Below are 53226 nucleotides of genomic sequence, written 5' to 3'. Positions count from 1 at the left end.
GCCCGGAAGGACGCCGCTAAAAGGCTTGCGTTTCAGCTTCTTTTCCCGCCCTGCCGGCTGCCGCGTTGGGAGTGCAAAGATACACCTTTTGTTTTTGCTTTTGCAAGCGGGCAAGAAAAGTTTTTTCAGAAAGTTTTTCGAAGGCGGGTGGCTGCAAACAGCCCTGGCTCACCACAGAAGAGGTTTATCCACCTGCAGCTTATGCTCTTCAAATCCCTCTTTTCCTCTCTCCCTTCCTGCTGAACGGGTTGCAAAAGTACACACTCTTTTTCAGGATGCAAGAGCTACGCCCAAAGTTTTTACCAGGCAGGGGCTAAGTGCCTGAAGCACTGATCGAAAAGTTTTAACCTATTTTTGAAGCTTTGTCAAACACCTTTTCCTTGTCCTGCGCTTCAGCTTTTTTAGTCTTCTTTCCGGCTACCCGGCTGCCCCGGGCGTGAAGTGGTAACAGTTCATCTTTAAGCTAGAGTTCCAAAGCGTTGCGAAAAATTTAAAGCATTATAGGTACATCCTAAAATAAAAGCCCCGCTTATTGAGACAGGGCTTTTGTTGCTATACTTATTTTCAAGCCGACTTTTTATAGTTTCTGTAATTTGAATGTCTCTTTCAGTGTATCACCCTGCATTATTGTTACTATATAAGTTCCAGCACTAGCATTATTTAGTGTTATCACATTTTGGCCTGCATTTATTTTTCGCTTAAGCAGGACTATACCAGTTATAGTTGCGATTTGTAGTTCAGCCGGCTCTTTTATTTCAATAACAAATTCATTGTTCACTACCGGGTTAGGGAACGCCAGAGTTTTATTAACTACTATACTTAGTTGTTGTGCTACATTGTTGGCTGGCTCGTAATTTTGATTACCACCTTGTGTTGCTGTAATTGTTACATTACCTACACCATTTATCACCAGTTCATCACCTTCTATAGTTGCCACTTGATGATCTGACGAACTATAGTTTACAGGAAGACCTGAAGTAGCAGAAGCATTTAGCTTTAGTTTGTCTCCTATTTTAATCTCCGTTGGAAGTGACTCGAAGGAAATTTCCTGTTGTGCTTTTACTGCCTTGTAAGTTTTTATAATGGGTAATGCGGGTTTATAAAGCTCATCGCCCGATTGCGTGGCCTCAATACTAAACTCACCTACTCCTTTTACCAGTACTTCATTACCTGCAGCTATCTCAGCTATATCCTGGCCGGCTATTAATCTGAAATTTACAGGAAGATTACTTGTAGCTATAGCTTTTAGATCAAATTTATCCTGATATACTTTTTCTACATTTGACTCATTGAAAGTTATATTCTGATCAGCTTTAAGAGTTATAGTTATAGTTGCCGGCTGTGAATAGCTGTATCCGTCATTTACAAGGTATTTAATAGATGCTTGTATAGGGGCCACACTATTGGGGGCTTGGGAGTACGACAGGTTTGCTAGATCTGAAGCATTTATTCTCTGACCAGCTTTAACTTCTACATTATTTAACAGTATCGTTCCGGCATTTGGCAGTGTATTTATCTCCGCATACTCAAAAGCGTCTCCGTCTGCGTCAAAATATTTGAAGTCATTTTGATTAAAGGTATAGGTCCCGCCAGCTTCAATATTGATTTTATTACCTGATGAGAAAGGCCTCATATTTCCATCCCGCCATAGTTCTGTACCTACTCCTGTGTTGTATATTGGCAAAAACACATTATTATTCCACTTAATAGCTCCCGGCGAATACTCATAGATTGATGGGTACCACGCATAATCAAGTTTCATTACCAGTTTGGTGCCATCCACAGTACCGTTGGTTCTATAAACCTCATCGTTATGGAAATAATAAGCTACATTCTCCAGTACTTTAAGAATACTAACAGTATAATAGCCCGGATGTGATGTAAACTTTTGAATTAATGTAGGTTCCATAGTAACTGCATCTAAGGCATAAACTGTTGCATGAGGACTCCAATTGTTTACCGTCTGGAAGTATAACTTTTCACTTCCACCAATTATTTGTTTAATTCCATCACTTGGTGGGCATGTATAAGCTTTTTTAGTGCCGCCTATCGTACCGTCTGTTACATATAGCGTCGTATTACCGTCAGTGTTAACTGCGATAAAAGCTAATTTGTTACCTATTTCATGAAACTCAAATATGGCACTACTAATCCCTACATCACGCATATCAAACAGAAACTCTGTAGTTATACCATCAGTTCTCCATATTTTACTTCCTGACTCCCTAAAGTATATATAATCACCTGCTTTTGACATAACGTAAAACATTCTATCAGAAACATTAGCATTAATATCCATTACCAACGTTGTTCCTTGGACTGTTCCATCTGTTCGCCATACTTCTTCACCATGCTCCCCATCATCTCCAATAAAATAGGCATAGTCATTAAGTATCTTAAATCTCAGGTCAGGTTCATGAGTAGTATAAAAGGATCTGACCAAAGTTGTACCTTCAGGTGTCCCGTCAGATGACCACAACTCTGACTCGGGCTTTAGTCTCGTTGGGCTATACTTTGTATTTACATAAAAAAGGACTCTGTTACCGACAATTGTGTAGTCACTAAAACTGATGCTGGGAAAATCTTTTATTAACGTTGTTCCTTCTGATGTGCCGTCAGAAACCCATAGTTTTGTAGCTTTTACTGTATCTGACGAAAATCTATTGTCTGTAAGAAAAACCAGTTTGTCTTCTATTTTATTTAAGTTAACGATCCTATAGTTCAGGTAGTCAGGGTTTAGAAACACTTCCTTAGGCTTCAAATCATGTCCGAATTTAAAAATACCATTTCCATAGCCCCGGTCGCCCGCAAAGTATAGTTCATCTTTGAAAGCAGTTAAGAACTGCGGGCTAGACCCAAGTGTCCAAAAACCTAATCTCTTTACACGCTCAGTACCGGCCTCTGTACCATCCGTTCTCCACAAACCTTTATCTTCAGTTGTTATATTTGCCTTGAATAGTAAGAAGTTATCAGTAGCTGATAAATTGCTTAAATGTTGCCCGCCTTCTCCTTCTTTAAAGTCTTTTACGATTGATACATACCCGGAACTCCCATTAATTCGCCAAAGCCCAACCCCGGTAAGACCATTATTAGCTATAAAATAAAGGTCGTCGTTAAAAGATGTAAAATTATCGGGGTTAGCACTTTCCTTTCCATTATTAATATCTCTGACTACACTTGTTCCATTTACAGTGCCGTCGCTAATCCACAATTCTTGCCCGTTTGTTCCATCATCTGCACCAAAAAATAGAGCTCCTTTTAATGAACCTGTGCTTTTACTAATAGATCTGGCTGCACTTAAAAGCTTCTCTGGTTTTTTATAATTTTCTGCTATTACCCATAGGTCGTAAGAAGTATTGCTGTTAGCTAATGTCAGGAATAATTTCCCGTCAACAACTGCAGAACTATAAAATCTAAAATCAGGGTTATCAAAATGTGAAGTAATTTCTACAGTACCTTCGGCTGTACCATTAGTTCTCCACATCTTAGTTGGCACTCCAATCACGCCACCTGTCGTAAAATATAATATTTCTCCCACCGGTATTAGGCTTTGGATAATCTCCCCTTTATTAAGGGGAGTAAAGCTTCTTACAAGCTTAGTACCATTACTACTTCCATCAGACTTCCAGAGGCTAATATCTGAACCTGTAGTACCGGCTATGTACAAATGGTCGCCAGCCACAGCAAGTCCATTTATGTATGGCAGAGCGACTAAAGAATTGGTTCCTTCAGTTGAACCATCTGACTGCCATAAATAGTAGCCACTTTTGTAAAACGAAAAGTATAGTTTGTTTTTAAAGGATGTAAAATGGTTTATAATTCCTGAACCATCATTGCCGTAACTTTTCATAAAAGCCCTGAGAACTTTTTTTGTGCCTGCTTCAGTACCATCTGTAATACACAACGTGTTATCACCTTCATCAGAAGTCGCTTTGAAGAATACTTTCCCATTTACTTGTGTGAGGAGTTCCGGATCAGCGTCTTTTTGTAACCTGTGATTAAAATTTGTTAGTTGTTTAGTACCCCCTGCTGTGCCATCAGAAGCCCACAACTCCACTTTATCTGTAGTGTCTGCATGAGCAAATAACATAAGATCCTTTAATGTACTAACCCTATCGGGCATGTTATGGTAACCCTGTTTTAAATTAAAATCTCCCACAAGAGACATTTGACTATAGGCGGCGGTGGAGATAAATAGAAGGAAGGCTAAAAGTAGAAGTTGTTTCATATAAGGACTTAAAGTTGCTAAAAGGCAAATCTATTATACATTCTCCTGTTTCTCCTTATTAACTGCTCCACTATCCGCATACTCCTGCAGGTGTTTATACTTTTCGGTTAGTTTGCCGCCTTTGGCTATAGTTGCGCGTGCCAGCATACCGCCTTCGTCGTTGTTAAAGAATTGTGGAAACACATAATCTATAATGTTACGGCCAAAGTCGCGCGAGGCATTGCGGGGCAATTCGCAAGGCAGGTTGTCTACGGCCATTATAGTAATGTTATTTTCTGAACTATAGGCTGGCTCTAACTTACCGGTTGCTTTGTTGTAATCGTAGGCTGGCTCTGGTATAGTTGAGGCGCGCTTGGTTGTAGGAATGGAACCATCAACATCGCAGGTAATGTCGGCTATAGTATCTATTTTAAACTCAGGCTGACGAGTGTCTTCTTCGGAGAACAGTTTTGGGGCGCGAGGATCCCAGTAGGCGCAGGCCATTAACAGGTCGGTTACTTTGGTAAATTTCCGGAAGGTACTTTGGTATAGTTCGGGGTGGGCGTAAAAGTCAGGAGAGTCCCATACTTCAACATCAGGCCTTGTATTATAATCTCCGGAATGGAGCTGTGCATATACTGGTTCGGTAAACTGTTTATAAAGATAATCGAACACACTTACCTTTCTTATGCCCATCATATTCAAAACCTCCATAGCTCCGCCAGCTACCCTGCCGCCACCGGTTACGGCAATCTTTATAGGTGGCAGCTTCACTTTAAAGAACTCTTCCTGCATGTCGTCCATGTCGTGGCACAGGTAGGCGGGTTTCAGGTCGAAGATCTTATGCTTTTTGCCGTAAGTGAGGATGCCATTATAAGCACCAACTATACCGGCGTATCGGCCAAAGGCTACCACCCGGTGGCCGTCGTTATCTGTCAGTAGTTCGTAATCTATCAGGGTGATGTTTTTGTCGAGTACAGCCCGGAGCAGTTTGGCGTTGTGTGGCTGCTTTTTTATAGTATGCGAAAAGAAAAAGTAGGTCTTATTTGGGATCAGCTGATTGAGAGGCACTTCTTTTACACCCATCAGCACGTCGCAGCCGCTCAGATCCTGCTGCAGATTTACACCCAGCTCCACATACTCCTGATCTGAAAAACACCTTACTTCGCTTGGCTGTACTATTACTTCAAGATCCGAAAACTCATGCATTGCTTCCATACACTTTTTAGGTGTTAGCGGCACCCGTTTATCTACAGGTATTTTGCCTTCCTTAATAATACCTACTTTAACTCTGGTCATCTGCAAGTTCTTGAATTGTTCTTTGGTTTCTGATGTTGGTAACTATAGTTGTTTGCCGGCTATAGTTGCTGAAACGGATGCCGGTAAGGCCACTAATTTATACTCCTATATATAAGGAGTGAAAAGCGCTGAAAACAGGCATAACTATTTACCTTTCATGGTTCAATATAAAAACAATTACTGTTACTTTTGTGGAAAATCATGAAAGGCCTAGTGCACTTTTATTACCAGAAAAAAAATAACCCAATTTCCCAATCAATATTTCATCGTTATGATATTTAAAACCAAACCTGCAGACGTGTTTAAGGAGCGCCACAACGGCCCTGACAAAGAGCAGATGCAGGACATGCTGCAAACCATCGGGGTAAACTCGCTGGACCAGCTGATTGAGGAGACCGTACCGGCCGCCATTCGCCTAAAAAGACCTTTAGACCTGCCAGCAGCCCTGACAGAGACAGAGTTCCTGAACCAGTTCTCGCAGATCGCGAAGCAGAACAAAATTTTCAAGTCGTACATTGGCTTAGGCTATAATGACACGATCATGCCTCCGGTTATACTTCGTAATATTATGGAGAATCCGGGTTGGTATACCGCTTACACGCCTTACCAGGCTGAGATCGCACAAGGCCGCTTAGAAGCACTGATCAATTACCAGACCATGGTGATGGACCTGACCGGGATGGAAATTGCCAACGCATCTTTATTAGATGAAGGTACTGCTGCCGCTGAGGCCATGGGAATGTTCTATGCAAACCGCAAAGGTGCCCGCAAAGCAGCCAACCGTTTCTTTGTATCGGAGCTGGTATTGCCACAAACTATAGATATACTTTCTTCGCGTGCTACGCCAATCGGTATTGAGTTGGTTATAGGCGACCACCGTGAAGTAGATTTCGCTGACGAGACCTTATTTGGTGCCCTGGTGCAGTACCCTGCTGCCGACGGTGCCATTTTCGACTATACAGACTTTATCGCGAAGGCACACGAAAACGAAGCATTTGTAGCAGTTGCTGCCGACATTCTTTCGCTTACCTTATTAACCTCTCCGGGCGAGATGGGCGCGGATGCCGCAGTTGGTACTACGCAGCGATTCGGCGTACCGATGGGTTTTGGTGGTCCGCATGCAGGTTACTTTGCTACAAAAGATGCCTTTAAGCGTGTGATCCCGGGTCGTATTATTGGTATTTCTGTGGATGCGGCTGGCAACAAAGCGTACCGCATGGCCCTGCAGACACGTGAGCAGCACATCCGTCGCGAGAAAGCGACTTCTAACATCTGTACGGCACAGGTATTACTGGCTGTTATTGCCGGTATGTATGCCGTTTACCACGGCCCACGTCGCCTGAAGTATATCGGTTTAAATACACACGCTTTAGCACAACAACTGGAAAAAGGCTTAAAAGCACTTGGCTTTGAGCAGCAGAACGAACAGTATTTCGATACATTGAAAATAGCTGTTGAGAGTGCTGAGCTTAGAGATGCCATCCGCACAGAAGCTGAAGCGGCCGGTATCAACTTCCGTTACTTTGGAGAGAACAACATTGGTATCTCGCTTCACCAGAACACGAACCTGGCAGATGTAAAAGCTATAGTTGCTGTTTTTGCAAAAGTGGCTGGTAAATCTGCTGATGTGTTAACTATAGATGCACTGCCGGAAGAAACAGAAATCACCTGGTCTGATAAGCTAATCCGTACCAGTGAGTATCTGACACACGAAGTATTCAACAAGCACCACTCTGAGCACGAGATCCTGCGCTACATGAAGCACCTGGAGAACAAGGATATTTCCCTGGTTCACTCGATGATCTCCCTGGGTTCTTGTACCATGAAGCTGAACGCTACTGCCGAGATGATCCCGGTTACATGGCCAGAGATCGGTCAGTTGCACCCCTTTGCTCCTGCTAACCAGACAAAAGGTTACGCACAAATCTTTAAAGACCTGGAAGCATGGCTTTGCGAGATCACCCGTTTTGATGCGGTATCGCTGCAGCCTAACTCAGGTGCGCAGGGCGAGTACGCCGGTCTGATGGTTATCCGTGCGTACCACGAGTCACGTGGCGATCATCACCGCACCGTTGCGCTTATCCCATCTTCTGCACACGGTACTAACCCGGCATCTGCGGTAATGGCCGGCATGAAAGTGGTTATAGTTAAGTGCGATGAAAAAGGTAACATTGACGTAGCTGACCTGCGTGCGAAAGCGGAGCAGTATAAGAATGAGCTGTCTTGCTTAATGGTAACGTACCCATCTACACACGGTGTATATGAGGAGAGCATCATTGAGATTTGCCAGATCATACATGACAACGGTGGCCGTGTATATATGGACGGTGCCAACATGAACGCTCAGGTAGGTTTAACTTCTCCGGCACACATCGGTGCCGACGTTTGCCACCTGAACCTGCACAAGACGTTCTGTATCCCTCACGGTGGTGGTGGTCCTGGTATGGGCCCTATCGGTGTGGTAAAAGATCTTGCTCCGTTCCTGCCTGGCCATGCTGTAGTTGACTTAGGCCGTAAGGATGCGATCAACGCTATCTCTGCTGCACCTTGGGGTTCTGCTTCTATCCTGCCAATTTCTTATGCTTACATCGCCATGATGGGCGGCGATGGTTTAACAGAAGCTACAAAGATTGCTATCCTGAACGCGAACTATATTAAAGCCCGTTTAGAGAAGCATTACCCTGTACTTTATGTTGGTACTAATGGCCGTTGTGCACACGAGATGATCCTGGATTGCCGTGAGTTCAAGAAGTATGGCGTAGAGGTAGAAGATATCGCGAAGCGTTTGATGGACTATGGTTTCCATGCGCCGACTGTGTCGTTCCCGGTTGCTGGTACGCTGATGGTGGAGCCTACTGAGTCTGAAGCACAGGAAGAACTGGACAGATTCTGCGAGGTGATGATCTCGATTCGTGAGGAAATTCGTGAGATTGAAGCCGGCAAAGCTGACCAGAAGAACAACGTGCTAAAGAACGCACCGCATACGCAGAAAGTAGTGTTGGTTGAGAACTGGGAAAGACCTTACTCTCGTGAGAAGGCTGTGTTCCCGATGGCTTACCTACGCGACAACAAAGTATGGCCAACAGTTAGCCGCATCGATAGCGCGTATGGCGACCGTAACCTGGTTTGCTCTTGCGCCCCTGTTGAAGCGTACAACGAAGACGGAAATGAGATGGTGGCAATTGGTTAATTAAATTGTCCTATCATTTAAAAGCCTGACCCAAGCGGTCAGGCTTTTTTGTTTTAAAGCTACTGTTCAGAAGTCATCGACAAATGGCTGTATTTCATCGACTAATACTTGCAAAAAGTAGCAAAAGTGTACTTTCCCAATAATAGCTTTCCTAAATTGCTTACATTTTAAATTTTTTTAAAATTTTTTTAAAAAAATTTTTTAGCAAAAATGTGGGTTTAAATGCAATAGGCTACTTTTTAGCATTATACTAACATATTCATATAACTATTTTTCAAGCATTTAGCTTTTTGTATATATAAAATCCATAACTTTGCAACCGTTAAATCGTTAGAGTAGTCAAAAAACTATAAACAATATGAAAAAATCAGTATTACTAGTTGCTTTTGTTACGATTTTGGTAATTAGTTATACTTCTGCGATGGCACAAGTAGCTACAACAGGTAGCAGCTTAGCCCTAAAGTTAGCACAAGGTGTTCACACACCATCTGGTGCTGCTATGTTAACATCTGGTGGTATAGTTGCAACAGCAGCTGCAAAAGCTCAGGTGGCAGTTCTGCCTATCTTTGCACAGTCTGCGCAGGATGCCGCTATCTCAACTGCAACTCCTTTCTCGGTAGAGGTTACTACTGCAGCCGAAACTACAATGGCTGAAGAGCTGAATACGTTTATTGCTCAGGAGCGCGCTCTTAAGCAGCGTAGCTGGTTCCGTAAGAACAAGTAATTTATAGTTTAGTAGCCGCTTTTAGTCGGCCGTTGTATTGGGTCATGCGTATAGGTACATTATTCGCAATCAACCCTTTCGCAATGCACCAGGCTACTTCAACATCCCTATCTATTCTGCGACAGGCACTGCCCTGGTTTCTTTTACTACTACTTACAAACTGCACGGTAGGCCCGGAGATAAGCAGTACCTATAACAGGTCTGCAAACTTCAGGAGTTACCAAACCTATGCCTGGCATAAAGCAGAATTACCTACCCCAACTATGGGCAACGGCCCGGCCTATAGCCCGCTACTGGACCAGCAGTTGAAACAAGCTATAGAAAGTGAACTGGTTAAGGAAGGATTACGCCCCGACGAAGAAAACCCCGACCTGCTGATTGCCTATGACATTGCACTGTCGGGGAACCAGGCTACCGGATCTGACACGGATTTTGCGCCAGGTTTTGGCTATGGCTATAGTTACTGGTATGGCTACCGTTACAGGTATAACACTACAGCGCTGCCAGATTATAAAAGTGTAACGCAACTTGCACCCGGCACCTTAATAATAGACCTGATAGACGCTAACACCAACGATCTGGTATGGCGCGGCTGGCACCCCGCTGAAATAGACCCTACCACATCCGGGGGTTACGATATTAATAAAGCTGTTGCCAATATTATGTCGCGCTACCCACCGGTGCCAACCACTATACAATAACTCTACTTTATCTTATAGTTCAGGGCAAGTCCGCCGAAATAATTACGGTCCGGGGCTGGCTGGTAGTAGCGGCCGCCAAAAGCATTCAGGTCGTTTCCTAAACTATATTTCTGATTGGTCAGGTTATCTACTCCGGCAAAAATATTCAGTTCTAACTTGTCAGCTATAGTTCTTCGGTACCCCAGCTTTGCGCCTACTACCAGGTAACTGTCGGCATAAACGGTATTCTCATCGTTCAGCGGAAGCGCATCTACATAATTTATAGTTGCTGTAAAGTATAACCCCAGATTGGTTGCTGCATCTATTCCTGCCGTGGCAGTATGTGGTGCTACACCTGTCAACTCGTTTCCACTCAGGTCTATTTCCTTTTGCTCTGATGCTTTAAATATGCTGTACTTCTTAAACCGGAAATGGCTGTAAGTATAACTTCCCCATACTTTAAACAGGCTTAGCCCATCTTCCGGGGCATCAACTATAGTATAGTTCAGCGCTGTTTCAATCCCTTTTTGTGAGGTGGCTCCCACATTCCGGAACACGGCTACACTTGATGCATCCTGCCGGCTAACTATCGTTTCATTTAATCTAAAGTTAAAGCCCACCACATCAAAGCTTAGCTTATTTTGTAACATATAGCCGCGCACGCCCAGTTCATAGTTTGTTCCTTTCTCAGCCTGCAGGTCTTCATTTAAAGCGCCGTCAGAGGTTAAAATCTCTTCTTCGGTAGGAGGGGAAAAGCCGGCGCTTATACTGGCATGTGCCGATACCTTATCCGTTAACTTTTTGAGCAGCGCAACTCTGGGCGAAAGCACCGCCTCGAAATCTTTGGTATAGTTTATAGTTGGAGACTGCGCCAATCGCGTAATCTTGTATTGAGTATCGTTTAAGCTGAGTGCGGTGGTAAGTATAAAATCTGCAGGTAATTCCAGTTCTGCCTGCGCAAATACAAAACCTGCTTTCGCTGTTACTTCATCATCGGTGCGCAATGCTCCTACCAAACCACTATTATTATCGTAAGTGCGGGCTGCCTCAAACCCACGCTGAAACTCGCCACCGAAGGTATACTTTGCGGCTATACTTCCTATAGTTGTGGTATAAGCAAAACTACTGCGCAGTCCGAACTCCTGGTTCGCATTCCGTTCATAGTCGGTGTTAAACGGATGATAGCGAAAACGGTGCAGCGTATAGATAGCAGTGGAGTTGCTCCAGTTATCTGTAAAGCTATAGTCCTGCTTCAGGCCGATGTTTATACTTTCCTGGTTCATGGAGGCATTTTGCTTTACACTCCCGAACTCACCCCCACGCGCCTGCCTTGGGACAGCATCATACTGCTCTTTGGTAATGCCACCGGGTAGTTCATAATATAAATCGGAGTAGATGATATGCGAGGTGATGGTTTGCTTATCAGATACATAAAATTCCGGCGAAACGAGCAGCACTTTTCTATCCAGGGCCGATTGTTGGCGGTAGCCGTCGTATTGTTGATGCGCGTACTGTACCAACACGTTGCTTTTGGCCGAGCCTGTACTAACATTGGCTGTATACTTCCGGAGACCATAGGAGCCTATACTTATACCTGCGCCAGCTTCTGCTCCCAGTTTAGAACGCTTTGGCTCCAGCAATACGGTACCGCCAGTGCCTGCCCCGTACACACTTGCCGTTGGTCCTTTCAGTATCTCTATACTTCCTATACTTGCCGCATCCAGTAAATTAAGTGCCGTAGTGCCGTTTGCTTCGGTTAGTGGGATGCCGTTAAAGTATAGCTTCACATTCCGGATACCGTAGGGCGAGCGTAGCGTACTGCCACGTATCGAAAGGCGGTAACTGGCCGGAGCCCGTTCGTCCATTTTTACGCCGGGCACCGTATTTACAGCCCTCACCAACGAACTCTCATCAGACCTTTGGATAACGTCACTATCAATTATACTTATAGCGCCTGCGGTTTGCAGTAACGGCCGGTTGGTTTCGTAGCCCTGCACTTCCACTTCTTTTAAAATATGCTGCTGTGGTTGCAGTTGTGTAAAATAAGTAACACGCTGCTGCCCTTGTTCAATAGCTATCGTATCAGGCACAAACCCAATATGCGAGATAACGATGTAAGTGGCCGTTGCCGGAACTGTTAAACTATACTTGCCATCTGCGTCGGTGGTGGTAGCTTGGCCGGTGTTGGTCTTTACTATAGCGCCTTTCAGAGGTCCCTGTTTTTGGGCATGATCTACAATACCTGACACTATAGTTTGTGCTATAGTTGCCGGACAAATGCCAAGTATAAGTAAGTATAAAAGGATAAGTCTTTTCATAAGATGATCAGAGAGCTCAATTCAGAACGTGCAAGTGCGCACAATGTTTATAGTTTAAGTATAGCTTGCCATTAAAAAGAAAAAGCTCCCCAGAAACTGCGGAGCCTTTCCAAACTATGAAAGCTAATGAGAATTTTCTATTGATCAGACTTGAGCTGACTTATTTTATCTTGAACTCGGTTCTGCGGTTAAGCTGGTGCTCTTCTTCCGAACACTCTACGTTATCGCCGCAGCCATTTACAAGTTTGGTTTTACCGTAGCCTTTTGCCGTCAGGCGGTTTCTGTTTATACCTTTCGATACCAGGTAATCTACAGCAGCATTGGCTCGTTTTTCAGAAAGTGCCTGGTTATAATTCACGCTTTCGCGGCTATCCGTATGCGAGCTCATTTCTATTTTAATTTCCGGGTTGTTCTGCAGCACTGTTACCAGTTTATCTAACTCTTTTGCCGCATCTTCTCTTATGTCCCACTTATCCAGGTCATAATAGATGTTCTCCAGCACGATCACGCGGTTCTGCTCATTTTTATCAAACAGTAAAGCCACTTGTATCGTGTCGCCGGCTGTTTCCGGTATCTGTGCCATGGCTTCCTGTGTCAGGTAACCTGCTTTGGTACCCATCAGCGAGTAGGTGTTGCCTTTAAAGCCATCCATAAAATACTGGCCATTCTCATCCGACATCACCACTGTAGAATCAGCTATAGTTTTCTGAGACACTACCACCTGTACCTGTGGCAGCGGCACTTCTATGTTGCGTTTTTTATCGTTCTGCTTACGCTCCAGGGTCTTAATGGCGATCACGACCGGCTTTTTGAGTATCTTAAAACTATAGATGTCTTCGGTACCGTTATCGGCATCGCGGTTAGATGATAGCAGCCCCGTTTCGCCAGGCGTTGTGAACATAATACCATAATCGTTTTTACGAGAGTTGATCGGGTTGCCCAGGTTGCGTACGCCGGCCCAGTTGCCATGCTCGCCTTCAGCAGAGAAGATATCCAGTCCGCCCATACCTGCATGGCCATCCGAAGCAAAGTATAGTTTACCGGCAGCATCTACATACGGAAAGCTCTCGCGACCCGGCGTGTTTATAGTTGCGCCTGCATTTACCGGCACTCCCCAGCTACCATCTTCCTGGCGTTTGCTATAAAAGATATCAGTGTCACCCAGGCTGCCAGGCATATCAGAAGCAAAGTAGAGGATCTGCCCGTCAGCTGACAGCGCCGGATGACCTACTGAATACTCAGTAACTTTATTATAGGTGAAAGGCTGAATATTGCCCCATACCCCATTCTCTTTCTGTGCTGTGAATATCTCCAGGCGGTTAATGTGCTCCGGTTTATCGTCTTTCACTTCTACCCAGCTGGTTGGGTCGGGGTTACCTTTCTGGCGCTCGCGCACCATGTGCGTTCTGGTAAAGTATAGTTGCTGGCCATCAGTAGCCGCAGAAGCAGTCGCGTTATGATATTCAGAATTTACCACCTCTTGCAAAGCTTCCGGAGAACTCCAGTTGCCCTGTCCGTCGGTTTTAGCGGTAAACAGCTGTAGGTACGGGCGACCAGTCCAGCCGTATACTTCATTTTGCTTATCAGCAGAAATACCTCTGTCCGAAGTAAAGATGATGCCGTTGCCAAAAGGTGCCGGGCTGAAATCGGAATAACTGCCCACACTTATACTTGTCAGCTGTGTTACTTCGGCAGTTGGTTGCTGTTGCGTCCATTTTATACCCTGCTCGGTGGCTGCGATCAGCTTTTGTGCCTGCTCTGCATTTTCAGGCATGGCCTCACCCCACTTCATGTACTGCTCTTTTGCTTCGGTATACTTCCCGTTGCTGCGCAGGGCCTCTGCATAGTAGTAAAAGTTCATGGGGTTACTGCCAGGCAACTGCACAGCTTTGGCATACCATTCTTCTGCCTGGTGCGTCTGGCGCGTCATGCGGTAGGCATCGGCAATGCGCTGCACGGTTTCCGGTTTTGGTTCGCGTTTGGTTATAGCTACTTTATAGTGGTCCAGTGCCAGGGCGTAGGCGTAGTTATCAAAATACTTATTGGCCTTTTTCAGGTCTGATTGTGCCTGCGCTACCGTGCCAAAACTAAGCATGGCTGCTGCAACTAAGTATAAGGGTGTAAATTTATAGTTCATATGCTTTCAGGCTATCGGTTAAAAGTATTGTGGGGTTAGCATTTTGGTATCAGTCTTCTTATAGAAGTAGTAGCCAACTGAGATTTCGTGTGTGTTAAAATTGCTAAGACCGTTCAGCATCTTATCGTAGGCATAACCCAGACGAAGCGATCTATGGATCTGTAGTTCCCCGATCAGCGCAATGGCGGTACGGTTCTTCATGCCATCCATTTCGGGTGTGTCGTTAAACAGTTTCATGCTGGTGCGGTACGAGCCACCTAACCAAAGTCTGTCAGCCAGTAGCACAAAAGCATTCAGGTCTACAGCAGTCGGGGCGTTGAAATCCTCTTTCAGCAATACGCTTGGCTTAACCTTAACAAACGGACCCAGATCCAGCACATAACCTGTTGTAAAGTAGTAATGGCGCTCCGGCTCAATGTTCTCCATATCCTTGTATTGCATCAGGTCAGAAGCCGAAAGGCCTGCATAAAAACGCTGCGTATGGAAATAAGCTCCTAACTTGATATCCGGGCGAATGTTGCTATCCGAATTAGTAGGTATTGACGGATCGTCTTCGATGCCCAGTTCGTTGCCATCCAGCTTGGTTTGTACCAACCCGGGCGCAAGGCCCAGGCTGAACACCCCGGTTTCGCTAACCGGCAGCTTAACCGCCAGGTTTGCATACGCCGAGATAGAAGATTGCGCTCCGATCTGGTCGCGGGTAAGGGCCAGACCTAATCCCAGCCTGTTATTGGCCGAGATGCCATCTATACTTAAGGCCTGCGAGGTTGGCGCCCCCTCAATGCCTGTCCACTGCGAGCGGTGGAAGGCATTTACGTTGAGCACATTCTTACTGCCAGTATAGGCAGGGTTAATGCCCATACTGTTGAAGATGTATTGTGAGTACTGTGGGTTTTGCTGGGCGCTAGCCGAAAAGGCTATAAGCAGGGCCAGCAGGGTATAAACTATTCTCATTTTCTTAAATGTTTTTCCTTTTAATTGGCCTGATGCTTAGCGGAAGATGGTTACATAACCTGTATAGGCCTGCTCTTTTCCGTCGCATAGTTTCACGATCACTTTGTAGAAGTAAGTACCTTGCTCCAGTCCGTTGCCGGTCCAGTCGTTCTGGTAGTTTTTCTTCTTGTATACTTCGGTACCGTAGCGGTTAAAGATCATCACATCGTTAGCAGTATACTTCTCCAGGTTTGCGATCTTCCAGCTGTCGTTGGTGCCATCACCATTAGGGCTAAAGGCTTTCGGGAAGTTCAGGTTACCATCTACCAGCGACATATCCAGTGCGATAACTGCTTCCGGGCTGCTGCAGCTGCCTGTGTTGGCCACTACTTTAATATCGCCGGCTACATTACCGTTCGCTGCTGTTACTTTTATAGCATTGGTACCCTGACCAGACGCAATGGTGCAGCCTGCCGGTACAGTCCAGGTATAGCTTGTAGCGCCCGGCACTGCAGCTATACTATAAGCAAGCCCGTCGCAAAGTGTGCTGTTATCTGTAATCGGCCCTATGGCACTAGGTGGTGTTGCTATACCTGCAGTAAACGTACCTGCATCGCTGTCGCCGCAAGCGTTGGTTACAATTACGGTTACTTCGCCACCAGTTGTGCCGGCAGTTACAGTTATGCTGTTTGTGCCGTTTCCGCTTTCGATGGTCCAGCCTTGCGGCACTGTCCAGGTATAGTTGGTAGCGCCTGCTACTGCGGTTACGCTATACACGTTACCTGCACTGCCTGCACAAGCCTCTGCTGGGCCGGTTATAGTTGGCGTAGCTGGTTTTACAGTTGGTGTTACCGCTAATTTTGCTGTTGCTCCGGTACCACACTTGTTTGCTATAGTTACTGTTACATCGCCTGCCTGGTCGCCTACGGTTACCTCTATAGTTGGCGTGTGATTGCCACTTACAATCGTCCAACCTTGTGGCACTGTCCAGTTATAGTCTGTAGCACCATCCACAGGCGTTACACTATAGGTTAGCGGAGTGCCGATACAAGCTCCAGCGCTGCCAGCTATAGTTGCGGCTGCCGCCACATCGCTGGCTGCTACTGTAAAGGTGGCTGCGTCGCTGCTTCCGCATTCGTTATCGGCAGTTACTGTTACGTTACCAGATGTGGCACCTGCGGTTACCGTAATCTTGGTTGTGTTTTGTCCTGAGGTGATAGTCCAGCCGGTTGGTACTGTCCAGGTATAGCCTGTGGCGCCTGCTACCGGGGCAATCTCATAAGTTGGTGTGATATCACCTGCGCATACTTCGCTGGTGCCTGCAACTGGTGTTGGCTTAACCGGAACAGGCTGTATAGTGATAGTTGTAGTAGCCGGCTCGCTCTCGAAGCAGCTGTTCTTCACTTTAACCGAGATCGTGCCGCCTGTAGCACCTACGTTTATAGTTGCAGTGGCTGCATCTGGCTGGCTGGTCAGGGTGATACCGCCTGTCACAACCCACTCGTAGGTTACGCCTTCGCCTGCACCAGTTACGGAGTAAGTCAGTCCTTCAGCGTTAGCGCAAGCCTGCGCCGGGCCGTTTGTAGTTACAACCGGCTTTGTAGTTACGGCTATAGTTTTGGTTACGGTATACTCGGTGCCGCACAGGTCTGTCACTTTCACTTCCAGGATTCCACCTGTGTTTCCAGCTTTTATAGTTATAGTTGTAGCAGTTCTGGATACTTCTGTGAAGCCAGCTGGCAATTTATAAGTATAAGTAGCGCCAAATACTTCTGTTATCCTAAAAGTTGTTTCTTCGCCTGCGCATACATTGCCGTTACCGTCTATAGTTAAGGTTGGAGCATCACAGGTTACATCAACCCGCTCTTTGTCGGTATTGTCGCTTGGGTCGGGGTCTGGAAGGGTTGGGCTGGTAATGGTAGCCTCATTTACGATAGTACCTGCTGCCACTATTTTGGCAACTATAGTTAAGGTTACACTTTCGTCTTTACCCAGATCTCCTACCAGGTAGATTCCTGTTGTCGGGTCATAAGTACCTTTGGTTGTAGTATGACTCTGGTATTGCAGACCTGCTGGCAATACATCAGTTACAATAACTCCTGTAGCTGCATTAGGACCAGCATTGCTGGCAACTATCGTATAGGTTACCAATCCGCCTACTTTATAAGGTGCGCCACTTGCTGTTTTGCTAATGCTCAGGTTATTGGCCGGTACCGGCACATTAATCGGTTCTTTTACGGTATTATCGCCTGGGTTCGGATCCGGGTCTTTACTGATCACCTCAACTCCGTTTTTGATCTCGCCGGATGCAGTTACTTTAAATACCAGTTTAAGCGTAGCCGTACCTGTATTCACAAGTGTTCCTACATTCCAGGTATGCGTAGTTTCATCGTAAGTGCCTTGCGAGGCTGACTCAACGCGCACAAACTCAAGGCCTGCCGGGATGTTCTCTTCTACCTGTACGTCGGTAGCAGTACCTGGTCCGTTGTTATAAGCTGTAATAGTATAGGTTACTTCTGAGCCTACCACATAATCTCCTTCAGCAGCTTTTTTTGTAACACCTAAGTCGGTAACTACCACGTTTGGCAGGAACACGTTATTAGAAGTCAGGTTAACCTGGCCTGTTAGCGACATTACTCTACCAATAACTACCACACCCGCATCCAGTGTTATATTGCCGTGCGCCAGTATCGTTCCCTGGAAACCGGTAGAGCCCCCCAGAATTACATCACCTGTTACGATCCAGTAAATATTGCTTGGTTGTGCGCCATTCATAGCCAGTACGCCTGCCGCCGGAGCATCCGTGAGCAGGTTACCATCTATTATAAACACGAAAACGGAATTCAGGTCTCCGCCGCCATCAACCGTAAGCACACCTTTAAAACTGGCATCGCCTGTTACTTTATAAGTACCAGGCCCTAATGGCAAACCAGTCTCTCCGAAGTTGCCGTTTATGTTTTTAACAGGCGTTCGGGCATATAAAGCATTATAAGCTACTAAGGCATCTTGCGCAGCACTGGTAGCGGATGGCGTGTTTTTTTCTATTTTACCATTTTTCACAACAAGCCCCGATTCTCCAAAGACGGTATTACCCGGGCTTACGCCCACATTTCCGGTAACGCCTGTTTGGCCGGTGTTGTTGATTTGAGAGGAAGCGAGCACTGCATAACTACTTGCATTGCCCAGTACATCTTGTGTCTGCCCATACGTTAGGGTGATACTGACAGAAAAGATGAAACAAATCAGCAGTAGAAGTTTATTCATGTGGTTATTTTGAAATGGAATATTCGGAGAGTATTATATATAGTTATGTGACTATACATATTGAACAATTTCATTTACTCAAAACACATAAATATGTTGTGCTTAATTCAAAAAATTATACGTTAATATATAAAAGATAATAAATATATAACTTAATTTATATTTTGATAGAAAACTCAAAAACATCGTTATATATAACACACCATACACATCAGTTAAAAAATATATTGCAATTTTACTATACAAAATCTAACAGTATGGGTTATAGTGCTATAGGTAAACCCAGCATGTGGCAGCAAAACCAGGTTGCCAGGTTAGGCAGAAAGGGAGGAAACAGAAAACAGTTCAACAGAAAAAAGCGTCTGGCAGGACTGCGTTTTGCCACACCAAAGCTATAGTTACAAAAAAGCCCTGTTACCGGCAGGCAACAGGGCTTTGAAATTAACTTGTTAAAACTACACGTGCACATGGCGCTCGGCGTGGTACGACGAACGCACCAATGGCCCGGACTCAACATACTTTATGCCACGGCTCAGGCCTTCTTCGCGGTAGTGCGCAAACAGGTCGGGGTGTATAAATTCTGCTACTTCTATGTGTAGTTTAGTCGGTTGTAAGTATTGGCCCAGCGTCAGGATGTCGCAACCATTGGCAGCCAGGTCATCCATGGCCTGGTATACCTGCTCGCGTGTTTCGCCGAGGCCCAGCATGATACCGGTTTTGGTGCGTTTACCATACTCTTTGGTACGTTTTATCTGCTCCAGGCTTCGCTCATACTTGGCCTGCGGGCGCACCTGGCGGTATAGTTCTTTTACCGTTTCCATGTTATGCGACACTACTTCCTGGCCAGCCGAGATCATGGTAATCAATGCATCCCAGGTACCTTTTACGTCTGGTATAAGGGTTTCTATAGTGGTAGCCGGCGACAGCTCTTTTACTAACCGTACTGTTTCGTGCCAGATAGCAGCACCACGGTCTTTCAGTTCGTCGCGGTTAACCGACGTGATAACGGCATGTTTTACGCCCATCAGTTGAATAGCTTCTGCTACACGGCGTGGCTCGTCTTCGTCGTACTCATTCGGGCGGCCTGTGGCTACAGCGCAAAACGAGCAGCTGCGCGTACAAACGTTACCCAAAATCATAAAAGTGGCCGTACCTGCACCCCAGCACTCACCCATGTTCGGGCAGTTGCCGCTTTCGCAGATGGTATGCAGTTTATATTCAGATACTATGTTACGTACTTTAGTGTATTCCTGGCCTACAGGCAATTTTACACGCAGCCAGTTTGGCTTACGTATCTTGCCATTTTCACTCAGCTCAGCGGGTGTAGTGTTAGGCTGTATAACCGGAAGTGATATTAGTTCATCCATGCTGCAAAGATAGGAAGTAATGTGTTAAGAGACATTAGCATACAGCTAAGATTTATGCCTCGTTCTTTTGCAACACGCACCGGCAGGTATTTGTTCGGGAAAGCTTTTAATTACGGCTGCCGTAGAAGATATTAAGGTAAACAGAGGTAAAGCGGTTCACATTTTTTGCCTCCGGTATTATAACCAGTTTTTTAGGATAAATCTCTAACATCGCACCCACTTCTATACCTGCTATGCTTTCGTTATAACGGCCATACTCAAAGCTTAAGCCACCCTTTATATGTGCGCCAACATTAACCTTGGCTTCTCCTAAACCTGTAAACACGCCGGCGTTGCCCTGTATTCTTTCAATAGTTGTGTGGGTTTTGGGCTCGTACTGCTCGGTGCGGGTATCGGTGTCTGTGCCGGCCTGGCCATAGTTGTACCGTATGTAATAAGGCACCAGGAAACCAAGCGACGGACCTGCTGCGCCAATTGCATTTACCTGTACCCCCGATTCGGCAGCTTTCCGGAAAAGCACCAGTTCGCGGCCATAGTGCGGGCGCACTACAAACAAATAGTTTTGCTTGCCTCTTATAAACGAATCGCCGGTTTCGCCACTGAAAAAGCGTTGCTCGCGGGGGTGTTTTACTTCAACGATCTCTACTGCGCCAAACTGCAGCATGTTAGGGTTCATGGTAAAAGCCGACCGGATAAAGGCGCCGCCTATAAGCCCGCCATTCGAGTTCAGGTTTATACCATAGCTCAGCTCTTTCTCAAAAGCCTCTTCTTCTTCAGATTGGGCAAGCGCCGGCAAAGCAAAAGCTGCAAAAGCGAGCGTCAGCACGAAAGCGATGTATCGGACCACTTAGATTAATTTAGAGTTTGTTTAAAAGTAAGTAAATTCACGCTTTATTCAAATCTTATACTTACATGGCAACTATCCAAAATAAATACCAGGGCAACTTACGTACAGAAGCCCAACACGTAGCCTCCGGCAATACCATTATTACCGATGCCCCTGTAGACAACAATGGCCGCGGCGAAGCATTTTCGCCATCAGACCTTGTTTGCGCCGCACTTGGCAGCTGCATGATGACCATCATGGGCATTGTAGCCGAGCGCAACAACATCGCCATTGAGGGCATGGAGATCGAAACCACTAAAATAATGGTGGCAGACCCGCGCCGCATCGGTGAAGTAGTGCTTACGTTTAAAATGCCGGCTATAGCCTATACTGCAAAAGAAAAAGCTTTGTTGGAGAACGCGGCACGCACCTGCCCGGTAGCGCTAAGCCTTCACCCGGAAATAAAGCAAACGGTAAGTTTTATCTATCAGAACTAAAACGAAAGTTGCTGCCTCTTTAGTTAGAAGCAGCAACTTTTTTCTTCATTTCATCCAGATTAATGCCTAAATGCGAAGCATCGTAGGTACACATGCCATCCTGCACCAATAATAACTGCGGCGACTGATGCTGCACATGCAATACCTCGGCTATTTCGTTTGATACCGGACGATACGCCAGCAGATCCAGGTAATAAGGTTTTACGTGGTCCAGGCCTTTGCCATCCCATTGGCGCTCCAGGCGGCTTTTGGCCGTAGCGCTTATCGAGCATGAGGTGCTGTGTTTAAAAATTACCACAGGCGTGTGTTTCGATTCTTCCAGTATCTTATCTAACTGTTCGGTGCTGTTCAGAGGGTGCCAGTTCATTTTCGGAATTTAAGTGTTTGGTGATTTTTACCCGCCTGCCTGTTTCTTGGTTGCCTTCTTCCGGAAGATTGTCTTCTTTTTCTGCGGATTTCCGGCTTCGTCAAACTTATACTGGCGGCGCTCATCACGTTTGCTTACACGTTTGCGGGCAGCCTCGCCTCGCTTAAAAGTATAAGCACTGGTATTCAGGTGAGTTGCTTTGTAATCAGACTCGGTTCTTTCAGCTTCTTTCAGGAAACGCTTTTGCTCTTTTTTCTGCCGCTCTATGCTCTTTGCCTGTATCTGCGCCAAAGCGGGAGCCAACCCTACAAACAATATTATAAAAAAGCACAGAACCCATTTTGTAAATACTTGCATCATACGCCTCCTTTCGGTTTACACTGCTATAGTTTACGCAGCTATAGTTTAGAAGAACAAAAATTTCTTACGCTTCTGTACCAGTCCGTTCTTGTTGGTTGATACCTTAATGGCTTCCATGTTACCAGCGCCTTTGGCAGATACCTTCACACTTTTGCCATTCGGCGACGGGCACGGTATCCCTTTTTTACCACAGCCTGTAGCTACCGAAAGTGTTATGCTTATTAAAACAAGGTAAAAAATGCGGTTATAGGTCATGGCCGAAGTGGTAGTTATGTTATTAGTACGCAAGTATGGCTTCTACTTTTTCACGTAATCGCTGCTTTGGCAAAAACTCTGCCTCCAGTGGGGGCGCAAACGGTATGGCAGTATCTAAGCTGGCAACGCGTGCCACTGGCCCATCCAGGTGCTCAAAGCAGTTTTCGCCAATCCAGGCAGCAATTTCGCCACCGATACCGCCCGTTAAGGTGTCTTCGTGTAGTATAATAACGCGGCCGGTCTTGGCTACAGTATTTCTTACAGCTTCTTTATCCCAAGGCAGCAGCGAGCGCAGGTCCAGAATTTCTAAGCTGATCTCCGGCATTTCCTGCTGCAGTTGCTTGGCCCAATGCACGCCCATACCATAAGTAATGATCGATATATCGTCGCCTTCGGCTACTGTTTTAGCTTTGCCAATCTCTATTGTATAGTAATCATCCGGAATCTCCTGCGAAATAGAGCGATACAGTAGCTTGTGCTCGAAATACATTACCGGATTTGGATCTTCGATGGCGGCATTCAGTAAACCTTTGGCATCGTACGGCGACGATGGGTAAACAATTTTTAAACCAGGCGTGTGGAAGAACCATGCTTCGTTACTTTGCGAATGAAACGGGCCTGCTGCTGTGCCGGCACCTGTTGGCATACGAACTACCACATCGGCGTGCTGGCCCCAGCGATAATGGCTTTTGGCCAGGTTATTCACGATCTGGTTAAAGCCCACACTCACGAAATCGGCAAACTGCATTTCTACCATACTCTTTTTGCCTTTAACAGACATGCCCAGTCCAATACCAAGTATAGCCGACTCGCAAAGCGGGGTGTTGCGCACGCGCTCTTTCCCGAATTTATCTACAAAGCCTTCTGTTATCTTGAAAACGCCACCATATTCGGCAATGTCCTGGCCCATAAGCACCAGTTCCGGGTAACGCTCCATACTTTGGCGCAACCCGTCTGAGATCGCATCTACAAAACGTTTTTCAGTTTTTGCACTTGATGCTGGCGCTACAGGCTGCTGCACATATGGTTTATACATGTCGGCAATTTCTTCCTGGCGGTTGGCAACAGGCATTGGCGTGGCAAAAGCTGTCTGCAGGCCTTCTTCAATTTCGGCTTTCAGCTCTTCGCGTATAGTTTCTACAGCCTTCGGGGTAAGTATAAGTTCATCCAGCAAGTACTTTTCATAGTTCTCCACCGGATCTTTCTTCGCCCATTTCTCGAACAGCTCCTGCGGCACATACTTGGTTCCACTGGCTTCTTCGTGGCCGCGCATCCTGAAGGTCATGGCCTCAATTAAAACTGGGCGCGGGTTCTTGCGCATGCTGGCAGCCGTTTGTTTTACCGTATGGTATACCTCCAGCAGGTTGTTGCCATCTATCTGTAGGGCATCCATGCCGTAAGCAGGGCCCTTATCTATAAACTGCTTAAATTTAAACTGCTCGTTGCTTGGCGTAGACAATCCATACCCGTTATTCTCGATCATGAAAATAACCGGCAAGCCCCACACCGCCGCTACGTTCAGCGCCTCATGGAAATCTCCTTCCGAAGCTCCGCCATCGCCACTATACACCAGCGTTACTTTTTCTTTTTTATCCAGCAGGTCGGCCAAAGCTATACCATCGGCTACTGCCAGTTGCGGGCCAAGGTGCGAGATCATGCCTACAATGTGGTGTTCGTTTGACCCGAAGTGGAAAGAACGGTCGCGACCTTTGGTGAAACCAGTCTTCTTACCCTGGAACTGTGCAAACAATCTATCTAAAGGCACATTGCGGCTTGTAAAAACTCCCAGGTTGCGGTGCAATGGCAGTATATATTCATCCTGTTCCAACGCCATCGCCGACCCTACAGAAATAGCTTCCTGACCAATGCCGGAAAACCACTTGCTTACTTTGCCCTGGCGTAACAGCACGAGCATGCGCTCTTCTATCATGCGGGGCTTAAGTATGCCTTTGTAAAGAGCGATCAGTTCGTCCTCGGAATATTCTTTGCGGTTATAGTTCATCTCAGAAATTGGAAACTTCGTTATAGGTAGGCAAGTTAGTATATTAGGCGAAGCTAAAAAATATGTCGCTAATTTATACTTTTGTTTCTATTTATGGCTAAATGGCTGCATTGTTAAATGGTTGAAAAAGGTACGTCAGAGAATAACAATTTAACCATCAGGCAATTTAACAATTAAGATATGATACAGTTTAAAGAATTTACGCTTGATAACGGGTTGCGCGTGATCGTGCACGAAGACCATACCTCGCCGATGGCAGTTTTAAATGTGCTGTACGATGTAGGCTCGCGCGATGAAGTGGAAGAACACACGGGTTTTGCCCATTTGTTTGAGCACCTGATGTTTAGTGGGTCTAAAAACATACCGGTGTATGACGAGCCCTTACAGCGTGTAGGCGGCGAGAACAACGCCTTTACCAGCCCGGACATTACCAATTACTACCTGTCGTTGCCGGCACAAAACATAGAAACCGGTTTCTGGCTGGAGTCGGACCGCATGATGGACCTGGCTTTTAGCGAAAATGGACTGGAGGTGCAGCGCAAAGTAGTAGTAGAAGAATTTAAACAAACTTACCTGAACCAACCTTACGGCGATGTGTGGCTGAAACTACGCCCGCTGGCTTATAAAAACCATCCGTACAAATGGGCAACTATAGGTAAAGAGATCAAGCACATCGAAGATGCTACCATGGACATCGTGAAGGCATTCCATAAAAAGCATTATTCGCCAAGCAACGCTATTTTGGTAGTAGCAGGTAACATCACCTTTGAGCATGCCAAAGAGCTGACCGAAAAATGGTTTGGCCCGATACCAGCCGGCGAAAAGTATACTCGACAGATACCATACGAGCCCAAGCAAACCGAACCGCGCGTGCTCGAAACTACAGCTGATGTACCACTCAGCGCCATCTACAAAACCTACCACATGCCACACCGCAACCATCCGGATTATTATGCGATCGACCTGATCAGCGATATCCTGGGCCGTGGCAAGTCGAGTAGGTTATATGAGCAGTTGGTAAAAGAGCAGAAGTTATTCAATTCAATTTCGGCATCGGTTACCGGAAGTATAGAGCCAGGCTTACTGATCATACAAGGCAAGTTGAATGAAGGCGTAGACCTGCAGGAAGCCAACACTGCCATTGAGAAAATAAACCAGGAACTGATGGATACGCTGGTGGAGGAGCAAGAGCTGAACAAAGTAAAGAACCAGGCAGAAACCAGTTTGGTATTCTCTGAGATAGAATTGCTGAACCGCGCCATGAACCTGGCGTATGGTAAACTACTGGGCGATGCCAACTTTGTAAACACCGAAGGCGAAAAGATACAAGCCGTAACACCTGCTGATATCCAGCGTTGCGCCAGAGAAATACTTGACCCAAATAACTGCTCTACACTGCTTTATAAGGCAGAAAAGAAAGAGAAGGAAGTAACGGAGGAAGTATAAGTTATAGTTACCAATAGTATAAAAGCGTGCGGGTCATAGATTTGCACGCTTTTATATTTTACTTTTTTGTCATTTCGACGAAAAAAGAAATCTCTTATTTCAAATTGTCGTTTCCAGACCTAGCAGCGTGCGCAGCTCCTGCTAGCGTCTAATGGTATAGTTGATCAATTGTCATTCCGAGCATAGTCGAGGAATCTTATGTGTCTTATAGTTGACATTACTTGCTATCTGAACCAAGCCTTCCTTTCAAACTTCTTGTATTCCTGGGAGCTTTAGTCACCTATCGTTTCAATCTAGCTTTGGTGCCCTCACGGCCGGGAGGCCCCGCCTTCGGGCATCGCGCTGCTGCCTTCTTGCCACACTCGTGCCTCGTGTTGGCTACGCCACCGCAACAAGTCAAAGGCGCTCAACCCAAAGACTGCGATCTTTCTACTATTGACCTGCATCTATAGTTGAACTTGCTCGCGTCGACATTGATCGTGGCTATAATTCCGTAGGGACAGGTCGCGACCTGTCCGATCTTAGGCTGTAACTATAGAACTATAGTTTGTGAATTGGTAAAGGCATAAAAACTCCATCTCCTGGCAGGAAAGGGCTGAGTAAGGTGATAGTGTCCCGGGATGTGGTAAGATGTGATTAAATAGATAACCACTATATTAAACCTTACCAGATGGCAAATGTCAAAGAAACCATACCTATACTATAGCAAAATCGTATTTTTCGATTAGATTTACTTTTACGACACTTCGCTTAACTATAAGCGCTTACCTATACCTATGAAATTAAAGATCAGAACCGGTTTCGGTTACGATGTGCACCAGCTGCAGGAAGGACTTGACTTCTGGCTAGGCGGCATTAAAATTCCACATACACATGGCGCACTTGGCCACTCCGATGCCGACGTATTGGTACATGTTATCTGCGATGCCCTGCTAGGTGCTGCCAACATGCGCGACATCGGTTTCCATTTTTCAGACAAAGACCCACAATATAAAGGCATCGACAGTAAGATTTTACTAAAAGAAGTGGTGCACCTGCTCGCCCGCGAAGGCTACGAAATTGGCAACATCGATTCTACCATTTGCCTGCAGGAGCCTAAGGTAAACCCGCACATCCCGGAAATGAAAGCCTGCCTGGCAAAGGTAATGGGTATTCCGGAACACGATATCTCTATTAAGGCAACTACTACCGAACACCTGGGCTTTGTGGGTAAAAAAGAAGGCGTTGCCGCTTTTGCAACTGTTCTTATCATCAAACAATAACTGACCTAACTTTTAATTTTCACCTCAGAAACATGAAACATCTCCACACCTACGGTTTTGTGCTGGCTGCGCTGCTTGCTTCGGGTTGCGCCTCAACCAACTCAACAACCGCTAAAGGCCCTGTTACCGACGCCGAAAAACTGCGCGCTGCAGCCACCACCTATGGCCAGACAATAACTGCCGCTGACCTGTCTAAACACCTGACTATACTTGCCTCAGATGCTTACGAAGGACGTAACACAGGCGAAAAAGGCCAGAAAATGGCTGCCGAATACATTGCCCGCGAGTTCAGGGAAGATGGCCTGATGGGACCTGTGAAAGCTGAAGGCACCAGCCCGTATTACCAGACATTTAACCTCGAGAAAGGCACATGGGGCGACGGTTACGTTATGGTTGGCAACAAGAAGTTTACCATGATGCAGGATTTCTTCCCGATGGGTTCTTCTATCTACACCACGGAGCAGAGCGCTACCCCGGTATTTATTGCCGATAACGCCGCCATTGATACCGCCAGCCTGAAAGGCAAAATGCTGGTAACGATGGTTACAAACCTGATGGAGGCTGAAAAGAAAATGAATGACCTGGGACAGCTTGCCCGTAAAGCTGAAGCAGCCAGCGTAATGTATGTACTTGCCCCAGACGCTTTTACCATGATGAACCAGCGCTACGCTAGTCGTTTGCGCCAGGCCTCAATTTCGTTACCTGGCAAAACCAACAGTCGTCGCACTACCACGTTTATGGCCTCACCAGCATTGGGCGCTGCTATTTTAGGCACTACGCCAGCTAAACTTTCTGCTACGGCTACTACCTACAAGCCTGCCACCGATGTTAAGATCTTAACGCAGCGCAACACTACACCACTACCAACCGAAAACGTATTGGGCTTTATAGAAGGCTCTGACAAAAAGGATGAGGTGGTTTTGGTAACCGCACACTACGACCACGTGGGGATAGAGCAAGACGCAGAAGGCGATGACAAGATCTTTAACGGTGCCAACGACGATGGCTCTGGTACGGTAGCGGTAATTGAGCTGGCCGAGGCATTTGCCAAAGCAAAACAAGCTGGTTATGGCCCACGCCGCAGCATCTTGTTTATGACGGTAACTGCCGAAGAAAAAGGTTTGCTTGGCTCTGAGTATTATTCTGAAAACCCGGTGTTCCCGCTGGCTAACACAGTTGCTGACGTAAACATTGACATGATCGGAAGAATGGATTTTGATTATGAGAAGCAGAACGACAGCAACTATATTTATGTGATCGGGTCAGATAAACTGTCTTCGGAGCTGCACAAAATAAACGAGGAAGCCAACCAGAAGTATACAAACCTGAAGCTGGACTATAAGTATAACGACGAGAACGATCCGAACCGTTTCTACTACCGTTCAGACCACTATAACTTCGCAAAGCACGGCATTCCGATCATTTTCTACTTTAACGGTGTGCACGCCGATTACCACAAACCAAGCGACTCAGTAGACAAGATATTGTTCGACAGCGCTGAAAAAGTAGCCCGCCTTGCCTTTTATACTACCTGGGAGCTCGCCAACCGCGACAACCGCATAGTTGTAGACAGCAATAAAAAGTAGACTTTTATAGTTTAGAAGTTAGAAGGTTAGAGAGTTAAAAAGTTAGAGAAGGATTGAGGTTGAAATTATAGTTAGTACCTCGTTAACTATAGTTTTTCTCCTTGATTCTTTAAAACTTAAAACTTTCTAACCTTCTAACTTTTTAACTTTCTAACTTTAAGGGTTTTCTTTTTTATAGTTCAGGCAACTATAAACCAGCCAATACAGTAGGCGAAATAGTTATGAGTAAATTAAAACAGTTTCTGCTCGATTCAGAAACGAAAGCATTCGACCCTAATCACCGCGCCACTATAAAGTTTAACATCGGTAAGTATAATGCCGCTGTGCAGCGTGGCCTCACCCAATATTCTGATCACGAACTCGCCCGCGAGCGTGCCTCTTATATCAAAACCAACACCATTAAGGACCTGGATAAGTACCTGATGGAGTTTGAAGCCAACTTTACAGCCCGCGGCGGTAAGGTTATCTGGGCACGCGATGCGCAGGAGGCTTTAAAAGAGATTGGCGAGATCATGAAGCGTAAACGTGCCAAATCTGTTGTTAAGTCTAAATCGATGATAACAGAGGAAATACACATGAACGAGTTCCTGGAGAAGAACGGCGTGGAAGTGGTGGAAACCGACCTTGGCGAGTACATTGTGCAGTTGGCCGAACAGCGCCCTTACCACATTGTAACACCGGCTATGCACATGTCTAAAAAAGATATTGCCGAGCTGTTTGTGCGCAAGCTTAACATTACCCCCACCGACGATGCCCAGGAACTGGTAGGTGTAGCCCGCCGCTTGCTGCGCGACAAGTATACTTCTGCTGAGGTAGGCGTAACCGGTGGTAACTTTTTGCTGGCAGATGTTGGTGGCGTTTGTGTAACCGAAAACGAAGGAAATGCCCGCTTATCAACCACTTTCCCGAAAACGCACATTGCTATAGTTGGTATCGAGAAGATGTTACCGTCTATTATGGACCTGGACCTTTTCTGGCCACTACTCAGCACCAGCGGAACCGGGCAAAATGTAACAGTTTATAACTCCATTTTTACCGGTCCGCGTCAGCCAAACGAGAAGGATGGCCCGGAAGAGATGTATGTTATTCTGTTGGATAACGGCCGTACTGAACTGATGGCACAACCTGACAGGCGTGAAGCGTTAAACTGTATCCGTTGTGGTGCCTGCCTTAACATTTGCCCGGTTTACAAGAACATCGGTGGCCATACCTACGAGAGCACTTATAGCGGCCCAATCGGTTCGGTACTAACGCCACACTTTAGCGGCATGGCCGAAAACAAACACCTGAGCTTTGCGAGTTCGCTGTGTGGAGCCTGTACCTCGGTGTGCCCGGTTAAAATAAACATACACAACCTGCTGCTGCTAAACCGTAAGCAAAGCGTTGACATGGGCCTTGCCGATAAGCAGGAAAAAACAGCCTTTAAGTTCTGGTTAAAAGCCATGAAAAGCCGCAAACTAATGAATATGGCACCAGCCGGCATCAAAAATTATGTACTGAAATATGTACAGAAAGATACCTGGAGCAAACGCCGCGAACCACTAAAAGTGGCACCAAAGTCTTTTAACCAACTTTGGAAGGAAAGGAAGTAATTGTTGAATTGTTAGTACAACAAATTATAAAAAAGAACGGCCTGCTTAACTATAGCAGGCCGTTCTTTTTTATAGTCTATACCTATAGCATCTATAGCGCGAGCGTCTTCGCTCGTGTTTAATATAGGGTGGACTCCGGCCACAGTAGGTAAGTATAGCTGATCTAATCTACAATCTTAGCGGGCCAGAGGCCCAACTATAGCAAGTCACGAGCGAAGACGCTCGCGCCATGAATTGGCATTGAAAACAGCAACGGCCTACTATAGTTAGCAGGCCGTTGCTGTTTATACTTTAATCGATTTATACTTACTTCAGTTTCTCAAGTGCAGTACGCAATCTGTTAAGCGAGTTTTTAATTTCCTCTAATGAAGCACCACCTACTGAAAGTCTGAACCAGTTAAGATCTGGTGCTGACCCGAAAGCAGAGAACGGTACTACAGCCAGCTTAGCTTCTGAAAGTATATAGAAGGTTATATCTTTACTAGTTTGCAGCAGGTCTCCAGCAGGAGTTGTTTTGCCAGCCAGATCCATCTTAACGGACAGGTAAATGGCACCCATCGGCTCTATGGCATCTACAGCAAAACCATCTGCTTTCAAGTCTTTAAAACCTTTGTAAAGCACGTCCAGGCTATCCTGTATCCTGTGCTTCAAACCCTCCATAAAGATATTCACTTTGTCTGGCTGCTTCAGATATTCGGCAGTAGCTATTTGTTCGGCTTTTGGTGCCCAGGCGCCCACGTGGCCAAGTATAGCTTTCATTTTATCCATCACTATAGCCGGGCCATAGGCATAACCAACGCGCACACCCGTTGCTGCAAAGCTTTTCGAAATCCCATCGATATAGATCACATACTCGCGTAGCTCAGGGCGCAGGTTTACAGGGTCGAAGTGCTGGTGTTCAGTGCCGAAGGTCAGCATCCAGTAGATTTGGTCGTATAGTATGTATAGTGGTTTTTCGCCTTCTTTGCGGCTTTTATTTTCTTCTATTACCAGGTCGCATATTTCCTGCAGATCTTTTTTGGAGAACATGGTGCCCGTCGGGTTTAGCGGAGAGCACAAGGCCAGCATGGTAGCGCCTTTCAGGTGTGGAGCTACATCAGCAGCAGTCGGCATAAAGTTGTTCTCGGCACGGGTCTCCACCATTACAGGCACTGCACCAGACAAATGGCAATAGTGGTTATTGTTCCAGGATGGCGTCGGGAAAACCACTTTATCGCCCGGGTCAACCAGGGCCAGGTACGTAGCATAGATCAGCGGGCGCGAACCACCTGCTACCAGTATATCATTCTCCGGGTACTTCAGGCCCAACTTATCCTCTGTAAATTCGGTTACTGCTTTGCGCAGCACGGCCACACCATTTGCAGGCGGGTAGTTAGTGTGTCCTTCGTTATAGGCTTTGGTTATACCTTCCTTCAGTTCTTCCGGAATGGGGTAAATGCTGGGGTCAAAATCCCCGATGGTCAGGTTACAGATTTGTTCTCCACGTGCGATCATGGAGTTTACCTCACCAGCTACCTTTATAATTTCGGAGCCGATCAGGTTTTGCGCCATTTTTGAAACGGTCATGCTACTTTGGGTTTGGTTACTGCAAGTTACGATTTCCGGAAAAGTATAGCCTACATTGCCAGCAAAAAACCTGTAAAAGCAAACCGCCCGGGCAAGCTGTTATACTTATCCGGGCGGTTGTTCATAGTTTAAACTATATGGCGCGAGCACTAGCAAAGGTTCACCTACTGTAGTCATCATCCCCCTGCCCCCTTCAAAGGGGGACGGTCAGCAATGCGTAATTCAAAAATCGTTTTTACGTTTGCTGATAAAAGTCCCCCTTTGAAGGGGGTAGGGGGATGATTCTACAACACCAGATTTACCACTTATAGTAGCCGTTCTCTTCGCCGTCGTTCAGTATTTCGGCGGCGGTGTTGGGGCTGCGGTTTATATCAGCCAGTTTACGGTGTTTCCAGACAGCTGCCGATTCGCGGACGGTATCCAGGTGTGCATCCGATTTCAGTTTTTCCTCTTCGCGCTTGGCTTCTATCTCAAACTCCTGGCGGGCTGCAAACTTGGCTTCGGCTATAGTTTGCTTCAGGTCGAACTGCTTCTGGCGCTCAGCTACCCGCTGCATTTCCTGGGTGGTGCGTTCATGTTCCACACCTTTCAGAATATCGTCGTAAGGCCCTTTGTTGGTGATGAGTTTGGTAAAGATCGGGGCCGTTTCGAGACAAATGAACAGCAGGGTAATAAAAAACACTGGCAACCATGGCAGTTTATTCAGCGCATCAATGCGCGCCATCAGTCCATCGTAATTCTCAAAACTTGCCTGTCCTTCGGCAACTACTTTATCCTGGTTCTTCATCAGGTCAGCTATTCGCTTTTCTTTTACCAGAATCCTGTCGGCAGCGCTGGCTTGCAGCAGTTTCAATTCTTCGTCTACTTTATCGTACTGGCGCTTTTTTTCTTCGTAAATAGGGCCTTTACCAACTTTGCCGGTACCACCCGTACCATCCGATTCGGCAGCTACCAGTTCGTATAGTTTGTTGCGTTCCTTTATCTTGGCTTCAATCTCGGCACGGATGGCGGTAATCTCAGACTTTACAGAATCTACTTCGGCAAACTGTTTACCTACCAAAGCTTTATGTTGAATGGCCAGTTCAGCCTGCTTCTCTTTAAGTATAGCCTGAATCTCCTTATCAAAAATCTTTAGCTCGAGTGGCTTTGAGATTACAACGGCCAGCACCAGCGCCAGCAGTATGCGTGGGGTAACCATCAACAGCTCTTTCCAGAAGCGGCCCTCTTTGCGGATGGTAGAAACTATAAAACGGTCGAGGTTGAAGATGACCATGCCCCAGAGCAACCCGAAGGCCACAGCCATTACTGCAGAGTCGAAAACGGTATAAAGCGCATAACCGCCCGAAATGCTGGCCAGCACGCCCGTAAAAAATACGGTAGCGCCTACGCCGGCATATTTTGTGTGCTCCGATTTAGAGCATTTTTCAAGAATGGTATCGTCGGCTCCGGCGCACCACCAAAAGAAATTTTTCATGTAAAAAAGTACCCGTACTGCTAAAAACCGGCCCTTAGTTGCCGCCGGTTGTATTTGAGCCTGCAAGTTACTGACTTTTATACTTTTAAGCCTACTATATAACCTGGAGTCATCAAAAAAAACACAACTATAGTTAAAGCTTCTCAGATCAGTTGTTGGCAGTATTTTCTACGGTTTCGTTTAGCTTTTCGTAGAGCAGCAGCGAGGCCATGGCGCTGGCCAACACCATTCGGCTATCTGGTGTTAATTCGGGCTTTAGCCATACGTGACCGTTATTTATGACCTGCACCGCACCAACTATAGTTTCCGCTTCCCTAAACTCGTACCCTATTATCTCAGCCATCGGCATCGACTTGCCCTCGAATTTATAAACCGGGGCTATTGTAAAAGTAGTTGTTCCGTTGGATAGTTCGCCCTCAAACTTTTTGCGTTCCAGGTAATGGCGTGGGTCCACGGTAAGTAAATGCCATTGCCCGCTTTCCGGAGATGTAAAATGGCTGGCATAATACTCCATGTTCGGGGCTACTTCTATCGTTATTCCGGTATTATCTTTAAGTGATTTGTGCTGCAGTTGGCTTGCCCCGAATACGTACCAATTGTTGCCCTGCCCAGTCTGTAAACTGAACTGGTACTGCTGGCTTGCCTTAACATTGTTGTAACTGAAGATCGAAAAACCACTCATGTTTACCCATCCGCGCTTTACATTTGCCACTGTGTAATTTCCAATTGTAAAGCTGCCATTCGGTTTAAAAACCTTACGCCCTTCTACGGGCAATTCCTCGGCCTGCTGCTTAAAAGACGACTCCAGAGCCATTGGCGGCACTGAGCAGGAAGCAAACACCAGCGCGCCCGCCAGCGAAGTGAGTAACAGGTACTTTTTCATTGTTTTATAGTTAGTGTTGATTAGTTCTATAGTTAGGATGACTTTCGGGTAAAATACAAACCCACCCTTAACCCCTCCGAGGAGGGGAATTTTTCTCTGTCATACCGAACACTCTTTAGACGCGAGTCGAAAAAAGCCAGTGTAGCTTTGAGGGATCTTATTTGTCCCATTCAGAAGCTGTATAAGATTTCTCACTTCATTCGAAATGACAATAAGGAACTATAACTTTCTATTACAAAGAGTACTAAACTATAAAAACAGTTGCCTTACCTGTAAAATAAAAAAGGGCAGACAACCACACCGGCTCTCTACCCTTTCAATTCTTAAACTCTCTAACTCCTAAACTCCCAAACTATACAGCGTCTTCGTCAGGCAATATTTCTACATCCTGCACCAGTACAAAGTTTTCTATCTCGCGGGCGCGTGGGGTATTGGCTAGTCCGCCTTCGGCAGTTTCTTTGTATTTGCGTTCCATGCTTTCGCCTACCTCGCCGAGGGCTGCCACACACTGGTCTACCGGTATAACCGGGTCAACGCCGGCAATGGCCAACTGCGACGATGAATAAGCAATAGCGGCCGCACTGGCATTACGCACAATACAAGGCACTTCAACAAGGCCGGCCACCGGGTCGCACACTAGGCCAAGCATACACTGTATAGTTATAGCTACGGCATTAAACACCTGCTGCACATCTCCGCCCAGGCAGTAAACTATACCACCGGCAGCCATGGCAGCAGCGCTACCCGTTTCGGCCTGGCAACCGCCTACAGCGCCCGCCAAAGAGGCATTCTGTTCTATAATTAAAGCTATGCCGGCAGCAACCAGCAAAGCTTCGTGTATCTTTCTGTCTTCCAGACCATGCAGGTCTTGCAGGGTAGTAAAGGCACCCGGCAAAATACCCGATGCACCCGCCGTAGGGGCAGCCACCACGCGGCCCATGCACGAGTTCACTTCTTTAGCGCCTAAGGCCCGCGACACCAGCATCTGGAACTCGGGCGACAATACCGTAACCGGCGAGTTGGCCACTTTTTTAGCGCCATTGTTCACCATACCCGAGCGCGACGTCATGTTTTCGGTGAGGCCGGTCTTTACGGCATCCTTCATCACTTCGTAGGCTTTGGCAATGTTTTCCCAGATAAATTCTTCGGTGCGGCCTTTCTGCTCAATTTCGTATTCGAGTACAGGCTGATATAATGGATCGCCGGTTTCAGCGCAATGCTTTTGCCAGCTTTTAAAGTCGTTGAATAATAATGACATACGTATTTCTTTTTATATACCTGCCACCTGAGCAGCAGGGCGTTAAAGATAAAGCATTTTTCAGGAACGCCCTATAGTTTGCGCCTATACTATAACAATAGTGCAGGACGGTTTTGTTCGGAGCAGCCCTACATACTGTTTACGCAAACCAGCTGTTTCTTCCTGCGTTACTCATCAATATTACCAGCTACAACTATAAACTATGAGCAGCAACTATAAACATGTGTCTATGAAGATATTCGGGAAAGTGCAGGGCGTGTTTTTCAGGGCCAGCACCCAGGAGAAAGCCGAGGAATTACGCCTGACCGGTTTTGTGCAGAACGAGCCCGACGGAACCGTTTACCTGGAAGCCGAAGGCAAACCCGAAACGATAAAACAACTGGAAGCCTGGGCACACAAAGGTCCAAGCCGCGCAAGGGTTGAGAAAGTGGAAGTGAAGGAGCTGGATGATTTAGCTGGGTTTGAGAAGTTTGAGCAGCGGCGGTAACAGCTTTACATTGCAATTCATATTTTATTTTATATATTTATTATACAATAAAATATGTAACCTATGAAACCAAACCACATACTTGACTTACTTTCTGAGCTTAACTTTACTGCAGTAGATTTTGAGACTGCAAATGAAAAGAGAGCAAGCATTTGTTCTATCGGATATGCAAGAGTTCGTAAAGGTGAAATTATAGAATCGAATAGTATCCTTGTAAAACCGCAGGAACTGAGGTTTTCTGCCATAAATGTGGACATTCATAAAATTAATGATGAATCTGTTGCCTCACAGCCAGAATTCTGTGATTTGTGGCCTAGTCTAGAACCTATATTCCAAGATGAGATATTGGTTGCCCATAATGCCGATTTCGACATTAGTGCCCTGACACAAACTTTAGATTTATACAATTTACCCCATCCCAACTTCAGATATATCTGCTCTCATAAACTAGCACAAGAAGCTTTTCAGGATTTAGAAGATTATAGATTAAAAGACATTGCTAATTATTTCGGAATAGAATTCGAACATCATAATAGCCAAGCCGATGCTATAGTTTCAGCTATGATAGCTATTTCAGCTATTCCACTCTTGCCAAAATCAATTTTTCAACTTAGCAATAAAGACCTTACCTCTATCATTTCTAAAAGAGCCTCTATAAATACTCAGTCTTCATTCGATCTAGTTTATCAAGATAAAAAGATTGAAAAGAATTTACTTAAGCCGATACTTGACGTGGCAGATAAGGAAAGTATATTCTATAATCAAAAGCTTGTTTTTACAGGAGATTTAAAATCTATCAGTCGTAGTGAAGCTGCCAAAATTGCGCAACGTATGGGTGCAGATATAAATACAGCAATAAGTGCAAAAACAAATATTGTAGTTGTTGGCTCTAATGCTGGCCCCTCTAAAATGGCTAAGATAGAATCCTTGATTTCAAGTGGTAAAACTATTAGGCTTATATATGAAGAAGAATTTCTTACTTTGATAAACTGATAAATCAAAGTAAACCCTCCCATGCTCCGCACCCTCCTCCAGCAAATCCCATACTTCACCCCGGAAGATATAGCTGCGTTTGAGCCGCTTTGGAAGAAGCAGGTGCACCTGAACCGTTACGATTTTCTGATACGGCAGGGGCAGGTAGAGCAGGGCTTGTACTTTGTTATCAGCGGCGCCCTCCGCATTTACTACCCGCTCCCCGACGAAGAAATTTGTGTTGGCTTTGGTTACCCGAATACGCTGATGATCTCGTTCCCTAGTTTTGTAGATGGCAAACCCTCGGCGTATTATATACAGGCGCTTAAAAAGAGCGAGCTGCTGGGCATCAGCAAAACCGACCTTGTAAACTTAATGGAAGAACGGCCGAACATAAAACGTTTCTGGTACGAGCAACTGGAGAAAGCCCTTGTTGGTAAAATTGAGCGCGAAGTAGACTTACTTTTGCCGGAGCCGGAGCAGCGTTTGCAACGCGTTATGCAGCGCAGCCCACATCTGTTCCAGCATATCCCTAAAAAGTATATTGCCTCGTACCTGCGCATGTCGCCCGAAACGCTGAGCCGCCTGAAGCTGTAAATCTTGATTCCCGTCAAGGATTGGCACCTGTAACCTGCTGTAACTTTGTGGTGTACAAAATAAAACAATGAAGCTATGACTACTTTAGAGCAACTTTCGCAAACCACCAGCCAACTGCAGCAAACTATAGCAAACGAGTTTTCGGCACTGGACCTCGCAGCCCTGAACTATAAACCAGCCCCCGAAAGCTGGAGCATACTGGAGTGCCTGGAGCACCTGAACCGCTACAGCCGCTACTACAACGCTGCCCTAGCCAAAGCCATTACCCATAACGCCGATGGCAACTATGTGCCAAGCATCACCTATAGTTGGTTAGGCAAAAAGTCGCTGGACATGGTGCGCCCGCAGAACGGCAAAAAGCACAAAACGGTAAAGCACATGAACCCCGCCAACAGCGCGTTAGGCCCGGCAACTATAGAGGAGTTTCTGAAGCACCAGCAAGATTTGCTACAACTATTGCAAGCCGCCAAAAACACGAACCTGAACAAGAAAGCCATCCCTGTAGAGTTCTTCAAGCTGCTAAAAATGCGCATCGGCGAAACACTGGAGTTTGTAGTTACTCACCAGGACAGGCATGTGCAACAGGCGTTGAGAGTGAAGCAACAGGCTGTAGTTAAAGCAGCGGCTTAGTTTTAAGAGGCCAGCAATGGCGCGAGCGTCCTCGCTCGTAACGAACTATAGTAGGGGCCTCCGGCCCATTGGTTCAGCCACGGTGGCCGGAGGCTCGCGCTATGGGAAGCAGTAAATTCAAAAATATTATCTCCTAGCGTAATCATCTCCCTACCCCTCCTGAACCAAGTCCGGGATCTGGGACTTCAAAGCCGGACTTTTAACTTTTTTTTGTCATCCTGAAAGGATCTTGTGGGTTTATAGTGAAGGCTTAACTTCCCTTCCACCAAGATTCCCCGAGAAAAGCTCGGGATCAGTGACTTTACAGAATGACAATTATGTTTGAGCATGTTCACGTCAGCAGATAAAGTCCACCTTGGAAGGGGGTAGGGGGATGAAATCGTGGCAAGAAATTATCACCCAACAACTATAACTTCTTCCTTCTCGCCGGTATTAAGGTCTATTTTAAAAAGCTGGTGGCTGTTGGTGCTTGTTACCCATAGTTGCCCGTTCAGGAAGGTGAGATCGTTGGGTTCGTGCAGGCATTCGGTTAAGGTACGCACGCGCTTGCGACTGGTGTCGAGCACTTTTATTTTACCGTTGTAGGTGTCGGCTATGTAAATATCACTATCAATGCGGGTAAGGCCTACACAGTGCTGCAACAGGGCATCTTCCATAGCACCGTCTTCATCACCAAAATCAAATAAGCCGTGGCCAACTATAGTGCGCACCTGCCCTGTTTCGAGGTTTATAGTACGGATGGCGCTGGCCTCGGCATCGGCTACAAATAATAACTGATTGTGGCGGGTAAGGCCGCTGGGCTGGTTAAAACTAGCTTCCAGTAAGGGCCCGTCGGCGAGTGCTTCGCGGCCGGTACCGGCAAAACGCATTATCTGCTCGGTGCCAAGGTGCATGCGCAGAATCTGGTGGTTGCCGGCGCTGGCAATGTACAGGTGGTCATCAAAAACAAGCAGATCCCAGGGGCTGTTCGGGTTAACAGGCTCGCCCAGCTTATCCTCATGGAAATAATATTCGAGTTCGCCGGTGCCAGCTATAGTGGTAACTGTTTTCGTGGCAAGGTCTGCCTTGCGGATGGCGTTGTTCTTGGTATCAGCGATGTAAAGTATGTTGCCGCAGAGAGATAACCCGTGGGGTTCGTAAAAAGTGGCCTCGCTGTAGTTGCCGTCGGTAAAGCCCTGTTTGCCGCTGCCAATCGTTTCCAGTAGCTGCCCCTGCTGGTTTAGTTTGAGGATACGGTTGTGCCCGCTGTCTGCTAAGTATATGTTGCCGTCTTTGTCGTGAATCAGTTTAGATGGAAAGTACAGAGTAGAGTTGCCGGGTTGCTCCACGTGGAAACGCACCGGCTCATAGTTCAGGATGTCTTTAAATTCCTCTTTCAAGCGCAGCAAATAAGGCTGCACTTTGTCGTAAACGCCTTCTCCGGCATGTTGCCCAACTACTTTGCCCCTGGGGTCTATCAACACTATAGTTGGCCATGCTTTTATGCCATACTGGTCCCATAGTTTAAAATCAGCATCGTTTACAACCGGGTGTGTTATGCCAAATTTCCGGATAGCCTGTTTTATAGTTTCGTTCTGCTTTTCAGCATCAAACTTAGCCGAGTGCACCCCAATCACGACCAACACATCTGCAAATTCTTCTTCCAGGCGTCTCAGGTCGGGCACAATATGCTGGCAATTAATGCAGCCAAATGTCCAGAAATCGAGCAACACAATTTTGCCGCGCAACTCTTTTATAGTCCAGTCGCGGTCAGTGTTCAGCCAACCGTGAGCTGTATGTATTTCGGGTGCATTTACGCGGCCTGTCAGCATGGTTTATAGTTTGTAGTTGATGGGTTTATAGTTACCGGGATATAGTTGTAAAGGTTTGTCTTAATCAGGATTTACAGGATTAAAGGATTTTCAGGATTTTAAAAAAATGACCCTCCTTGTCTAAGAAAGGGTAATTAAAAACTCCCCTCTTTAGACTACCGAGAAGTAAGTTCGAAGGTAGCGAGCGCAGCTCTGAGAGGTAAGGGTGGTTTGACACAGCCAACTATAACACTATAGCCGCAGCCATTACAACACCTGTCTCTACTGGGCCAGTTGAGTCGGGAGACTCAACACCATAGTTAGTCACGAGCGTGGATGCTCAAGCCAGCAGCTGTGAAATCCTGTTAATCCAAATCAATCCTGTAAATCCTGATTCAGACAAATATTCACCCTCCCTTGTTTTTAGGGGAGGACCGGGGTGGGATAAATATTTTATTGTAAATTTGTGTAAACACGGCAAACTATGGCGGAAACCTATGCTTCAGATTTCGGAACGATCCTGCTTTTTATAGTAGGCGCTGCCATATTTGTGGTAATTGGCCTTCTTACAGCCAAGCTTATTCGCCCAAACCGCCCCAATGCCGAGAAGCTGACAACCTATGAATCGGGAGAAGAACCGATAGGTAATTCGTGGGTACAGTTTAACCCAAGGTTTTACGTAGTGGCGCTTATCTTCATTATTTTCGATGTGGAACTGGCGTTTTTATTTCCGTGGGCGACAGTGTTTGGGCGCAGAGACCTGATTGAAGCGACAGACGGTGTGTGGGGATGGTTCTCGCTCGTAGAGATGTTTATTTTTATCGGGATATTGGTGTTGGGCTTAGCGTACGCTTGGGCAAATGGCCACTTAGACTGGATAAAGCCTGCCCCGGTTATACCGAAGAGTCGCTCTAAAATACCTGCCGAACTATACCGGCGCGTAAACGAACGGAGGTACGGCCCGGATAATGCACCGGACAAAGGATAGTTTGACGAAGTACAAAAGAGCTATAGTTTATTTATTACTCAATCATCATTATAAATTACTGTGGATAAAACCGGAGAAGGCGGCATTGTAATTACCAAGCTGGACGACCTGCTGAACTGGGCGCGACTTACCTCGCTGTTCCCGATGGGGTTCGGACTGGCCTGCTGCGCTATCGAGATGATGGGTGCTTATGCTTCGGGTTACGACCTGGACCGTTTTGGCATTATACCGCGCGCTTCGCCAAGGCAGTCGGATGTGATGATTGTGGCTGGTACCGTTACTTTTAAAATGGCTGACCGTGTGCGCCGCCTGTACGAGCAAATGCCCGAGCCGCGCTACGTCATATCCATGGGGAGCTGCTCTAACTGCGGAGGCCCTTACTGGGAGCACGGCTACCACGTAGTAAAAGGCGTTGACAGAATTATACCTGTGGATGTGTACGTGCCCGGTTGTCCGCCCCGCCCCGAAGCGCTGATCGGCGGTTTCCTGAAACTACAGGAGATCATCCGCCAGGAAACGATACGCGAACCAAGAGCCGTGCAGCAACTTATGGCTAAACGAATGAGTGTATAATGAATAATGGTGAATGAGTAATGAATAGTATTATAGTAGATTCATTGATACCTCATTATTATTCATTAATCATTATTAATTAATAATTAAATGACCTTCAGGGAATTACGGGATTTTATAGTTGCGAAGTTTGGCGCTGAGGTTATAGTTGCTGAAAAGGCTGATAACCTGCAACCTTACCTGGTGCTGCAAACCGAGCGCCTTGCCGACGTATGCCTGGAGCTGCACGATAACGAGCTCACTTACTTCGATTATCTGTCGTGCCTGACGGGTATTGATAACGGCCCCGACGCCGGCACCATGGAAGTTGCTTACAACCTATACTCCATCCCGTACGACCATCACCTGATGCTGAAAGTGCAGGTAACGCGCAACTCCGAAAACGAAGCTATACCTGCCGTACCAACTATAAGCCACATCTGGCGCACCGCCGACTGGCACGAGCGTGAAGTGTTCGACCTGCTGGGCATTTACTTTACCAACCACCCCGACATGCGCCGCATTCTGTGCGCTGCCGATTGGGGAGGCCACCCGCTCCGAAAAGACTATAAACTACAGGACTACTACCACGGCATTAAAGTCCCCTACGACGACCACAACGAGAACAGCGGCTTCCGGGGCGAACCGGTTAAACTTACCCAGCAACCACCAGCAGCGCAATTTCCGGATAAGCGGGAGAAGCCGGAGTAGGTTATTGTCTGAATCAGGATTTTCAGGATTAGGTTAGATTTGCAGGATTAGGCTTTTACTATAGTTTAGGTTATAGTTTTCATAGTTGCCGTTGTCCAACCACCCCCAACCCCTCCTTGTCTAAGGCGGGGAGTTTTAATTACTTACTGAAGCTACTGCTGATTTCCTGTAGTATTGCTGAAAGGTTTCCAAACACATCTTTATTCTCAAAACGGAGCACTTTTATTCCTAAATCTTTTAAAGTGTTGTTCCGTTCATTATCGAAATGTTCTGCAATCGTATTGTTATGCACTTGCCCGTCAAGTTCAATTGCTAATCTTTCTGAAGGGCAGTAAAAGTCTAAAATATAATTTCCTATACTATGTTGCCTTCTAAACTTCCGAGCATGTAGTTTTCCATTTTTCAAATGTTTCCAAAGCTCCGCCTCAGCAGGAGTAAGGTTATTCCTAAGTTCTCTGCGGTAGTCTTTTAAATATTTCCTGTTATGCAAATCCATAATAGTAGTGTCTGCTAAAGAAACAAACTATACTAAACGCAAGAAAAATAAAGAGGGCAGCAAAAATTCCCCGCCTTAGACAAGGAGGGGTTAGGGGTGGTTGGACCACGGAAACTATAAAACAAAAAAGGCTACCAACCTGGCAGCCTTCCTGTCTTATCAGCAACTATAGTTTACTGCACGTTTTTAAAGAAGGTAGGCGAATTGCCGTAGAGCGGCGTGCTGCCATTCCATTTCTCGATAAACTGCTGTTGTATTAGCAACGGCGTGAGGGTACGCTGGCGCAGTTCGTTGGCTTTTGCTTCTGCTTCGGCTTCTACAATCTTTTTACGGGCCTGCGCTTCGGCCACTTTCAATTCGTTCTCTACCTGCATGGCCTGCTGCACGGCTTTGTTTTTCAGGTTTACGGCCTGCACAATTACTTCGGGATACTGCAAACCGCTGGTCATCTGCTCCAGGTCGAAGCCCTCTTTGCGCAAAGCATCGCCTAAAGCCTGCTGTACTTTATCTTCAAAACTCTGGCGGTTAGAAATGATGCTGTCTGTAGAGTATTTGTTGAACTGGATACGGAATGCGTCGCGGGTATAGTTGTAGAGCGTGGTTTCGGTTATCTGGCCTATCTCTTTGCGGTACTTGCTGAAAATGCGCGGGCTCTCGCCAGGCAGCACCCGGAACGATATAGTTGGGTCTACGGTAAAAACGGAGCCGTCTTTGGCATTAACGGTAAACGGGCTATAATCCACTGTCTGCACAAAAGTCGGGAACTGGTATACTTCTTCGGTGAAGGGGTTGTACCATACACGCCCTGTTACCAGGCTCACGTCCTGCACGCCTTTGTCGGTGCCGTATAGTTTAACCAGTATGCCTTCGTGACCGGCATCAATGCGGGTGCACGAGGTCATGGCGGTAACAGAAAATACAAGTATAAGTACGGCAGCTATGGCCCAGGTAACGATCTGGCGGTTCATTAAGCTTTAAATTTGGAAAGGGTAAAACGGATAACTATAAAATTAACAACTATAAGTAGTGCCAACAGCAACAACCCAACTATAACCGACGCATCAGATGGCTTCCGGATAAGCGCCACCACCTCGGTATAAGCAAAAATATCAGCGACGAGTAGTAAGCCGAGTAGTAGCAGGTATTGGGGTTTCATGGGGTAATTTGGGTGCTATTTAATGGTTAGTACATGATGAGGGTGAGGCTTAGTTGCTGCCTAAACTATGAACCTTGTTATGTGCTGTAACTTTAATCTGTTATGGCAATTGCTACTAGCATAAATAAGCCGATAAATGCGAATATTATAACCATTCCATACTTATCTAAGAAGTGGAATGATTCAGTTAATAAGTTATCAATTGAAACCTTAGCTAATTTTTCTGCTTTCAATCGTTCTTCTTTAACCCAGCTTTCATAGGTTTTATACTTGCTTTCCTGTTGCGTCTGGGGAGATTGTTGTATTGCAGTTGGTCTGTTATAAGAATCAAAGAGTTCATCATAAACCCTTCGTTTTTCTAAATCTATAAGTATGTTATAAGCTTCATTAACTTCTATAAACTTTTCATGAGCATTAGCACTACTGTTCTTATCTGGATGCCAAAATAGAACAGCCTGTCTGTATGCTTTTTTAACTCCTTCAGGTGATTCTGATCTACTTATGTTTAATATTCTGTAATAGTTTTTCATTATATCTATCTATAAAAAACTTGAGTAAACTCATGATATGAAGATGTATTTTGGATAGCATATTTCATTCTTGCAAAGTATTCAGTCCTCTTTTTAGCATAAGTTGCAAATGATGGGCCTTCAAGAAAAAGACGTATTAGGCTAAAAATAAAAATCATCATTGAAATACCACCAACTGCAATCATTGGATTACCATCTTTAAAAACGCCAAAGCAGAATAAGGCAAGAGCTAAAGAAATTACTATTGTCTTTAAAAGTCCGCTAAAATGTTGAGAAAAGGTTTCAAAATTGGGATCAATTTCAAAATCTCTGTTTTTAATAACCTCTCTTCGCAGTTCGTAATAGGCTTCTTCATTTATTCTTCCAGGCTGTTGAAATGAAGTTTTAGTATATTGTACTGTTGCCATGACTTTTTGTAAACTGTTTTAACTTTTATTTTTTAAAGATAACTCTTGCATAAAGAACGAATATACTATATATCCACAACAATATATAAATCAAATCCAACTATAACGTTGCTCCAAAACAAACCCCTGCATAATTCGCCCAATTTTCCGAACTTTGGCAATCATTAATCATTTCGCACTTGAGCCAGTCAACCATCTATAAAGAATACCTGCTGCAGTCGGAGCCGAACAAGTTTAGTTTGGATGGCCTGAAGGCGGGCGAGATGATCGTGAACATGGGTCCGCAGCACCCAAGCACGCACGGTGTTTTGCGCCTGGAGGTAATTACAGATGGCGAAGTGATACAGGAAGTGTCTCCGCACGTGGGTTACCTGCACCGCTGTTTTGAGAAGCACGCCGAAAGTATGGCCTACAACCAGACCATCCCCTACGTAGACCGCATGGACTACCTGGCTGCCATGAACTCGGAGCATGTGTGGTGCATGGGCGTTGAGAAGCTGATGGGCATTACCGACCAGATACCGAAGCGGGTAGAGTACATACGCGTGCTGGTGGCCGAACTTAACCGCCTTGCGTCGCACTTTGTAGCCATCGGCACTTATGCTATAGATATCGGGGCTTTTACACCGTTTCTGTGGCTGCTTCGCGACCGCGAGCATATTCAGCGTTTGCTGGAGTGGGTTTCGGGTGCGCGCATGCTGTACAACTATATCTGGGTAGGTGGTTTGTACTATGATTTGCCAATCGGGTTTGAAGAACGCTGCCGCGAGTTTATAAACTACCTGCTGCCCAAGCTGGATGAGTTGGATACCATACTTTTAGAGAACAAGATCTTTATAGACCGCACCGCCAACGTAGGCGTGTTGCCACTGGATGTAGCAATAAACTATGGCTGCTCCGGCCCGATGCTGCGCGGCTCCGGCCTGAAGCATGACCTGCGTCGTGTAGATGGCTATAGTGTGTACCCTGAGCTGGAATTTGAAGTACCAATTGGACAGGGCTTGGCTGGCACCACCGGCGATTGTTGGGACCGCAACTATGTACGTGCCTTGGAGTGCCGCGAATCTGCAAAAATTATAGTTCAGTGCTTAGATAGATTAACCGGCGACCATAAACGTACGCCTGATTTTGATCCGCAGGCCGCCTGTCCTAAAAAGCTGCGCATGGTTGGCTCGCAGGAACTATACTTCCGGGGCGAAACACCTCGCGGCGAACTGGGCTATTTCTTTAGAACTACCGATAAAAGCGACGTGCCATTCCGTTGCCATGGCCGAGCCCCAAGCTTCGTAAACCTGTCTGTGCTGCCCGAAATAAGCCGCGGCTGCATGGTCGCTGATTTGATAGCTATAGTTGGCTCCGTGGATATTGTACTGGGTGAAGTAGACCGGTAACTATAAAAACGATACCACTTCGGCCTAGATTTCCGTATGGCTATAGTTTCTGTAACTATAAACTCACAAAAACATCTATACTTTGAAGCTTACAAAATTAATTGCGGTGCACTTGTTTTGGATGAGTGTACTGGCAAGCCCGGTAGTGGCACAGGCGCAAGAAGCTCCCTCTAAAAACACAGCTCAAACCATACTTTTGGCAGACTCCGCTGCCGCTCCCGCTGATACAGTTTTCCCTGGCCAGAAGCAACCATTCACAGAAGCACAGCTAAAAGAGGGCAGCAACAAACGTTACCTCACACGGGCTGTTTTGCCTGCCGCCGCTTTAATTGGGGCCGGTATTTATACCATCCAGGACAATGGTTTTTTCAGTAGCCACGATGCACGCGATGCCAGGCACCAGTACACACCAAACTTCAGCACCAAAGTAGACGATTACCTGTTGTTATTGCCGGCAGCTTACATGTTTGGGTTTAATGCTTTCTCATCGCAAAACCGCCACGACATTCGCCGCCAGACAGGTTTATTGCTTGCTTCGGGGGTGCTTACTACCGCCATCGTGTTCCCAACTAAAAAGCTAACCAACATAGATAGGCCAAACGGCGAACCAACTGCTTTCCCGTCGGGCCACACGGCCTATGCCTTTACCATTGCTACTATAGTTGATAAAGAGTTCCGGCACAAAAGTCCCTGGGTAAGTGTAGGTAGTTATACCATTGCTAGTGCCACCGGCATAATGCGCGTGCTAAATAACGAACACTGGATGGCCGATGTGCTGGCTGGTGCCGGAGTTGGTATACTTTCGGCAAACGCCGTGTACTGGCTCCACGACAAGTTTTTTAAGGACAAAGGCTATAATAATGCTGTCATCTCACCAACGGTACTACCAAATGGTAAACCGGGCATGGGCATGTCGCTTACGTTTTAGTTGTCTGAACCGCAGATTGATAGGGATTTGTGGGATTGGAAAGAGATTGCAACAGCGCATGTAGATCATTTTACTTTCACTCCTTAAAACCGTAAAGTATAATTCTGCATAATACAGGAACTTTAGGGATTAACCAAAATCTAATTAATCCCAGAAATCTGCCTTAATCTGCGGTTCAGACAATTATCTTTACCAGATGCTATACTTCCGCTGCTTCCTGCTGTTTATACTTTGCCTGGCAACTATACCAACTATAGCGCAGGTGCGGGAAGTGTACGGCACTGTGCGCGACGCCGAAACTAACGAAAAACTGCCCTTTGTAAGTATAGCTGCCAACAACGGCGAGACCGGTACCAACACCAACCTCGAAGGGCAGTTCAGGCTTCGGCATACCAGGCCACTTACCAGTTTACGATTTAGTTATGTAGGTTACGCGCCACAGACCATCACCCCAGATTCTACGGGTAAGGTTGAGGTATACCTGCAACCATCGGCAGCGCAACTTCAGGAAGTTATAGTTAGAGCAGGCATAAACCCGGCGCACCGCATTATAGCACTGGCAACCCGTAACCGCGAACGCAACCGCCCTGAAAACCTGCCGGCCTACACCTATCGCACTTACAACAAATTTATACTTACCGCCACCGATCCGGGCAAGCGCCCCGGAAACCCAAACCAACCCCAAACCCGCGAAGACTCTGCTTACTATAAAATGCAGAAGTTGCTGGCAAAGCAGCACCTGTTTTTGATGGAAAGTGAAACGGAATTTGCCTACCTGAAACCAGACCGCACCAAAGAAACTATAGTTGCTACACGCGTATCGGGGTTGCAGCAGCCCAGTTTTGGAATAGTGGCCGCCGAAGCCCGCGATTTTTCGGTGTACACGGATATGCCGCTGTTTTTCGGGAAGAATTACCTGAGTCCGCTTAGCCCGGGCAGTGCCCGCAAGTATGATTTTACCCTGCAGGAAACCGTTGTAGCCGGCCCGGATTCGGTGTTCATCATCTCGTTTGCACCGCTGCAGGGCAAGAACTTTACCGGGCTTAAAGGGTTGCTTTATATTAACTCCGATGGCTGGGCCGTACAAAACATCATTGCCGAATCGGCCAGCGACGATAAGCGTGGCATAAAACTACAGCAGCAGTTCAGCAAAGTGCAGGGCCACTGGTTCCCCACCGAGCTCGACGTAGAAATAACCGTACAACAGATAGAACTGAAAGGCCACCAGCCCTACGGCCACATCCGCACCTACATCTCCGACATAAACCTGAACCCCGGGCTGAAGAAAAGTGATTTTGGGCCGGTAGCCCTGCTGCAAACCCCACTGGCCAACAAACAACCCGATTACATCTGGCAACAGCACCGCCCCGATACACTTGACGCTTTTGAGCAGCAAACGTACACCGTAATGGACAGCGTTGGTAAGGCCCAGAAACTAGACCGCACCATTCGGTTTATGGAGTACCTGTTTACCAAAAAATTACCCATAGGCCCTGTAAGTATAGACCTGAACCGTTTGCTGCACCTCAGCACTTTTGAGGGCTTACGGCTTGGCATTGGCGCGCATACCAATAACCAACTCCTGGACTGGTTTGCTATAGGCGGTTATTGGGCATACGGTTTTAAAGATGAGCAATCAAAATACGGGGCCGATGCTGCTTTTATACTTCACAAACCAACTAACCTGACACTGGAAGCCGCTTACTGGGAAGATGTGCTGGAACCCGGCGGCCGTCGGTTACCTTTCCGGCAAAAAACATTGCTTTCAGACCTGCGCCGGCCACTGCTGCCGTTTTTAGACTATACCACACACCAGCACGTAGCCTTATCCGGCAGATTTGGCAGGTATCTGCAACTGCACACCCAACTGCAACAGGAAGAGCGTAGGCCTACGTTATACTTCCAGGATGATCAGCCACAGGCTATTTATAAAATAGCGGAGGCAAGTGTAGGTTTGCGCTATGCTTACGGCGAGCAACTGATGCAGCAGTTTAACCAGACCATGCCCATGCCGGGCAACTACCCGGTACTGTGGCTGCAATATACGCGTGGCTTAAATGGCGTGCTGGATGGAAACTATAGTTATAATAAATTCGACTTTAGGGCAGAGGCCAGCTTGAAGCAACGCACCTTTGGCGAGACAAGCACCACCCTGGCAGCAGGCCTGGTGATCGGAAATACACCATTCGTAAACCTGTATAATGGCTACGGTAGCTACTCTGATAACTATGAAGTATATGCTGGCGAGGGCTTCGAAACAATGGCTCCTTATGAGTTTTTCTCTGATAGGTACGCGGCACTTTTCCTGCAACAAAACTTAGGCAGACGCCTGTTACGCACCAAACTCTTTAAACCGGATGTAGTGTTGGTAACCAACCTCGGCATCGGCGACCAGAAACAAACATTACCCGACTTTATAGTTCCGCAGGTTAAAACGATGCACAAAGGATTTTTTGAATCTGGTCTGATGCTTAACAACATCATTAGTTCTGCTTTCTCGGGCATTGGAGTTGGTGCTTTTTACCGCTACGGCGCTTATAGTTTACCCAAACACAAGGATAACCTGAAGTTTAAGCTAACCGCTACGATTGCGTTTTAATAGTATCCTCGTCCCGAAAGTTTTGGGGATATGAGTCACTTTTTGCCCTCGCTCGCGTCCCGCGAGTGTGAGCTACCTGTGGCGTCCCGCCACGTTAAAGCACTTTGTTGATGCATTATTTGTCTAACCCGTTACTCACATCTTTTTTAAAATTTAAAGCGGCCGGAGTCCACTCGCAACCCACACTCGCGGGACGCTAGCGAGAGCAAAAGATTAAGACAGAAGCCAATAACTTATACCCAACAACCACCAACAAAAACTATAGTATATTCAAGCATAACCTCAGCCAGCTGTTCCACATGAAAATACTCTCCGCAGCCCAGACACGCGAAGCCGATGCCGCAACGTTACAATATGAAGAGATAGACTCGCTGGAGCTGATGGAGCGCGCCGCGCTGGCCTTTGCATCCTGGTTCGAGAATAAGTTTACCCCACAGGAGCATGTGTATATCTTTTGCGGGCCCGGTAATAACGGTGGGGATGGCCTGGCAGTGGCCCGTATACTTTCGCAACGCCAGTATCATGTAAAAGTATACCTGGTTGGAGACAGCCAAAATACTTCTCAAGACCATAACGTAAACCTGCAACGCCTTCCCGATACTATTACTCGCCAAACACTACATTCCCCTACAGATTTTCCGCCACTCCACCCTGCCACCTGCGTTATTGATGCCCTTTTCGGAACCGGCTTAAACCGCCCGGTAACCGGCTTGTTTGCAGCACTTATCGATTACCTGAATAACAGCGGCTCCTGTATCACAAGTATTGATATGCCTTCCGGGCTTTACACCGATTCGCAAACACCTGCCGAAAGCGCTATAGTTAAAGCCAACTATACGGTTAGTTTTGAGCTGCCTAAGCTGGCCTTTTTCCTGCCGCAGCACGAGCAATTTGTAGGAGCATGGCATGTTGTACAGATTGGGCTGAGCCCGGCATTTATAGCTACAGCACCATCCGATTTCCATTTTGCTACTACCCAAGAGGCAAAGAAATTAGTTAAACCCCGCCGGAAATTCTCGCATAAAGGAACCTATGGCCATGCTTTGCTTTTGTGTGGCAGTTACGGTAAAATGGGTGCTGCTGTGCTTGCGGCGCGAAGCTGTTTACGCAGCGGTGTAGGTTTACTTACCATGCATGTACCCGAAGCCGGTTACACCATCCTCCAGACGGCCGTACCCGAGGCCATGACACACACAGACCGGCACCAGAAGTATTTATCTGAGCTGCCTGAGGGCCTCGAAAAGTATAGCGCAATTGGTTTAGGCCCCGGCATAGGCACTGATAAAATGACCAAAGCAGCATTGGCACAACTGCTAACCACCAGCACATCGCCTATAGTTATTGACGCCGATGCCATTAACATTATAGCCACCAGCGACAAGCTTAAAGCAGAACTGCCCAAACATAAGGTCATTTTTACGCCACACCCAAAAGAGTTTGAGCGGCTGGTAGGTAAAGCAAAAAACGACTACGACCGCCTGCAGGACATGAAAGAGTTTTGCCGTGAGTATAGTTGCTATATCTGCCTGAAAGGAGCTAACACGGCTATTTGCACCCCCGAAGGCACTATATACTTTAACACGACAGGTAATGCAGGCATGGCCACCGGCGGCACCGGCGATGTACTGACAGGTATACTTACGGCGCTGGTAGCACAAAACTATAGTTTAGAACAAGCCTGCTTGCTGGGAGTATTTGCACATGGCCTTGCCGGCGACCTGGCTTCACAAAAAGTAGGAGAAATTGGCATGATCGCTTCTGACCTGATCGATCATCTGCCGCAAGCTTTTATAGCGCTTACTACTGCTTAGCCTTTTGCCAGAAAAACCATCAGAGCATGCAGCAGCATGGCCCCGTCTGCCAGGAGTAAAAAATAAACCCGCGGCTTAAGCTCCGACGAGAACATTACTACCAGCGCTGCCCCGATCGTGCTTGCCAGCAACGCCATTTCTGTAGTACCTTTTTCTGAGATGATAACGATGATAGCATAGGCCAGCAGCAACCCCAGTGAGAGCAATTTGGTATAGTTTACCCCAATCAGGCCGGGTACGGTTAAGGTACGTGTATGCTTGTCGTAACTATAGTCCCGGATATCGAAGAGCAGGGCCAAAGCAAGTATAAACAGGAACCGACGCAGAAATAACTGTAAAGACTCACCAGACAGCACATCAGCCCCGGCATCTAGCAACGGAAACAACCCGGTAACCACCGCCCAGACATACGCTATCAAAAACACTTTTAGCAATGGCACCCTGCGCAGCGGCTTTACACTTTTGCGGCGATAAACGATAGGTATGGTATACCCTATGGAGATGATGGCCAAGTGCAGCACAAACCAGAAATTGAGTTGCAAGCCGTAGTAAAAGTAAACTATAGCTGCCAACCCGATACTGGCCAGCCCAAGTATAGCCATGCCTTTCCGGTGCCGGTGCCACCACGTTTGCTGGGTACTTTCCTGACTTTTACTGCCACGTAGCACCACGCTTTGTATGCTGCTCAGGTTATAGGTAAACAGCGTGGCCAGAAACACAAAAACCGCCATTGGCAGCGATACAGGCAACCCGGCCAGCAGGTACGTTTCTATAGTTAAGGCAAATGCACAGACAGAAATAAACACACTGCTATAAAGCAGATACACCAGCATTCTCCGGAACAGACCATTTTCAGGCTTACCGGTAATACTTCTTGTGTATGTATCTTGTTTGTTATAGTTCATCTGTCATTGCAAGTTCGCAACTCTTGGGCGCTTATCAAATCACATACGGGTATAAACAAAAAAGCCTGACACAGGAAATCCCACGCCAGGCTAAAACAGGAAAATAAATTCTTACAATACGTTTTCCTTCTCTTCTGTAAACGTAACGTTATACAGATCTATGCTATCCTGAATGATCTTATAAGCTGCTTCACGACCCAGGAACTGCTCTACAATCACTTCTTTCATTTCCAGCTTCTTATAGTCTTCAAAGAAACGGCGTACTTCTAAAAGCGTATGCGGCGGCAACTCAGAGATATCGTTGATGTGACGTACCGACATATCGTTGTTCGCAACAGCTATAATCTTGTCATCTTCTTCGTTGTTATCAATCATCTGCATTACGCCAATCACTTTTGCATCAATCAGGCACATTGGCTGCACATCCACAGAGCAGATCACCAGGATATCCAATGGGTCTTTGTCGTCGCAGTAAGTTTTAGGTATAAAGCCATAGTTGGCCGGGTAATGTATTGACGAGAAAAGTACACGGTCCAGTTTCAGCATGCCGCTTTCCTTGTCCAGTTCATACTTCGCCTTCGATCCTTTTGGTATTTCAATAATGGCACTTACTACTCCTGGTGCTTCCTCTCCGTAGCTTACGCTATGCCATGGGTTGTTTTTGTCTAACTTATTCATAAATATAAATGTACTTTGTAGCCCTCCTTTTGAGCGCTGTTATTTCATGTATTCTTGTAATGCTTTGCCTACGCTTCCGGTTGGCTCCTGTATATGTAACCAGCT

Annotated in this window: 45 protein-coding genes (1 of these 45 cut by a window edge); 20 read left to right on the top strand and 25 right to left on the bottom strand. The window is 46.4% G+C overall.

The annotated features are described in order from the left end of the window. On the top strand, positions 1-243 hold a 243-nt coding region (locus GWO68_RS17845; protein ID WP_235942068.1), incomplete at its 5' end, for a hypothetical protein. A 334-nt stretch (positions 244-577) separates the two neighbouring features. On the opposite strand, the gene GWO68_RS13635 is transcribed toward GWO68_RS17845, so the two are convergent. Both GWO68_RS13635 and GWO68_RS13630 read right to left on the bottom strand, forming a co-directional pair. Then, the gene (locus GWO68_RS13635) at positions 578-4228 is read right to left on the bottom strand and encodes an ELWxxDGT repeat protein (protein ID WP_162347008.1); all 3651 of its coding nucleotides are present in this window, start codon (positions 4226-4228) and stop codon (positions 578-580) included. Between the two features lie 33 nt (positions 4229-4261). After that, positions 4262-5506, bottom strand: a complete 1245-nt coding sequence (locus tag GWO68_RS13630; protein WP_162347007.1) for an NAD(P)-dependent oxidoreductase — start codon at positions 5504-5506, stop codon at positions 4262-4264. Positions 5507-5777: 271 nt separating this feature from the next. Between GWO68_RS13630 and gcvP the strand changes: the two genes are divergently transcribed. From gcvP to GWO68_RS13615, 3 genes are all read left to right on the top strand, one after another. After that, a complete protein-coding gene (gene gcvP, locus GWO68_RS13625; protein WP_162347006.1) occupies positions 5778-8696 on the top strand; it encodes an aminomethyl-transferring glycine dehydrogenase in 2919 nt (972 codons plus the stop codon). Between the two features lie 358 nt (positions 8697-9054). Next, complete coding sequence (locus GWO68_RS13620; protein ID WP_162347005.1) at positions 9055-9420, top strand: hypothetical protein; 366 nt, start codon at positions 9055-9057, stop codon at positions 9418-9420. Between the two features lie 83 nt (positions 9421-9503). Then, positions 9504-10121: a DUF4136 domain-containing protein gene (locus tag GWO68_RS13615; protein WP_162347004.1), complete on the top strand. Its 618-nt coding sequence runs from the start codon at positions 9504-9506 to the stop codon at positions 10119-10121. Between the two features lie 2 nt (positions 10122-10123). Here the strand turns inward: GWO68_RS13615 and GWO68_RS13610 are convergent, their stop codons facing one another. From GWO68_RS13610 to GWO68_RS13585, 6 genes are all read right to left on the bottom strand, one after another. Continuing rightward, on the bottom strand, positions 10124-12418 hold the full coding sequence (locus GWO68_RS13610; RefSeq protein ID WP_162347003.1) for a TonB-dependent receptor: 2295 nt from the start codon (positions 12416-12418) through the stop codon (positions 10124-10126). Positions 12419-12578: 160 nt separating this feature from the next. Then, a complete protein-coding gene (locus GWO68_RS13605) occupies positions 12579-14555 on the bottom strand; it encodes an OmpA family protein (RefSeq protein WP_162347002.1) in 1977 nt (658 codons plus the stop codon). Between the two features lie 18 nt (positions 14556-14573). Continuing rightward, positions 14574-15509 (bottom strand): PorP/SprF family type IX secretion system membrane protein, encoded by a 936-nt coding sequence (locus GWO68_RS13600; RefSeq protein WP_162347001.1) that lies wholly within the window; start codon positions 15507-15509, stop codon positions 14574-14576. A gap of 36 nt (positions 15510-15545) precedes the next feature. Next, complete coding sequence (locus GWO68_RS13595; RefSeq protein ID WP_162347000.1) at positions 15546-18752, bottom strand: ice-binding family protein; 3207 nt, start codon at positions 18750-18752, stop codon at positions 15546-15548. Between the two features lie 455 nt (positions 18753-19207). Further along, on the bottom strand, positions 19208-20119 hold the full coding sequence (gene lipA / locus GWO68_RS13590) for a lipoyl synthase (RefSeq protein WP_235942067.1): 912 nt from the start codon (positions 20117-20119) through the stop codon (positions 19208-19210). Positions 20120-20225: 106 nt separating this feature from the next. Beyond that, complete coding sequence (locus GWO68_RS13585; protein ID WP_317164528.1) at positions 20226-20966, bottom strand: hypothetical protein; 741 nt, start codon at positions 20964-20966, stop codon at positions 20226-20228. Positions 20967-21031: 65 nt separating this feature from the next. Between GWO68_RS13585 and GWO68_RS13580 the strand changes: the two genes are divergently transcribed. Next, positions 21032-21442, top strand: coding sequence for an OsmC family protein (locus tag GWO68_RS13580; protein WP_162346999.1), 411 nt, complete (start codon positions 21032-21034; stop codon positions 21440-21442). A gap of 19 nt (positions 21443-21461) precedes the next feature. On the opposite strand, the gene ytxJ is transcribed toward GWO68_RS13580, so the two are convergent. Genes ytxJ through GWO68_RS13560 form a run of 4 tightly spaced genes read right to left on the bottom strand, consistent with a single transcriptional unit; the run spans position 21462 to position 24426 of the window. Then, positions 21462-21809, bottom strand: coding sequence for a bacillithiol system redox-active protein YtxJ (gene ytxJ / locus GWO68_RS13575; protein ID WP_162346998.1), 348 nt, complete (start codon positions 21807-21809; stop codon positions 21462-21464). A 27-nt stretch (positions 21810-21836) separates the two neighbouring features. After that, positions 21837-22169, bottom strand: a complete 333-nt coding sequence (locus tag GWO68_RS13570; protein ID WP_162346997.1) for a hypothetical protein — start codon at positions 22167-22169, stop codon at positions 21837-21839. A gap of 45 nt (positions 22170-22214) precedes the next feature. Continuing rightward, positions 22215-22457 carry a hypothetical protein gene (locus GWO68_RS13565; protein ID WP_235942066.1) on the bottom strand — a complete coding sequence of 81 codons (243 nt, stop codon included), beginning with the start codon at positions 22455-22457 and terminating at the stop codon, positions 22215-22217. After that, on the bottom strand, positions 22447-24426 hold the full coding sequence (locus tag GWO68_RS13560) for an alpha-ketoacid dehydrogenase subunit alpha/beta (RefSeq protein ID WP_162346996.1): 1980 nt from the start codon (positions 24424-24426) through the stop codon (positions 22447-22449). Before GWO68_RS13560 ends, GWO68_RS13565 begins: the two co-directional genes overlap by 11 nt. Positions 24427-24606: 180 nt before the next feature. Between GWO68_RS13560 and GWO68_RS13555 the strand changes: the two genes are divergently transcribed. The 4 genes from GWO68_RS13555 (at position 24607) to GWO68_RS13540 (ending at position 30312) form a co-directional block, all read left to right on the top strand. Further along, positions 24607-25872 carry a M16 family metallopeptidase gene (locus GWO68_RS13555; protein ID WP_162346995.1) on the top strand — a complete coding sequence of 422 codons (1266 nt, stop codon included), beginning with the start codon at positions 24607-24609 and terminating at the stop codon, positions 25870-25872. Positions 25873-26648: 776 nt separating this feature from the next. Next, the gene (gene ispF, locus GWO68_RS13550; RefSeq protein WP_162346994.1) at positions 26649-27134 is read left to right on the top strand and encodes a 2-C-methyl-D-erythritol 2,4-cyclodiphosphate synthase; all 486 of its coding nucleotides are present in this window, start codon (positions 26649-26651) and stop codon (positions 27132-27134) included. 32 nt (positions 27135-27166) lie between these two features. Next, a complete protein-coding gene (locus GWO68_RS13545) occupies positions 27167-28720 on the top strand; it encodes a M28 family peptidase (protein ID WP_162346993.1) in 1554 nt (517 codons plus the stop codon). A gap of 221 nt (positions 28721-28941) precedes the next feature. Continuing rightward, positions 28942-30312 (top strand): LutB/LldF family L-lactate oxidation iron-sulfur protein, encoded by a 1371-nt coding sequence (locus GWO68_RS13540; RefSeq protein ID WP_162346992.1) that lies wholly within the window; start codon positions 28942-28944, stop codon positions 30310-30312. A 306-nt stretch (positions 30313-30618) separates the two neighbouring features. On the opposite strand, the gene GWO68_RS13535 is transcribed toward GWO68_RS13540, so the two are convergent. From GWO68_RS13535 to sdaAA, 4 genes are all read right to left on the bottom strand, one after another. Continuing rightward, entirely contained in the window at positions 30619-31878 is a 1260-nt protein-coding gene (locus GWO68_RS13535; protein ID WP_235942065.1) for a pyridoxal phosphate-dependent aminotransferase, read from the bottom strand. A 298-nt stretch (positions 31879-32176) separates the two neighbouring features. Then, entirely contained in the window at positions 32177-33352 is a 1176-nt protein-coding gene (locus tag GWO68_RS13530; RefSeq protein ID WP_162346991.1) for a DUF4407 domain-containing protein, read from the bottom strand. Positions 33353-33500: 148 nt separating this feature from the next. Beyond that, positions 33501-34235 carry a hypothetical protein gene (locus GWO68_RS13525; RefSeq protein ID WP_162346990.1) on the bottom strand — a complete coding sequence of 245 codons (735 nt, stop codon included), beginning with the start codon at positions 34233-34235 and terminating at the stop codon, positions 33501-33503. A gap of 352 nt (positions 34236-34587) precedes the next feature. After that, complete coding sequence (gene sdaAA / locus GWO68_RS13520; protein WP_162346989.1) at positions 34588-35493, bottom strand: L-serine ammonia-lyase, iron-sulfur-dependent, subunit alpha; 906 nt, start codon at positions 35491-35493, stop codon at positions 34588-34590. Between the two features lie 202 nt (positions 35494-35695). Here sdaAA and GWO68_RS13515 point away from each other — a divergent pair, with 202 nt between their 5' ends. From GWO68_RS13515 to GWO68_RS13500, 4 genes are all read left to right on the top strand, one after another. Beyond that, positions 35696-35980: an acylphosphatase gene (locus GWO68_RS13515; protein ID WP_162346988.1), complete on the top strand. Its 285-nt coding sequence runs from the start codon at positions 35696-35698 to the stop codon at positions 35978-35980. A gap of 63 nt (positions 35981-36043) precedes the next feature. Next, on the top strand, positions 36044-36973 hold the full coding sequence (locus GWO68_RS13510; RefSeq protein ID WP_162346987.1) for an exonuclease domain-containing protein: 930 nt from the start codon (positions 36044-36046) through the stop codon (positions 36971-36973). 21 nt (positions 36974-36994) lie between these two features. Then, the gene (locus GWO68_RS13505; RefSeq protein WP_162346986.1) at positions 36995-37549 is read left to right on the top strand and encodes a Crp/Fnr family transcriptional regulator; all 555 of its coding nucleotides are present in this window, start codon (positions 36995-36997) and stop codon (positions 37547-37549) included. A 75-nt stretch (positions 37550-37624) separates the two neighbouring features. Further along, entirely contained in the window at positions 37625-38179 is a 555-nt protein-coding gene (locus tag GWO68_RS13500; protein WP_162346985.1) for a DinB family protein, read from the top strand. A 395-nt stretch (positions 38180-38574) separates the two neighbouring features. Here GWO68_RS13500 and GWO68_RS13495 read toward each other — a convergent pair whose 3' ends face one another. Next, positions 38575-39990 carry a thioredoxin-like domain-containing protein gene (locus GWO68_RS13495; protein WP_162346984.1) on the bottom strand — a complete coding sequence of 472 codons (1416 nt, stop codon included), beginning with the start codon at positions 39988-39990 and terminating at the stop codon, positions 38575-38577. 463 nt (positions 39991-40453) lie between these two features. Between GWO68_RS13495 and GWO68_RS13490 the strand changes: the two genes are divergently transcribed. From GWO68_RS13490 to GWO68_RS13480, 3 genes are all read left to right on the top strand, one after another. After that, the gene (locus GWO68_RS13490) at positions 40454-40957 is read left to right on the top strand and encodes an NADH-quinone oxidoreductase subunit A (RefSeq protein ID WP_162346983.1); all 504 of its coding nucleotides are present in this window, start codon (positions 40454-40456) and stop codon (positions 40955-40957) included. 54 nt (positions 40958-41011) lie between these two features. Further along, on the top strand, positions 41012-41530 hold the full coding sequence (gene nuoB / locus GWO68_RS13485) for an NADH-quinone oxidoreductase subunit NuoB (RefSeq protein ID WP_162347014.1): 519 nt from the start codon (positions 41012-41014) through the stop codon (positions 41528-41530). A gap of 90 nt (positions 41531-41620) precedes the next feature. Further along, on the top strand, positions 41621-42220 hold the full coding sequence (locus GWO68_RS13480) for an NADH-quinone oxidoreductase subunit C (RefSeq protein ID WP_162346982.1): 600 nt from the start codon (positions 41621-41623) through the stop codon (positions 42218-42220). A 139-nt stretch (positions 42221-42359) separates the two neighbouring features. Here GWO68_RS13480 and GWO68_RS13475 read toward each other — a convergent pair whose 3' ends face one another. From GWO68_RS13475 to GWO68_RS13455, 5 genes are all read right to left on the bottom strand, one after another. Further along, a complete protein-coding gene (locus GWO68_RS13475) occupies positions 42360-42716 on the bottom strand; it encodes an endonuclease domain-containing protein (protein ID WP_162346981.1) in 357 nt (118 codons plus the stop codon). 173 nt (positions 42717-42889) lie between these two features. Beyond that, positions 42890-43684: an SPFH domain-containing protein gene (locus tag GWO68_RS13470; RefSeq protein ID WP_162346980.1), complete on the bottom strand. Its 795-nt coding sequence runs from the start codon at positions 43682-43684 to the stop codon at positions 42890-42892. Continuing rightward, positions 43684-43872 carry a hypothetical protein gene (locus GWO68_RS13465; RefSeq protein ID WP_162346979.1) on the bottom strand — a complete coding sequence of 63 codons (189 nt, stop codon included), beginning with the start codon at positions 43870-43872 and terminating at the stop codon, positions 43684-43686. The genes GWO68_RS13470 and GWO68_RS13465 overlap by 1 nt, the downstream gene beginning before the upstream one ends. Positions 43873-43964: 92 nt before the next feature. After that, positions 43965-44402, bottom strand: a complete 438-nt coding sequence (locus tag GWO68_RS13460) for a J domain-containing protein (RefSeq protein WP_162346978.1) — start codon at positions 44400-44402, stop codon at positions 43965-43967. Between the two features lie 5 nt (positions 44403-44407). After that, positions 44408-44809 (bottom strand): hypothetical protein, encoded by a 402-nt coding sequence (locus GWO68_RS13455; protein ID WP_162346977.1) that lies wholly within the window; start codon positions 44807-44809, stop codon positions 44408-44410. A gap of 179 nt (positions 44810-44988) precedes the next feature. On the opposite strand from GWO68_RS13455, the gene GWO68_RS13450 reads away from it, so the two are divergent. The 4 genes from GWO68_RS13450 (at position 44989) to GWO68_RS13435 (ending at position 51538) form a co-directional block, all read left to right on the top strand. After that, positions 44989-46200, top strand: a complete 1212-nt coding sequence (locus GWO68_RS13450; protein WP_162346976.1) for an NADH-quinone oxidoreductase subunit D — start codon at positions 44989-44991, stop codon at positions 46198-46200. A gap of 82 nt (positions 46201-46282) precedes the next feature. After that, complete coding sequence (locus GWO68_RS13445; RefSeq protein WP_162346975.1) at positions 46283-47128, top strand: phosphatase PAP2 family protein; 846 nt, start codon at positions 46283-46285, stop codon at positions 47126-47128. A gap of 196 nt (positions 47129-47324) precedes the next feature. Then, on the top strand, positions 47325-49727 hold the full coding sequence (locus GWO68_RS13440; RefSeq protein WP_162346974.1) for a DUF5686 and carboxypeptidase-like regulatory domain-containing protein: 2403 nt from the start codon (positions 47325-47327) through the stop codon (positions 49725-49727). Between the two features lie 299 nt (positions 49728-50026). Next, a complete protein-coding gene (locus GWO68_RS13435; protein WP_162346973.1) occupies positions 50027-51538 on the top strand; it encodes an NAD(P)H-hydrate dehydratase in 1512 nt (503 codons plus the stop codon). Here the strand turns inward: GWO68_RS13435 and GWO68_RS13430 are convergent. From GWO68_RS13430 to pafA, 3 genes are all read right to left on the bottom strand, one after another. Then, entirely contained in the window at positions 51535-52443 is a 909-nt protein-coding gene (locus GWO68_RS13430) for a UbiA prenyltransferase family protein (RefSeq protein ID WP_235942064.1), read from the bottom strand. The two genes, GWO68_RS13435 and GWO68_RS13430, sit on opposite strands and share 4 nt — an antisense overlap. Positions 52444-52554: 111 nt before the next feature. Further along, positions 52555-53121, bottom strand: coding sequence for an inorganic diphosphatase (locus GWO68_RS13425; RefSeq protein WP_162346972.1), 567 nt, complete (start codon positions 53119-53121; stop codon positions 52555-52557). A 39-nt stretch (positions 53122-53160) separates the two neighbouring features. After that, positions 53161-53226 carry the 3' end of an alkaline phosphatase PafA gene (gene pafA / locus GWO68_RS13420; protein WP_202923758.1) on the bottom strand. 1593 nt of this gene lie beyond the right edge of the window, so only the last 66 of its 1659 coding nucleotides appear in the window; its start codon lies beyond the right edge, outside the window; the stop codon is at positions 53161-53163.

Source organism: Pontibacter fetidus, assembly GCF_010119545.1.
GTDB classification, from domain to species: Bacteria; Bacteroidota; Bacteroidia; order Cytophagales; family Hymenobacteraceae; genus Pontibacter; species Pontibacter fetidus.
This window is presented reverse-complemented; position numbering and strand designations above follow the sequence as displayed.

Coding starts and splice junctions, on each gene's coding strand:
- GWO68_RS13635 (WP_162347008.1), bottom strand. CDS start 4,228: ATGAAACAACTTCTACTTTTAGCCTTCCTTCTATTTATCTCCACCGCC.
- GWO68_RS13630 (WP_162347007.1), bottom strand. CDS start 5,506: ATGACCAGAGTTAAAGTAGGTATTATTAAGGAAGGCAAAATACCTGTA.
- gcvP (WP_162347006.1), top strand. CDS start 5,778: ATGATATTTAAAACCAAACCTGCAGACGTGTTTAAGGAGCGCCACAAC.
- GWO68_RS13620 (WP_162347005.1), top strand. CDS start 9,055: ATGAAAAAATCAGTATTACTAGTTGCTTTTGTTACGATTTTGGTAATT.
- GWO68_RS13615 (WP_162347004.1), top strand. CDS start 9,504: ATGCACCAGGCTACTTCAACATCCCTATCTATTCTGCGACAGGCACTG.
- GWO68_RS13610 (WP_162347003.1), bottom strand. CDS start 12,418: ATGAAAAGACTTATCCTTTTATACTTACTTATACTTGGCATTTGTCCG.
- GWO68_RS13605 (WP_162347002.1), bottom strand. CDS start 14,555: ATGAACTATAAATTTACACCCTTATACTTAGTTGCAGCAGCCATGCTT.
- GWO68_RS13600 (WP_162347001.1), bottom strand. CDS start 15,509: ATGAGAATAGTTTATACCCTGCTGGCCCTGCTTATAGCCTTTTCGGCT.
- GWO68_RS13595 (WP_162347000.1), bottom strand. CDS start 18,752: ATGAATAAACTTCTACTGCTGATTTGTTTCATCTTTTCTGTCAGTATC.
- lipA (WP_235942067.1), bottom strand. CDS start 20,119: ATGGATGAACTAATATCACTTCCGGTTATACAGCCTAACACTACACCC.
- GWO68_RS13580 (WP_162346999.1), top strand. CDS start 21,032: ATGGCAACTATCCAAAATAAATACCAGGGCAACTTACGTACAGAAGCC.
- ytxJ (WP_162346998.1), bottom strand. CDS start 21,809: ATGAACTGGCACCCTCTGAACAGCACCGAACAGTTAGATAAGATACTG.
- GWO68_RS13570 (WP_162346997.1), bottom strand. CDS start 22,169: ATGATGCAAGTATTTACAAAATGGGTTCTGTGCTTTTTTATAATATTG.
- GWO68_RS13560 (WP_162346996.1), bottom strand. CDS start 24,426: ATGAACTATAACCGCAAAGAATATTCCGAGGACGAACTGATCGCTCTT.
- GWO68_RS13555 (WP_162346995.1), top strand. CDS start 24,607: ATGATACAGTTTAAAGAATTTACGCTTGATAACGGGTTGCGCGTGATC.
- ispF (WP_162346994.1), top strand. CDS start 26,649: ATGAAATTAAAGATCAGAACCGGTTTCGGTTACGATGTGCACCAGCTG.
- GWO68_RS13545 (WP_162346993.1), top strand. CDS start 27,167: ATGAAACATCTCCACACCTACGGTTTTGTGCTGGCTGCGCTGCTTGCT.
- GWO68_RS13540 (WP_162346992.1), top strand. CDS start 28,942: ATGAGTAAATTAAAACAGTTTCTGCTCGATTCAGAAACGAAAGCATTC.
- GWO68_RS13535 (WP_235942065.1), bottom strand. CDS start 31,878: ATGACCGTTTCAAAAATGGCGCAAAACCTGATCGGCTCCGAAATTATA.
- GWO68_RS13530 (WP_162346991.1), bottom strand. CDS start 33,352: ATGAAAAATTTCTTTTGGTGGTGCGCCGGAGCCGACGATACCATTCTT.
- GWO68_RS13525 (WP_162346990.1), bottom strand. CDS start 34,235: ATGAAAAAGTACCTGTTACTCACTTCGCTGGCGGGCGCGCTGGTGTTT.
- sdaAA (WP_162346989.1), bottom strand. CDS start 35,493: ATGTCATTATTATTCAACGACTTTAAAAGCTGGCAAAAGCATTGCGCT.
- GWO68_RS13515 (WP_162346988.1), top strand. CDS start 35,696: ATGAGCAGCAACTATAAACATGTGTCTATGAAGATATTCGGGAAAGTG.
- GWO68_RS13510 (WP_162346987.1), top strand. CDS start 36,044: ATGAAACCAAACCACATACTTGACTTACTTTCTGAGCTTAACTTTACT.
- GWO68_RS13505 (WP_162346986.1), top strand. CDS start 36,995: ATGCTCCGCACCCTCCTCCAGCAAATCCCATACTTCACCCCGGAAGAT.
- GWO68_RS13500 (WP_162346985.1), top strand. CDS start 37,625: ATGACTACTTTAGAGCAACTTTCGCAAACCACCAGCCAACTGCAGCAA.
- GWO68_RS13495 (WP_162346984.1), bottom strand. CDS start 39,990: ATGCTGACAGGCCGCGTAAATGCACCCGAAATACATACAGCTCACGGT.
- GWO68_RS13490 (WP_162346983.1), top strand. CDS start 40,454: ATGGCGGAAACCTATGCTTCAGATTTCGGAACGATCCTGCTTTTTATA.
- GWO68_RS13480 (WP_162346982.1), top strand. CDS start 41,621: ATGACCTTCAGGGAATTACGGGATTTTATAGTTGCGAAGTTTGGCGCT.
- GWO68_RS13475 (WP_162346981.1), bottom strand. CDS start 42,716: ATGGATTTGCATAACAGGAAATATTTAAAAGACTACCGCAGAGAACTT.
- GWO68_RS13470 (WP_162346980.1), bottom strand. CDS start 43,684: ATGAACCGCCAGATCGTTACCTGGGCCATAGCTGCCGTACTTATACTT.
- GWO68_RS13465 (WP_162346979.1), bottom strand. CDS start 43,872: ATGAAACCCCAATACCTGCTACTACTCGGCTTACTACTCGTCGCTGAT.
- GWO68_RS13460 (WP_162346978.1), bottom strand. CDS start 44,402: ATGAAAAACTATTACAGAATATTAAACATAAGTAGATCAGAATCACCT.
- GWO68_RS13455 (WP_162346977.1), bottom strand. CDS start 44,809: ATGGCAACAGTACAATATACTAAAACTTCATTTCAACAGCCTGGAAGA.
- GWO68_RS13440 (WP_162346974.1), top strand. CDS start 47,325: ATGCTATACTTCCGCTGCTTCCTGCTGTTTATACTTTGCCTGGCAACT.
- GWO68_RS13435 (WP_162346973.1), top strand. CDS start 50,027: ATGAAAATACTCTCCGCAGCCCAGACACGCGAAGCCGATGCCGCAACG.
- GWO68_RS13430 (WP_235942064.1), bottom strand. CDS start 52,443: ATGAACTATAACAAACAAGATACATACACAAGAAGTATTACCGGTAAG.
- GWO68_RS13425 (WP_162346972.1), bottom strand. CDS start 53,121: ATGAATAAGTTAGACAAAAACAACCCATGGCATAGCGTAAGCTACGGA.